The organism is Rhodobacter capsulatus (assembly GCF_052363185.1).
Classification (GTDB): Bacteria; Pseudomonadota; Alphaproteobacteria; order Rhodobacterales; family Rhodobacteraceae; genus Rhodobacter; species Rhodobacter capsulatus_E.
In genome coordinates, this window is the sequence record NZ_CP198955.1 from 727501 (window position 1) to 780236 (window position 52736).

General features: G+C 64.3%; 58 protein-coding genes, 2 tRNA genes, 2 rRNA genes and 8 pseudogenes (2 of these 70 only partly in view). 36 read left to right on the top strand and 34 right to left on the bottom strand.

All coding sequences use genetic code 11. The annotated features are described in order from the left end of the window. The 6 genes from ACTTAG_RS03695 to ACTTAG_RS03720 form a co-directional block, all read left to right on the top strand. Nucleotides 1-1570, top strand: a 23S ribosomal RNA gene (locus ACTTAG_RS03695); it begins 1259 nt to the left of the window's first position. A 144-nt stretch (nt 1571-1714) separates the two neighbouring features. After that, nucleotides 1715-1829: ribosomal RNA gene (rrf, locus tag ACTTAG_RS03700) — 5S ribosomal RNA — on the top strand. Nucleotides 1830-1900: 71 nt separating this feature from the next. Next, nucleotides 1901-1977: transfer RNA gene (locus ACTTAG_RS03705), tRNA-Met, on the top strand. A 191-nt stretch (nt 1978-2168) separates the two neighbouring features. Next, entirely contained in the window at nt 2169-2456 is a 288-nt protein-coding gene (locus ACTTAG_RS03710; protein ID WP_444464228.1) for a transposase, read from the top strand. 25 nt (nt 2457-2481) lie between these two features. Further along, a complete protein-coding gene (locus tag ACTTAG_RS03715; protein ID WP_444464229.1) occupies nt 2482-2757 on the top strand; it encodes a type II toxin-antitoxin system Phd/YefM family antitoxin in 276 nt (91 codons plus the stop codon). Nucleotides 2758-2771: 14 nt separating this feature from the next. After that, nucleotides 2772-3065, top strand: coding sequence for a type II toxin-antitoxin system RelE/ParE family toxin (locus tag ACTTAG_RS03720; RefSeq protein ID WP_444465189.1), 294 nt, complete (start codon nt 2772-2774; stop codon nt 3063-3065). Here the strand turns inward: ACTTAG_RS03720 and ACTTAG_RS03725 are convergent. Then, nucleotides 3016-3132, bottom strand: a complete 117-nt coding sequence (locus tag ACTTAG_RS03725) for a DUF7220 family protein (RefSeq protein WP_444465190.1) — start codon at nt 3130-3132, stop codon at nt 3016-3018. The two genes, ACTTAG_RS03720 and ACTTAG_RS03725, sit on opposite strands and share 50 nt — an antisense overlap. Before the next feature lie 29 nt (nt 3133-3161). Here ACTTAG_RS03725 and ACTTAG_RS03730 point away from each other — a divergent pair, with 29 nt between their 5' ends. Both ACTTAG_RS03730 and ACTTAG_RS03735 read left to right on the top strand, forming a co-directional pair. Beyond that, nucleotides 3162-3446 carry a hypothetical protein gene (locus tag ACTTAG_RS03730; RefSeq protein ID WP_444464230.1) on the top strand — a complete coding sequence of 95 codons (285 nt, stop codon included), beginning with the start codon at nt 3162-3164 and terminating at the stop codon, nt 3444-3446. Then, nucleotides 3443-3730: a DUF7220 family protein gene (locus ACTTAG_RS03735; RefSeq protein WP_444464231.1), complete on the top strand. Its 288-nt coding sequence runs from the start codon at nt 3443-3445 to the stop codon at nt 3728-3730. The genes ACTTAG_RS03730 and ACTTAG_RS03735 overlap by 4 nt, the downstream gene beginning before the upstream one ends. Here the strand turns inward: ACTTAG_RS03735 and tnpC (ACTTAG_RS03740) are convergent. The 7 genes and pseudogenes from tnpC (ACTTAG_RS03740) to ACTTAG_RS03770 form a co-directional block, all read right to left on the bottom strand. Further along, nucleotides 3643-5229: pseudogene (tnpC, locus tag ACTTAG_RS03740) on the bottom strand (IS66 family transposase). The gene ACTTAG_RS03735 and the pseudogene tnpC (ACTTAG_RS03740) sit on opposite strands and share 88 nt — an antisense overlap. 69 nt (nt 5230-5298) lie before the next feature. Beyond that, complete coding sequence (tnpB, locus tag ACTTAG_RS03745) at nt 5299-5652, bottom strand: IS66 family insertion sequence element accessory protein TnpB (protein ID WP_444462574.1); 354 nt, start codon at nt 5650-5652, stop codon at nt 5299-5301. Continuing rightward, entirely contained in the window at nt 5649-5831 is a 183-nt protein-coding gene (locus ACTTAG_RS03750) for a hypothetical protein (protein ID WP_444463842.1), read from the bottom strand. The genes tnpB (ACTTAG_RS03745) and ACTTAG_RS03750 overlap by 4 nt, the downstream gene beginning before the upstream one ends. After that, nucleotides 5818-5946, bottom strand: coding sequence for a transposase (locus ACTTAG_RS03755; RefSeq protein ID WP_444463843.1), 129 nt, complete (start codon nt 5944-5946; stop codon nt 5818-5820). Before ACTTAG_RS03755 ends, ACTTAG_RS03750 begins: the two co-directional genes overlap by 14 nt. Nucleotides 5947-6142: 196 nt before the next feature. Then, complete coding sequence (locus tag ACTTAG_RS03760; protein ID WP_444464232.1) at nt 6143-6760, bottom strand: hypothetical protein; 618 nt, start codon at nt 6758-6760, stop codon at nt 6143-6145. Nucleotides 6761-6854: 94 nt separating this feature from the next. After that, a complete protein-coding gene (locus tag ACTTAG_RS03765; protein WP_444464233.1) occupies nt 6855-7049 on the bottom strand; it encodes a hypothetical protein in 195 nt (64 codons plus the stop codon). Next, nucleotides 7046-7615 (bottom strand): hypothetical protein, encoded by a 570-nt coding sequence (locus ACTTAG_RS03770; RefSeq protein ID WP_444464234.1) that lies wholly within the window; start codon nt 7613-7615, stop codon nt 7046-7048. Before ACTTAG_RS03770 ends, ACTTAG_RS03765 begins: the two co-directional genes overlap by 4 nt. A 143-nt stretch (nt 7616-7758) precedes the next feature. On the opposite strand from ACTTAG_RS03770, the gene ACTTAG_RS03775 reads away from it, so the two are divergent. Both ACTTAG_RS03775 and ACTTAG_RS03780 read left to right on the top strand, forming a co-directional pair. Further along, nucleotides 7759-7848: transfer RNA gene (locus ACTTAG_RS03775), tRNA-Ser, on the top strand. A gap of 349 nt (nt 7849-8197) precedes the next feature. Beyond that, nucleotides 8198-8368: pseudogene (locus ACTTAG_RS03780) on the top strand (DUF3883 domain-containing protein); the annotation flags it as partial. 108 nt (nt 8369-8476) lie between these two features. Here ACTTAG_RS03780 and ACTTAG_RS03785 read toward each other — a convergent pair. The 4 genes from ACTTAG_RS03785 to ACTTAG_RS03800 all read right to left on the bottom strand — a co-directional run bounded on the left by ACTTAG_RS03785 (nt 8477) and on the right by ACTTAG_RS03800 (nt 15964). Beyond that, nucleotides 8477-9301, bottom strand: coding sequence for a hypothetical protein (locus ACTTAG_RS03785; protein ID WP_444464235.1), 825 nt, complete (start codon nt 9299-9301; stop codon nt 8477-8479). 341 nt (nt 9302-9642) lie between these two features. Next, nucleotides 9643-12111 (bottom strand): hypothetical protein, encoded by a 2469-nt coding sequence (locus ACTTAG_RS03790; protein ID WP_444464236.1) that lies wholly within the window; start codon nt 12109-12111, stop codon nt 9643-9645. Next, complete coding sequence (locus ACTTAG_RS03795; protein WP_444464237.1) at nt 12111-15527, bottom strand: host specificity factor TipJ family phage tail protein; 3417 nt, start codon at nt 15525-15527, stop codon at nt 12111-12113. Before ACTTAG_RS03795 ends, ACTTAG_RS03790 begins: the two co-directional genes overlap by 1 nt. Continuing rightward, nucleotides 15524-15964 carry an NlpC/P60 family protein gene (locus ACTTAG_RS03800; protein WP_444464238.1) on the bottom strand — a complete coding sequence of 147 codons (441 nt, stop codon included), beginning with the start codon at nt 15962-15964 and terminating at the stop codon, nt 15524-15526. The genes ACTTAG_RS03795 and ACTTAG_RS03800 overlap by 4 nt, the downstream gene beginning before the upstream one ends. Nucleotides 15965-16050: 86 nt before the next feature. On the opposite strand from ACTTAG_RS03800, the gene ACTTAG_RS03805 reads away from it, so the two are divergent. Then, complete coding sequence (locus ACTTAG_RS03805; protein ID WP_444464239.1) at nt 16051-16467, top strand: hypothetical protein; 417 nt, start codon at nt 16051-16053, stop codon at nt 16465-16467. A gap of 80 nt (nt 16468-16547) precedes the next feature. Here ACTTAG_RS03805 and ACTTAG_RS03810 read toward each other — a convergent pair whose 3' ends face one another. The 10 genes from ACTTAG_RS03810 to ACTTAG_RS03855 all read right to left on the bottom strand — a co-directional run bounded on the left by ACTTAG_RS03810 (nt 16548) and on the right by ACTTAG_RS03855 (nt 23701). Beyond that, entirely contained in the window at nt 16548-17075 is a 528-nt protein-coding gene (locus tag ACTTAG_RS03810; protein WP_444464240.1) for a hypothetical protein, read from the bottom strand. Then, on the bottom strand, nt 17072-17497 hold the full coding sequence (locus tag ACTTAG_RS03815; RefSeq protein ID WP_444464241.1) for a hypothetical protein: 426 nt from the start codon (nt 17495-17497) through the stop codon (nt 17072-17074). The genes ACTTAG_RS03810 and ACTTAG_RS03815 overlap by 4 nt, the downstream gene beginning before the upstream one ends. After that, the gene (locus ACTTAG_RS03820; protein WP_444464242.1) at nt 17494-18534 is read right to left on the bottom strand and encodes a phage tail tip lysozyme; all 1041 of its coding nucleotides are present in this window, start codon (nt 18532-18534) and stop codon (nt 17494-17496) included. The genes ACTTAG_RS03815 and ACTTAG_RS03820 overlap by 4 nt, the downstream gene beginning before the upstream one ends. Next, complete coding sequence (locus tag ACTTAG_RS03825) at nt 18525-18854, bottom strand: Mu-like prophage major head subunit gpT family protein (protein ID WP_444464243.1); 330 nt, start codon at nt 18852-18854, stop codon at nt 18525-18527. The genes ACTTAG_RS03820 and ACTTAG_RS03825 overlap by 10 nt, the downstream gene beginning before the upstream one ends. A gap of 13 nt (nt 18855-18867) precedes the next feature. After that, the gene (locus tag ACTTAG_RS03830; protein ID WP_444464244.1) at nt 18868-19257 is read right to left on the bottom strand and encodes a hypothetical protein; all 390 of its coding nucleotides are present in this window, start codon (nt 19255-19257) and stop codon (nt 18868-18870) included. A 1-nt stretch (nt 19258) separates the two neighbouring features. Further along, nucleotides 19259-20278, bottom strand: coding sequence for a phage protease (locus tag ACTTAG_RS03835; protein WP_444464245.1), 1020 nt, complete (start codon nt 20276-20278; stop codon nt 19259-19261). Between the two features lie 109 nt (nt 20279-20387). Continuing rightward, complete coding sequence (locus ACTTAG_RS03840; RefSeq protein ID WP_444464246.1) at nt 20388-20552, bottom strand: hypothetical protein; 165 nt, start codon at nt 20550-20552, stop codon at nt 20388-20390. Continuing rightward, nucleotides 20539-21840, bottom strand: coding sequence for a phage head morphogenesis protein (locus ACTTAG_RS03845; RefSeq protein WP_444464247.1), 1302 nt, complete (start codon nt 21838-21840; stop codon nt 20539-20541). Before ACTTAG_RS03845 ends, ACTTAG_RS03840 begins: the two co-directional genes overlap by 14 nt. Before the next feature lie 2 nt (nt 21841-21842). Continuing rightward, nucleotides 21843-23402, bottom strand: a complete 1560-nt coding sequence (locus tag ACTTAG_RS03850) for a DUF935 domain-containing protein (protein WP_444465191.1) — start codon at nt 23400-23402, stop codon at nt 21843-21845. Continuing rightward, complete coding sequence (locus ACTTAG_RS03855; RefSeq protein ID WP_444464248.1) at nt 23402-23701, bottom strand: hypothetical protein; 300 nt, start codon at nt 23699-23701, stop codon at nt 23402-23404. Before ACTTAG_RS03855 ends, ACTTAG_RS03850 begins: the two co-directional genes overlap by 1 nt. Between ACTTAG_RS03855 and ACTTAG_RS03860 the strand changes: the two genes are divergently transcribed. From ACTTAG_RS03860 to ACTTAG_RS03895, 8 genes and pseudogenes are all read left to right on the top strand, one after another. After that, nucleotides 23696-24022, top strand: a complete 327-nt coding sequence (locus tag ACTTAG_RS03860; protein ID WP_444464249.1) for a hypothetical protein — start codon at nt 23696-23698, stop codon at nt 24020-24022. The genes ACTTAG_RS03855 and ACTTAG_RS03860 overlap by 6 nt on opposite strands. Beyond that, entirely contained in the window at nt 24019-24384 is a 366-nt protein-coding gene (locus ACTTAG_RS03865; RefSeq protein WP_444464250.1) for a DUF2730 family protein, read from the top strand. Before ACTTAG_RS03860 ends, ACTTAG_RS03865 begins: the two co-directional genes overlap by 4 nt. Beyond that, complete coding sequence (locus ACTTAG_RS03870) at nt 24381-24680, top strand: VpaChn25_0724 family phage protein (protein ID WP_444464251.1); 300 nt, start codon at nt 24381-24383, stop codon at nt 24678-24680. Before ACTTAG_RS03865 ends, ACTTAG_RS03870 begins: the two co-directional genes overlap by 4 nt. A 1-nt stretch (nt 24681) precedes the next feature. Further along, nucleotides 24682-25221: a phage protein Gp27 family protein gene (locus ACTTAG_RS03875; RefSeq protein ID WP_444464252.1), complete on the top strand. Its 540-nt coding sequence runs from the start codon at nt 24682-24684 to the stop codon at nt 25219-25221. 1 nt (nt 25222) lies between these two features. Further along, complete coding sequence (locus tag ACTTAG_RS03880) at nt 25223-25891, top strand: DUF7168 domain-containing protein (RefSeq protein WP_444464253.1); 669 nt, start codon at nt 25223-25225, stop codon at nt 25889-25891. Beyond that, complete coding sequence (locus ACTTAG_RS03885; RefSeq protein WP_444464254.1) at nt 25888-27135, top strand: terminase large subunit domain-containing protein; 1248 nt, start codon at nt 25888-25890, stop codon at nt 27133-27135. Before ACTTAG_RS03880 ends, ACTTAG_RS03885 begins: the two co-directional genes overlap by 4 nt. Before the next feature lie 41 nt (nt 27136-27176). Further along, a pseudogene (locus tag ACTTAG_RS03890) lies at nt 27177-27821 on the top strand (phage tail tape measure C-terminal domain-containing protein); the annotation flags it as partial. A gap of 9 nt (nt 27822-27830) precedes the next feature. Beyond that, nucleotides 27831-28919: an IS256 family transposase gene (locus tag ACTTAG_RS03895; RefSeq protein WP_444464255.1), complete on the top strand. Its 1089-nt coding sequence runs from the start codon at nt 27831-27833 to the stop codon at nt 28917-28919. 29 nt (nt 28920-28948) lie between these two features. Here ACTTAG_RS03895 and ACTTAG_RS03900 read toward each other — a convergent pair. Further along, nucleotides 28949-29683 (bottom strand): annotated as a pseudogene (locus ACTTAG_RS03900) (recombinase family protein); the annotation flags it as partial. Nucleotides 29684-29798: 115 nt separating this feature from the next. Between ACTTAG_RS03900 and ACTTAG_RS03905 the strand changes: the two are divergent. Beyond that, nucleotides 29799-30209, top strand: a complete 411-nt coding sequence (locus ACTTAG_RS03905; RefSeq protein WP_444464256.1) for a hypothetical protein — start codon at nt 29799-29801, stop codon at nt 30207-30209. Between the two features lie 374 nt (nt 30210-30583). Here ACTTAG_RS03905 and ACTTAG_RS03910 read toward each other — a convergent pair whose 3' ends face one another. Both ACTTAG_RS03910 and ACTTAG_RS03915 read right to left on the bottom strand, forming a co-directional pair. Next, nucleotides 30584-30871, bottom strand: coding sequence for a DUF4357 domain-containing protein (locus ACTTAG_RS03910; RefSeq protein ID WP_444465192.1), 288 nt, complete (start codon nt 30869-30871; stop codon nt 30584-30586). Further along, nucleotides 30861-31157, bottom strand: a pseudogene (locus ACTTAG_RS03915) (DUF2793 domain-containing protein); the annotation flags it as partial. The pseudogene ACTTAG_RS03915 and the gene ACTTAG_RS03910, both read right to left, overlap by 11 nt. A 149-nt stretch (nt 31158-31306) precedes the next feature. Here ACTTAG_RS03915 and ACTTAG_RS03920 point away from each other — a divergent pair. Beyond that, nucleotides 31307-31582 (top strand): annotated as a pseudogene (locus tag ACTTAG_RS03920) (transposase); the annotation flags it as partial. A gap of 77 nt (nt 31583-31659) precedes the next feature. Here the strand turns inward: ACTTAG_RS03920 and ACTTAG_RS03925 are convergent. Together ACTTAG_RS03925 and ACTTAG_RS03930 are read right to left on the bottom strand one after the other, a co-directional pair. Next, nucleotides 31660-31929 carry a spike base protein, RCAP_Rcc01079 family gene (locus ACTTAG_RS03925; RefSeq protein ID WP_444464257.1) on the bottom strand — a complete coding sequence of 90 codons (270 nt, stop codon included), beginning with the start codon at nt 31927-31929 and terminating at the stop codon, nt 31660-31662. A 9-nt stretch (nt 31930-31938) separates the two neighbouring features. Continuing rightward, nucleotides 31939-32280, bottom strand: a complete 342-nt coding sequence (locus ACTTAG_RS03930; RefSeq protein ID WP_444464258.1) for a hypothetical protein — start codon at nt 32278-32280, stop codon at nt 31939-31941. 4 nt (nt 32281-32284) lie between these two features. Between ACTTAG_RS03930 and ACTTAG_RS03935 the strand changes: the two genes are divergently transcribed. The 3 genes and pseudogenes from ACTTAG_RS03935 (at nt 32285) to tnpC (ACTTAG_RS03945) (ending at nt 34543) form a co-directional block, all read left to right on the top strand. Next, on the top strand, nt 32285-32440 hold the full coding sequence (locus tag ACTTAG_RS03935) for a hypothetical protein (RefSeq protein WP_444464259.1): 156 nt from the start codon (nt 32285-32287) through the stop codon (nt 32438-32440). Between the two features lie 23 nt (nt 32441-32463). After that, complete coding sequence (gene tnpB, locus ACTTAG_RS03940) at nt 32464-32733, top strand: IS66 family insertion sequence element accessory protein TnpB (protein WP_444464260.1); 270 nt, start codon at nt 32464-32466, stop codon at nt 32731-32733. 148 nt (nt 32734-32881) lie between these two features. Then, nucleotides 32882-34543, top strand: a pseudogene (gene tnpC / locus ACTTAG_RS03945) (IS66 family transposase). 116 nt (nt 34544-34659) lie between these two features. Here tnpC (ACTTAG_RS03945) and ACTTAG_RS03950 read toward each other — a convergent pair. Genes ACTTAG_RS03950 through ACTTAG_RS03960 form a run of 3 tightly spaced genes read right to left on the bottom strand, consistent with a single transcriptional unit; the run spans nt 34660 to nt 38050 of the window. Further along, nucleotides 34660-35577, bottom strand: a complete 918-nt coding sequence (locus tag ACTTAG_RS03950; protein ID WP_444464261.1) for a plasmid partitioning protein RepB C-terminal domain-containing protein — start codon at nt 35575-35577, stop codon at nt 34660-34662. Continuing rightward, nucleotides 35574-36515, bottom strand: a complete 942-nt coding sequence (locus ACTTAG_RS03955; RefSeq protein ID WP_444464262.1) for a plasmid partitioning protein RepB C-terminal domain-containing protein — start codon at nt 36513-36515, stop codon at nt 35574-35576. Before ACTTAG_RS03955 ends, ACTTAG_RS03950 begins: the two co-directional genes overlap by 4 nt. After that, nucleotides 36515-38050, bottom strand: a complete 1536-nt coding sequence (locus ACTTAG_RS03960) for a recombinase family protein (RefSeq protein ID WP_444464263.1) — start codon at nt 38048-38050, stop codon at nt 36515-36517. The genes ACTTAG_RS03955 and ACTTAG_RS03960 overlap by 1 nt, the downstream gene beginning before the upstream one ends. Nucleotides 38051-38182: 132 nt before the next feature. Between ACTTAG_RS03960 and ACTTAG_RS03965 the strand changes: the two genes are divergently transcribed. From ACTTAG_RS03965 to ACTTAG_RS04020, 12 genes and pseudogenes are all read left to right on the top strand, one after another. Beyond that, nucleotides 38183-38572, top strand: a complete 390-nt coding sequence (locus ACTTAG_RS03965) for a hypothetical protein (protein ID WP_444464264.1) — start codon at nt 38183-38185, stop codon at nt 38570-38572. A 94-nt stretch (nt 38573-38666) separates the two neighbouring features. Continuing rightward, the gene (locus ACTTAG_RS03970) at nt 38667-38921 is read left to right on the top strand and encodes a ribbon-helix-helix domain-containing protein (RefSeq protein WP_444464265.1); all 255 of its coding nucleotides are present in this window, start codon (nt 38667-38669) and stop codon (nt 38919-38921) included. Between the two features lie 4 nt (nt 38922-38925). Next, nucleotides 38926-39237, top strand: a complete 312-nt coding sequence (locus ACTTAG_RS03975; protein WP_444464266.1) for a type II toxin-antitoxin system RelE/ParE family toxin — start codon at nt 38926-38928, stop codon at nt 39235-39237. A 457-nt stretch (nt 39238-39694) separates the two neighbouring features. Next, nucleotides 39695-39811 (top strand): annotated as a pseudogene (locus ACTTAG_RS03980) (DUF3883 domain-containing protein); the annotation flags it as partial. A gap of 438 nt (nt 39812-40249) precedes the next feature. Continuing rightward, nucleotides 40250-42184, top strand: a complete 1935-nt coding sequence (gene acs / locus ACTTAG_RS03985) for an acetate--CoA ligase (RefSeq protein WP_444465193.1) — start codon at nt 40250-40252, stop codon at nt 42182-42184. Between the two features lie 2 nt (nt 42185-42186). Next, the gene (locus ACTTAG_RS03990; RefSeq protein WP_444464267.1) at nt 42187-42864 is read left to right on the top strand and encodes an adenylate kinase; all 678 of its coding nucleotides are present in this window, start codon (nt 42187-42189) and stop codon (nt 42862-42864) included. A 61-nt stretch (nt 42865-42925) separates the two neighbouring features. Next, entirely contained in the window at nt 42926-43183 is a 258-nt protein-coding gene (locus ACTTAG_RS03995) for a DUF4212 domain-containing protein (RefSeq protein WP_444464268.1), read from the top strand. A 15-nt stretch (nt 43184-43198) separates the two neighbouring features. Continuing rightward, a complete protein-coding gene (locus ACTTAG_RS04000) occupies nt 43199-45148 on the top strand; it encodes a sodium:solute symporter family protein (protein ID WP_444464269.1) in 1950 nt (649 codons plus the stop codon). A gap of 91 nt (nt 45149-45239) precedes the next feature. After that, entirely contained in the window at nt 45240-47066 is a 1827-nt protein-coding gene (locus ACTTAG_RS04005; protein WP_444464270.1) for a DUF294 nucleotidyltransferase-like domain-containing protein, read from the top strand. Beyond that, on the top strand, nt 47066-47593 hold the full coding sequence (locus ACTTAG_RS04010; protein ID WP_444464271.1) for a hypothetical protein: 528 nt from the start codon (nt 47066-47068) through the stop codon (nt 47591-47593). The genes ACTTAG_RS04005 and ACTTAG_RS04010 overlap by 1 nt, the downstream gene beginning before the upstream one ends. Nucleotide 47594: 1 nt before the next feature. Beyond that, nucleotides 47595-47999: a response regulator transcription factor gene (locus ACTTAG_RS04015; protein WP_444464272.1), complete on the top strand. Its 405-nt coding sequence runs from the start codon at nt 47595-47597 to the stop codon at nt 47997-47999. Then, nucleotides 47999-50101: an exonuclease domain-containing protein gene (locus ACTTAG_RS04020; RefSeq protein WP_444464273.1), complete on the top strand. Its 2103-nt coding sequence runs from the start codon at nt 47999-48001 to the stop codon at nt 50099-50101. Before ACTTAG_RS04015 ends, ACTTAG_RS04020 begins: the two co-directional genes overlap by 1 nt. A 30-nt stretch (nt 50102-50131) precedes the next feature. On the opposite strand, the gene ACTTAG_RS04025 is transcribed toward ACTTAG_RS04020, so the two are convergent. The 4 genes in view from ACTTAG_RS04025 to ACTTAG_RS04040 are tightly spaced (each overlapping or abutting the next) and all read right to left on the bottom strand, a layout consistent with a single transcriptional unit that may run on beyond the window. Continuing rightward, nucleotides 50132-51043, bottom strand: coding sequence for an FAD:protein FMN transferase (locus ACTTAG_RS04025; RefSeq protein ID WP_444464274.1), 912 nt, complete (start codon nt 51041-51043; stop codon nt 50132-50134). Beyond that, nucleotides 51043-51621, bottom strand: coding sequence for a nitrous oxide reductase accessory protein NosL (locus ACTTAG_RS04030; protein ID WP_444464275.1), 579 nt, complete (start codon nt 51619-51621; stop codon nt 51043-51045). The genes ACTTAG_RS04025 and ACTTAG_RS04030 overlap by 1 nt, the downstream gene beginning before the upstream one ends. Then, nucleotides 51618-52439 (bottom strand): ABC transporter permease, encoded by an 822-nt coding sequence (locus ACTTAG_RS04035; protein WP_444464276.1) that lies wholly within the window; start codon nt 52437-52439, stop codon nt 51618-51620. Before ACTTAG_RS04035 ends, ACTTAG_RS04030 begins: the two co-directional genes overlap by 4 nt. Further along, a protein-coding gene (locus ACTTAG_RS04040; protein WP_444464277.1) for an ABC transporter ATP-binding protein crosses the window boundary here: on the bottom strand, nt 52436-52736 show its final stretch. It continues 587 nt past the right edge of the window; only the last 301 of its 888 coding nucleotides appear in the window; its start codon lies beyond the right edge, outside the window — the gene reads right to left on this strand; the stop codon is at nt 52436-52438. The genes ACTTAG_RS04035 and ACTTAG_RS04040 overlap by 4 nt, the downstream gene beginning before the upstream one ends.

A 52736-nucleotide genomic window follows, 5' to 3' on the forward strand; every position in this document is an offset into this window, starting at 1 on the left:
AGCCTTGGTCGGAGCGGTGCTGACTGTGAAGCCGGCCTGTGAGGGATCCGGTGGAGTGATCAGAAGCGAGAATGTTGACATGAGTAGCGACAAAGAGGGTGAGAGACCCTCTCGCCGAAAGTCCAAGGGTTCCTGCTTAAAGCTAATCTGAGCAGGGTAAGCCGGCCCCTAAGGCGAGGCCGAAAGGCGTAGTCGATGGGAACCACGTTAATATTCGTGGGCCAGGAGGATGTGACGGATGCTCACTGTTGTTCGACCTTATCGGATTGGTCGGGCAGCTGCGGTGTCCCCGAAATAGCCCTCCATATGACCGTACCCTAAACCGACACAGGTGGACAGGTAGAGTATACCAAGGCGCTTGAGAGAACCACGTTTAAGGAACTCGGCAAAATGCCTCCGTAAGTTCGCGAGAAGGAGGCCCCATTCGCACGCAAGTGTGGGTGGGGGGCACAAACTAGGGGGTGGCGACTGTTTACTTAAAACACAGGGCTCTGCGAAGCCGTAAGGCGACGTATAGGGTCTGACGCCTGCCCGGTGCTGGAAGGTTAAAAGGAGGTGCAAGCTCCGAATTGAAGCCCCAGTAAACGGCGGCCGTAACTATAACGGTCCTAAGGTAGCGAAATTCCTTGTCGGGTAAGTTCCGACCTGCACGAATGGCGTAACGATCTCCCCGCTGTCTCAAACGTGGACTCAGCGAAATTGAACTGTGTGTCAAGATGCACACTACCCGCGGTTAGACGGAAAGACCCCATGAACCTTTACTCCAGCTTTGCACTGGCATCAGGATTGTGATGTGCAGGATAGGTGGTAGCCTTTGAAACCGAGACGCCAGTTTCGGTGGAGGCTCCTTGAGATACCACCCTTCGCACTCTTGATGTCTAACCGCGGTCCGTCATCCGGATCCGGGACCCTGCATGGTGGGGAGTTTGACTGGGGCGGTCGCCTCCCAAATCGTAACGGAGGCGCGCGAAGGTAGGCTCAGACCGGTCGGAAATCGGTCGTTGAGTGCAATGGCAAAAGCCTGCCTGACTGCAAGACTGACAAGTCGAGCAGAGACGAAAGTCGGTCATAGTGATCCGGTGGTCCCAAGTGGGAGGGCCATCGCTCAACGGATAAAAGGTACTCTGGGGATAACAGGCTGATGATGCCCAAGAGTCCATATCGACGGCATCGTTTGGCACCTCGATGTCGGCTCATCTCATCCTGGGGCTGGAGCAGGTCCCAAGGGTATGGCTGTTCGCCATTTAAAGAGGTACGTGAGCTGGGTTTAGAACGTCGTGAGACAGTTCGGTCCCTATCTGCCGTGGGTGTAGGATACTTGAGAGGAGTTGCCCCTAGTACGAGAGGACCGGGGTGAACGTTCCACTGGTGGACCAGTTATCGTGCCAACGGTAGTGCTGGGTAGCTATGAACGGACAGGATAAACGCTGAAGGCATCTAAGCGTGAAGCCCCCCTCAAAACCAGGTATCCCTTGAGGGCCGTGGAAGACCACCACGTCGATAGGCCGGAGATGTAAGTGCAGCAATGCATTCAGTTGACCGGTACTAATTGCCCGATTGGCTTGATTTGATCCAGTAGCAGCAAGGCTCATGATCAAAAGCAAGTATACACTGGTTAGTAAGAAGAACGCTCCGCGCCGGCGCAATGCCGGAGGCCGCATCCGCGGCAGGAGCGCTTCTCAGTTCCTTGACTTGGACGTGGCTTCTTCCTCGGTTTGGTGGTCATAGCGTTGGCTAAACACCCGATCCCATCCCGAACTCGGCCGTTAAGGGCCAACACGCCGATGGTACTGCGTCTCAAGACGTGGGAGAGTAGGTCACCGCCAAACCTAGTAAGAAGCCAGTTCTCTCATGACGATAACAATACTCCCCGATCGCAAACAAAGCCCTCGGGACATAACGCGGGGTGGAGCAGCCCGGTAGCTCGTCAGGCTCATAACCTGAAGGCCGCAGGTTCAAATCCTGCCCCCGCAACCAAAAATACTCGCATTATCAAACGCTTGCACGCCGCCCTCCCGGGCGGCGTTTGCGTTTGAGCCGCCCGTGGAAGCACTGTGGAAGCAAGAGGGGCCGAAGTCCGTAAGCCTGCGGCGAGGGCCGTCTTTGAGTGACGCGGGTGCGGGGTTAGTGGACCGTCTATATTGAGCTCTTTATGGACGGTGCATGACATGCTGGAAATTCTGGACGTGACGAATACGGGGCGTCGCCGTCGGTTCAGCCTCGCGGAGAAGATCCGAATAGTCGAAGAAAGCCTTTCCGGGCCGAAGCTCGCGCGGGCGACGGCGCGCCGGTATGGCATTGCATTGTCGGGGCTTTACCAATGGCGACGGCAGTATCAGCGCGGCGAGTTGGGCGGGGACCTCCGAGAAAGTCGAAGGGCGCAGGCGCGTCTACGCCCTGAAGTAGACACAGCAGACCTCGACGCGCATCGGAAAAGGCGCTACATTCGCACCTAATTCGGTGCGCGTCGGGAGATCAGCCATGAACATCACCAAGGACATCAGCCCGCTGACCGAGTTCAAGCGGGATTCGGCGCGTCTCATCGCGCAGATCAAGGAGACCGGTCGGCCGCAGATCCTGACGGTGAACGGCAAGCCTTCCGTCGTCGTGATGGATGCTGCCGCGTGGCAGGAGATGCAGGACCAGCTCGACTATGCCGAGACTGTTGCGGGGATCCGCAAGGGTCTGACGCAGGCCCGTGCCGGTGAAGGCAGCGACGCAGGCACGTTCTTCGACGGCCTCGCCCAAACGAAATGACAACGCCCTTGCCCGTGATCATCACGCCGAATGCGGCGGATGATCTGACAGCGTCATGGACCTACCTGCGGGATCGCAACCCGAGAGCTGCAGACGAATGGCTGGCGGGCATCCGCGACACCATCATGGCCCTCGGGGCAATGCCCGATGCTCATCCGATTGCCCCGGAGTCGCGTGAATTCGACCTGCCGATCCGCCTTGCGCTTTACGGCAAGGCGACACGCTGGCGCATCTACTATGCTGTCATCGACGGGGCGGTTAAGGTTCTCCATGTCCGCCACGGTCGCCGGAGCGATTGGCAACCCTGATACGTTCGAACAGCCGCCGCAATGCGAAGGATCTGATGATGCTGATTCCTGTGAACAGCGCGCCCAGCCGATCTGACCCATGCGGCGGGGATGTGGATGACGCCTACAGCCCGCGATCACAAGGATGGCGCGACGACATTGGCGAACACGCCGGTGAACGGCCTGCTTGGCCGCCAGGTCCTGGTGATGAAGGCGGCTGGGAGCGATACCTGCGAGCCGCGCCGGACCTTGAACCCGCTGTTCGTCGAGGCGCTGATGGGCTGGCCCACCGGGTGGACCGGCTTCGCCTCTGTGGCAACGGCGTGGTCCCCCTGGTTGCGGCGCATGCGCTGCGAACTCTGGCGGCTGAATTGCTGGCCGATGGATGAGGTGGCGGCATGAAGCAGTCGCGCGCCATGTCGCAGGTCGAAGCCGTCGCGAACGTCGTCGTCGGCTACGGCGTTGCCGTGGTCACCCTGATCCTGATCTTCCCGGTCTTCGGGCTGCACACGACACTGGCGCAGAACCTGAAGATGTCTTGCGGTTGCCAGCGTTCGGCTGTAAGCGCCCGCTCATCGCCCTTTGCCTTGCGGCTTGACTATTCTCGGAAGTTCCAGGGCATGAGCGCGGCGATATCGCTTTGCATGTGCTGGTCGAGGATCTTGCGGAGCGTGGCGGCGATATAGGCCTCGGGGTTTATGCCATTGAGGCGGCAGGTGCCGATCAGTGAGGCGATGCGGGCCCAGGTTTTCGCCCCGTCGTCGGAGCCCGCGAAGAGCGCGTTTTTCCTCGTCAGCGGAATCGGACGGATCGCGTTTTCGACGCCGTTGGTGTCCATTTCGAGCCGACCGTCCGCAAGGAACCGGGTCAGCCCCGCCCAACGTTTGAGCCCGTATCGGATGTGCCGCGCGAGTTCGTTCGTCGAGGAGAGCTGCTGCAGGCAGCCCTCGAGCCAGGGCCGCAGGGCCTCGACGATCGGCCTGGAGAACCTCTGCCGGATTTTCACGCGCGTGGCCGGGTCACGGCCGCGGATTTCCTTTCGATGGCGTAAAGCTGCGCAATGCGCTCGACCATCTCGTCGCAGATTTCCGACGGCGTATCCTTGGCGAACTTGACGAAGCGGCGCCGCCAATGCGTCCAGCAATAGGCGATGTCCCATGGCTTTGCGGTCTTTTTCGGATCGGCCAGCTGGTCATAGCCGCCGTGGCCATCGACCAGCAGCGTGCCGCCGGAGAACCCTTGAGGATCTCTTGCGCGACCTTGCCTGCGCGACTGCGCGCGTGATGAAAGACCACGATCGGGGGATCGCCGCCACCCCAGCCACGCTGATCGCGCAGCACCACCCAGAGCCAGTCGGTGCGCACCTCCCGGTGCCCGGCGCCAGCACCGGCACGGTGGTCTCATCCATCTGCAACCGGTCGCTGCGGCGCAACTCTGTCATCATCGCGTCGATCACCGGCGCCAGAAGCTGTGCCGCCCGCCCGGACCATTCCGCCAGCATCGTGCGGTCAAGATCGAGCCCCTGGCGGCGATAGATGTCGGCCTGACGGTAAAACGGCAGGTAATCGCCGAATTTGGCGACCATGCAATGCGCCACCAGCGCCTCGGTCGGCAGGCCGCGCGGCACCAGCCATTCCGGCGCCGGAGCCTGGGCATGCTGCGCGCCCGCGCAGGTCCGGCAGACATATTTCGGGCGCACCGTCACCAGCACGCGGAATTGCGCCGGGATCACATCGAGCCGCTCCGTCCGGCTTTCGCCAACCCTTTGCATCGCGCCGCAGCCGCAGGGGCAAAGGATGCTCTCCGGTTCGATGACCTGCTCGATCCGGGGCAGATGCGCGGGAAGATTGCCCTTGTTACGCTGCGGCGGAGCAGCTGGCGCCTTCCGGGGGCCGATCACCTTCTCGGCCGCTTCGCTGGCCGCCGCCAGCATCCCGGCCGCAGCCTCGACATCTTCGAATGGCAGGTGATGCTGGTCCGGATCGCCCTTCTCGGACTTCGCGCCGAAAGCATCGCGGCGCATCTGCGAGAGCAGGCGTTCCAGCCGCGCGCGCCTCCTCGACTGCGGCAAGACGTGTTTCCGCCTCGATCCGCGCGGTCTCGGCGGCAGCCCGCGCGGCTTCGGCCCGGCCAGACGCCGTTCAAGATCTGCCACCCGGGCCGTGCTGGTGCTGCGTGATGCCATGGCCCGAGACTACCCCACAACACCCCGCAAGGACGCCATAAAACACGGCCCGAGTCACCCTGTCGCGGCTCACCCTGCCAGCCGCGGCCTCTGCCTGCGCTCGGCCCGGACAGCCCGCCAATCGACGCCCTCGAACAGAGCGGCGAATTGCGCCGGGGACAGCCTAATGACCCCATCCGCCGGCTTCGGCCAGGCAAAGGCACCGCCCTCGAGCTTCTTGTAGATCAGGATCAGACCGGTCTGGTCCCAGACCAGGCACTTCAGCTGATCGCCGCGCTTCGAGCGGAACAGATACACCGCGCCATTGTAGGGATCGTGGCCGAGCACGTTCTGCACGACCAGCGCGAGCCCCGCGTGACCTTTGCGGAAGTCCACCGGCCGCGTCGCCAGATAGGCGCGAGTGATCCCGCCCGGCAGGATCACGACGATGTCTCCCGCAATGCCGCAACCACCCGCCCAAGATGCGCCGCGTCGAAGCCGGTCGGCACGAGGATCCGCACCCCGACGATCTCCAGCTGAAGGCTCGTCTCGGGTTGATCGCCCGGCCCGGCGCCCCCGCTCACCACGATCGGCACGAGCCCGAGGGCATCATCTTCCGGCATCGGCAAAGCCCTCGCGCGCGGCCCGGCGCCAGGCATGCAGTTGCGGCGCCGAAACCCCATGACGCCGGGCCACATCGGCCACCGTCACCCCGTCCCGAAACGTCTCGAGCACCATTGCCGCCTTCACATGCTCGGGCCAGCGACGGCGACCGGTCGGCCCCGTCACGATGTCGATACGACCAGCGTATCCAGGATCATCACTGTGAGAACTTACGTAAGTTTGTATGTCGCTATCCATCGACGCCTCCGTTGTTACGGGCGTCATCTCGGATGACATCGCCCCTCAAACAACGAGGGCGATGGCCGGGCGCTTACGTTCGGCTTGCAGCCGTCGTTCGCCATCGGCGTCGGCCAGTCCCGCGCCATGCGGTCCAGACCCTTCTCGTCGCGCCGTTCGCCACCCCGGCTGCGGAAGCTGTCGATCTGCGGCGTCGGCCGGAGGGGTCTTCAACGACCGCTTGAAGGGTGTATTCAACAAGCGATTTTGCCTTGATGTCGGCGACCTTGGCCAGCACTGCCCAGGTGGTGCCAGCGCCGAACGACACCTGCGTGCGCTCCATCTCGGATCCGGTCACGATCTCGAAATCCGGCGCCTCGGCCAGCACGATCTGCTCGGGCAGTGGCCCGGCCGTCACGAGGATCGGACCGCAGAGCGAGCCGTCCGGCCGCCGCAGGCCGAGATAATGGGTGCCCTCGGCCGCGAAGGTCATCGGCTCCGACAGCGTCAAGCGCCGGTGTGGCGCCTCCCAAGCCAGCGCTTCGGCCTGCGCACCCCAGGCGGGCAGCACCGGACGCCCGTTGAGGATCGCCACCACCGGCACGTCCCGCGGCGCCAGCGCTCGGATACGCACCCGGCGGCGCAGGACCGCGAACTCACGCGAGCGCAGCGGATCAAGCGGATTGCGGACGATGACGCAGACGGCCCTCATGCGCGGCCTCCCAGCGCCGGATGGCGCCAGTAGGGCGTCAGGCCGAAGCCGGGAAAGCTGGGGGTGGGCAGCACATCGGGCCAGCGGCGCATCGTCACCTCCCCACCCGGTTAAGACCATAGGTCCCGGCCAGGACGCCGGGCACCGGACCGCGGCCCATGGCGATATCCTCGGCGATCATGCCGCGGACCTGGTCGATCATCACGTCGATGATCCGGGCGCCGCCATCCTGCCGCTCGGTCGTCGTCGCCTTGGTGCCAGCGGCATTGTTGTAGACGTTGACCGTCACCGGCCCGCCCGCGCCGCCGAGGCCCGCACCCCGAGCTTGCCGGTCGAATCGCGATCAAGCGGCAGGATCGCCTCTGGCCCGGCCTCGCCCATCAGCCCCGCCCCCCTGGCAAAGGCGAAGAGCGTCGGCCGATCGACGATCGTGCCACTGTAGGCGGCGATGCCGGGACCGGAATAGACGCCGCCCTTGGCGTTTGCCGCCACGGTCGTCGGACCGAAGACCGCCCCCACCAGGCTGTCGATGATCGGGTTGAAAACGGCATCGGCGATGCGCTGCGACGCGATGCGGGCAAAGGTGTCCAGCACATGCTGCCCGAAATCGCTGATCGCGTCCTTGCCGCCCTTGGCGCTGCGGATCCAGTCGTAAAGGCTCGACTGTGCCGCCTTCGTGGCCGACTCGGAGATCTTGTCATTGACCGGCGTGTACTCGACCCGGTTGCCCGCCACGATCGTCTCGGCAAAGCCGCAGCCGCGGAGAAACTTGCCCCAGGCGGGGGGGGGGCTGGCCGCGCCCGATCCCACCAGCTCGACATCGAACTTGAGGCGGGCACGGCGGGTGAGGCCCATCAGGGCCAAGACCTGAAGGCGGCGGCATGATCAACAGGCAAGCTTAGCAAACTGTCCGGTTTCTGGGGACCACCTCAGCTTGAAGGACGTGAGCCGGAAAATTGCTCTTGTCGTTGCTGTGCTTGCCGCATATACGGGCAGGCGGAGCGGTGGCCGAGTGGTCGAAGGCACACCCCTGCTAAGGGTGCAGGCGGGGAACCGTCTCGAGGGTTCGAATCCCTTCCGCTCCGCCACTTGCACATTGCAAACCCGAAAACAGGTCCCTCGCGGGGCCTTTTTCTTTATGTGCCAAAGGGGTTTGCAGAGACCATCCGCCCTTCGGAGACTGGCCAGCCGCGCGAGACCGGTCTCCGAACGCCCAGCGTCTCTTTCCACCCGCCCTTCGCTCCCGGCGAGACGGATTCAAAATCCCCATATATTTCAGTAATCTGACGAGGTCGCGCTGCGCCCCTGTTTCGCTGGGTTCGGCTTGTCTCAAAACAGATGGCGACGCGACACGGGCGGCGTGGTCGTTGGTATGTCTTGGGAGTTTTGCGCGGAGTCTCTGATAACAAACGCAGTTTCCGGCCCTAGCCTGGCGCAATGTCAAATGGGGCCTGGACTGATCAAGAGAACGACCTGATCGTCGCGGATTACTTCGCGATGCTGGCCGACGACGTCTCTGGTCGTCCCTACAACAAGGCCGAGCACCGGCGCGGGCTTCTGCCGATGTTGAACGATCGGTCCGAGGGATCGGTCGAGTTCAAGCACCAGTGTAGCGCGCCACAAAATTTTGCAGTGCGTGACACACAAAGTTGCAGCAGAGCAGTTTGATGGGCGTCGGCCCCAAAGGCGATTTTACGCCCGGTTCAAAGGCACCTTTCAGATGACGGCATCGTCCTCGCTGAGCCTCTCTGACAGGTGCTGCATGAAAGAGCGGGCATTGTCGAAGATAACGACCGCGCGTTCTTCGTCATAGGTCTGGCGTGGGTGCATAGCCTGGTTCCTCCAAGCGTTCTTTACAAACCGGAGGTGGGTTGCAGCTTCAGCCGCCCACTGCTCAGCCCCAGCACCATGGCTACGCTTCCCAATTTCGCGGGTTTTAGCCTCTATCTCATTGAGGGTCTTGTTCCAGTTGTTGTCCACCTCAACGTCATAGTGGCGCGCGAGAGCCGCCAAGCCGACCTCTAGCGCCCGCATCATATGCATTACGCATGCCGTCCACCGGCCGACCGCACGGCACTTAGCAGCCTCTGATATGTCGAACTCTGCCGATGGAAAGGAATCCGCAACCGACTTGCCAAAGGGTTCCGACATGTCAAAGAACGCAGCATGGCGGCTATCGAGTGTAAGCAGCGGCCCTCCCCGTATTTCATCCCCGAAAACCTGAATCAGCTGCTCAGCAAGATTCACAACTCTAGAAAGACGGTGCGCGTCGTATCCGATCGGCTGAGAAAGTAACGTCATTCCCTCATCGAAAGCCCGGCGTGCGGCGGACTCGCTGGCCTTCAATCGTAGGAGTTTTGCTGCCCCCTCCAATACTTCGCAATGGTGTAGGAACAACGCACAGGTCTGGTAGTCGATATGCAGAGGAGCAATCGGAATTTTGTTGGCGTTCTGAAGAAGCTGCGACCACAGCTTCCATTCAGCACGACAGGCAGAAATAAAGCCCATTGCATGGATGGTCTGCGGAGGAAGATTCAGCATTTTTAAATCTCATCTTTTGATCAGATTGCAACATTATTACTGACCTTCCAGATGATTCGATACCTATGACAAAGCTATCAGCGATCGCCAGACACGTCCTCTACATCACCTGTCGTCGCTGTGGCCACGACGCGGGGATCGTGCTGCGCGAGTTCGCCGAGCGAGCCCCTGATCGCACCGTGCGCGAACTCGCAGACGCTGCGCGCTGCTCGATGTGCGGAGCGAAGGGGCACACGGACATCAGAATCGTCTGGTCTGGATCAGCGCCCACCGCATAGCCTTGCGGTGGGCGCTAGGCTCAGTCGGCCATCCGAGCATCTGCCAACGGCGCCACATCCCCACTAGACCACGTTCAAATCGCGCATACGCGCATAGATCATGTTGCCGAGGACCGTCTTGGTGGCGGCGGTGTAGTGGATCCCGTCCGTGAAGCACTGGGGCGGCACCGTGCCGGTGGCGATTGCGTCCAGATCGGCCTGCGTGGGCGTCAGGCCCGCATCTGCCAGCCCGTAGCACGAGGTGATGACGCCGTTCGTATAGATCGGGGTGGCCAGATACTCGCGCAGGGGAATGAAATATCGCCCGAAGGCCAGCCGCATCGCGGCCTCGTAATCGGCCCGCGCCGCCGCAGACCCAGAGGAGAGCCCGAGGATGATCGTATGCTTGGCTTTCGAGTGCGCGATCATCATGCGGTGCTGCCAGATCAGATCATCGACATTGGTGTAGCCACCGTTCTGGCCCATGAAGATGATCTGAATGCCGCCGCGCTTGTTGATGTCGAAATCGGTGCGGATCGCGGTGGGCCGAGTGATCTGCACCTCGGCCCCCGCCGAGGCGCGCGTGAATGTCCAGGTGCCGGTCATGTCGGCATAGCTCGACCCGGTCCAAGCCAAAGTGCCGACGACATCGCCGATCTTGCACGGGTTGACGTGCGCCCCGCCTTGCAGGAGAGGCGTCACGGTAGCCCCGAGAGCGGTCTTGATCCCGCCGTCCGTCGCCCGGCTGGCAATCAGGACAGGCGTGGTCGTCGCGGGGATCGTGATGTTGTTGACCACCATGGCATCGCCGCCTTGCCGGGCCATGATCGTCCGCGAGGTCTCACCCCCGGTGCCGCCGTTGTAGACAGGCAGGCCGGTCAGGGCTGCGAGCGTGGTGGTCCAGCCTCCACCAGCGGTGAGACTGTCGCCCCAGCAGGTGATATAGGCTGCGGCCTGCGCGTCGTTCTGCAAAGCCTCGACAGCTGCTTCGAGTTCGGCGATCGAGGCCAGGCGAGAGATGCCGCCCGACGTCATGTCGCCTTCCATGCTCCCGACATCCGAAATATCGCAGCAATAGGTCGAAAACTGAACGGCTTCGGCGGTCGCCGCATCATAGGCGATGATGAAAAACCCCGCCTGCAGCCTGCCTGCCGCAGCGTAGAAAGCCGCCATGGCCGAATAGTCGATGTCGACGGTGGCTTGGTAGTTGTTCGCGGCTGACAGCGTGACGCCTGTATCCTGCATCATGCCAATCGAGCCGTCCGATGAACCCCACGCGCTGGCATTCGTGAACCGCACGCGCACCGTGGCAGTCTTTCCGTTCGATTTCAGGAAAACGCGGAACTTCTTGGATGCGTTCGCCGCGTAGCTGTCGAAAATCTTGGTCCAAAAATAGGCAAAGCCGCTCGCGCTCAGCATCGTGAAATCGTAGCCGATGTTCACGGTCTGACCGGCATCGGACCGCGTGTAGGTATGATCGAGAGTTGCCGTCGATGCGGCGTTTTGTTTATTCAGACCGGCGCTCAACAGCGCGGTTTTGGGCGCCAGCACCAGCGCGACCGCGGTGCTCACATTCGGATTGACGGACGCCAGTTCCGTCCGCAGCGCCGGGGTCAGCTTGTTCGCGATGACATCAAGCATCGACGAAAACCGGGGCTGAATGGTCCAGGTCGCCGTTGCCGCATTCACTGTTGCAGGCGTCGGATTTTGATACGCGAGGAGGACGTACAGATAGGTGCGCGCCTGATAGATCGAGGCTTTCGACGATGCCGCAATCACGCTATACAGGTTCACGCCAGCGCCCCCGGACATCAGCGCAGCCAAATCCAGGCCAACAGGGTCGTTGATCGGGTTCCAGTCCGTGACCTCTTTGACAACAGTCGCATAGTTCGGTGCCACCCCGGCCACCGTCACCGCATCAAGGGTCAGCACCTTGTTGAGATCTGACAGCGCCGCATAGGGGATCTTGAGGTGGACGCCGAACCAAGTCAGAGTGCCCGTAGCGGCGGTCACCTTGGAGATCGTGATCGGATATCCGACCTGGCCTTTGGTGATTGTCACACGGTCGGTCTGCGCGGTGACGATGCCGTAACCGGCCGCATCAGGGTTGATCGTCTCGTACCCCGCGCCGCTGGCGGTCATTGCAACGCCAGCAGTCAGCTTGCCGGAATCGATATAGTCCTTGCTCGGATAGGCTGCGACCAGCACGGATGTCGTGGCGTTCGTCCGGCGATACTCGCGAAAAGCCACGTCTCCCGAGCCCGCCACCTTGAAATAAGCACCATCGGCCACTGCAGCGCGGCCGGTAGCCTCGTCGGGGTAGGTCGCCGAGTTAAGGACGGCGATATCCCGCGCCGACAGGGCAATCTGCTCGACCGTCTGCAGCTCCGCCGCAGTCGGCAACGCTGCGATCTGCTCCGCCAACGGCCCAGATCCTGCCAGTTGCGTGGACAGATCCGCAACGCGCTGGCGCCCGGTGCTGCCGTTGCGGTTGACGATCACCTCGTCGGCGAGGGGCGCGTTGGGCAGGTCGCTGGTGGTGTAACCGGTCATCAGACAATCTCCAGTGTGTAGGGGCCGCTGATCGGGCCGGGCACGCCGTCGGCGGTCTGCGGCTCGATCCAGACGTGATGGGTGCCCGCCGACAGGCAGGCGGTGGTTTCGAGGTAGACGGCCACGTCGTCGATCGCGCCGTCGAAATCGGCGCTGGCGCGCAGCGCGAACGTGTCGTTGCCGGTGGCGGCCTGGATGCGGTCGCGGGCCGGACCGTTTGCGCTGACCGCCGTGCCGGGGCGGTCAGACCCGCCCAGCAGCCGCGCCTGGACAGATCCGGCAGACCGGCCGCTGACCTGGTAGCCGATCCGGTAGTACTTGCCGGACGCTGCCGACATCGGCTGCGACAGATCTCCGGCATCGCCCGCCGTGTGGGTTGCGGCACCGGCCGCAATCGCCCAGCCCGGGCCCGGCGTCCAGGCGGCTGCGCTGCTCATCGCCCCGCCGCTGATCAGGTTGGTACGCGTGGTGTCGCCGAGCGTCGTCGCATAGCTCTGCTGCGGCACGACGACGATCGGGGCGCCGACGGCATCGGTCTCGCGATCCAGCAGATTGGTCGTCGAGCGATAGACCTGCACCCGGGCCGTGGCCGCATCCTCGCCGGTCGCGAACTGGATCAGCGCGCCCCCGAGCAGGGAGGTGATCGAGATCGACGCATCATCGAGCGCCGCGGGCAGATCCGCATCGCCCGCGCCGACGATGATCGCGATGGTGGCCGACCACGGCCCGGCGATGCCCGTCGCGCTGATGCCCCAAGCCCTGATCTCGACGTGCTGGCCGACGGCATAGCTATCGAGATTGCCCCCGCCATTGGCCGCGGGGATCGCGACCTCGGTCCATGTCGCAGCGCCAATGAGGCGATGCGCGATCACGAAACTGGCGGTCGGCACGACGCCAGAGCCGGGCTCGATCGCATAGGCGACCCGGTTGGCAACACCTGTCGCGGCGAGGCCAGAGGTGACCGAGACAAACCGCGGCGCCGAGGGCTGCAGCAGATTGTCATCGATCTCGGCACCGACCCGGGGCGACCAGGCGGGGATCTCGGTCGCGGCCAGGATGGTGTCGATCTGCGGCGCGGCATCGACGGTGCGGACGATCGCGCACATGTCCTGCGTCGCCTCGATCCGCGTCACGATCTGCGTGTAGCTCTCGACCGCCGCGGGACCGAAATGCACCAGATCGCCCACCAGCGGCATCGGGCCGACCCCGGTCAGCGTCAGGATTTGCGTCTCGCCCGGCGCGGTCCTGACGGTACGGACGACCGAGACGCCCACCGTGTCCTCGGCCGTCTCGAAGACCCTGAACCGGCAGGCATAGGTCTCGCCAGCGGTCATCGAGACGACGTCATCGATCTCGACCAGCGCGCCCTGCACCGATTTAACCCGGGCCGCGACCTGCACGCGGCTCAGCACATCATGGCTGAGCGCGATGGCATCGCCCCTGGTGGCGGTGCGCACGGCGCCATCTTGGGTGACCTCGTAGGTGTCGGGCCGATAGATCGTCTCCAGCTGGCGGCGGCGGGCCTCACGCCAGACCTCGGCCGCATGCACCTTGCCCGGCAGGCTCAGCTGCTCGGTGAGCGTGATCTCGCCATCATAGCCGGGCCAGCGGACGACGCGCTCGGTCTCCTTGTAGTCGTTGCCCGCGTCCTTGAACTTGACGACGAAGGCGTGCGGCGGATTGCGATAGGCCCGGCTCCACTTGAACCCCCACGAATTGCGCGGGTTGATGTGATCGACGATCAGCGTGTTGACCAGCGGCCGGTCGATGACGACGCCCCAGCGGATGCCATCGTGGCGCGGCGTCGCTCGCCCCGCGGCCGCGATCTCGGTCAGCACATCGCGCAGCGTGGTGCCCTGATCCTCAAGGACAGCGTTATAGGTCAGCCCCTCGGCCGCGCACCACTCGGCCCAGTCGGCCAGCAGATCGAGATCGAGGCCGGAATCGGCCACCGCCTTGGGGTTGGAGGGATGCGACAGCACCTCGATCAGCGCCGCGGCCGGGTTTTCCGAGACGCGCCGCACCCAGCTGCCCGTCGCCGCATCCCAGTCGCGGGTGATGCGCGAAACGAGGCAGTTGAAATTGTCGATCGAGCCGCTGATCTGATGCGTCGCCTTGATCCGCAGCGCCACCAGCGCCAGCGGCCGCGGATAGGCCAGCGGATATTCGGGGCGGATCGTCTGCAGCGCGGCCCAGGTGGTGCGCTGGCTGATCTTGCTGTCGGTGGCCTCGTCCTGCAGCATCGTCAGGCGCACCTGCCAGCGGCCGCGGCTCGGAAAAGACCACGAATGCTGACGGAAAAACGACTCGGCCTTGGTGGTGATCACGTCCAGACGGATGACCGGCTGCCACTCCTCCGCCTCGATCAGGCGCTGCTCGATCTGGATCGCCACCGCATGCGGCTGCCGTTTGCCGTCGTCGTCATATTTGAACAGCCCGCCCGGCCAGGCCAGCACGATGCTGGCTCCCGAGGCATCCGGGCCGGTGGTGCGCACGACAGGCGTGGCCGTGGTGGGTGCGTTGACCATGCGGATGTCCGTGTAGGTCTCCCAGGTCCAGCCGTCTTCACCCGCCCAGACCCGCCGCCGCGCCTCGTATTCCTCCTCGACCTGCAAGATGTTGCCAGCATCGTCTCGCGGATAGGGCCGGGTCAGCTCCACCCCGATCTGCTCCTCGACCACTTGGCGCGGATAGAGGCTCAGCGGCAATTCGCCGGCCACGCCATAGCGGATCTCGGTCTCGACCTCGTCATATTCGGAGAGCGAGGTCTCGCCGAGTCGCATGCCGTCGATCGCCACCTCGCCCTCGCCCAGGCAAAAGACCGCGCGCACATATTGCTGATCGCCGACGATCTCGGTGTAGGGCGTGGCGGCAAAGGGCGGGGCATAGCGCATCGTGCCCAGCACCACCGGCACCGCCGCGCCCGGCTCCAGCCGATTGCGCCAGCCGGTGATGCTGTAGGTGTTCTTGGCCTCGCTGTCGGGTTTGACCGGCGGGATTAGCGCATTGACCAGCAGCTGTCCGACGATGCTGAACCCAGCCACCGCCAGCCCCCATTGCCAGCTGCCGACTGCGAACCCCGGGAACAGCCAGCCCGTCAGCGCCACGGCCGCGATCGAGACGACAATCGACAGGATCGAGCGCAGCGCGCCCTTGCCGGGCGTGACCCGGATCACCACCCGCACACCCGGGCGCGGCCGGGCCAGATGCCATAGATCGCGCGGCACGATCTGGCTGCCAGCATCGGTCACCAGCGCAACGCGGGTGCGGCACAGATCGGCCTCGGTGGCTAGGGGCAGTGCCCGGGCGACGATCTCGGCCACCGTCAGGCCATGCGGCACATCCAGCGTGATCCGCCCGCGGCCGGGGTCGAACTGCGGCGCGGCCAGCACATGGATGGGGCGCAGATCACTCATCGCGCGGCCTCCGAGATGATCTGCACGGGCATTTCAACAGCCCTTGAATGGTGGCGCCAATGGCCGGTGAACCGGTGCGCCCAAGGGCCACGGCGATAGTCCTCCAGCACCGCATGGGTCTGGCCGATGTGGATCATCAGCCCGTGCCGGATCACGATGCCGAGGTGGGTGGACAGGCGGCCGCGCCGGAAGACCGCCAGATCAAAGGCGAGCGCCGGGCCGGTGACCGGCACCCAGAACGGCGACGTTTTGGCGCCATCGATCAGCGCGGCGATCTCGCCATGCTCCTCGACCGAGCCATAGCCGAGATACTCGGGCAGGTTGATGCCCAGTTCCTCGCGGTAAATCACGCAAACGAGGCCCCAGCAGTCCGCACCCTCGGAGGTGCGGCCGTGATCGAGGTTGGGGATGCCGATATAGCGGTTTGACCAGGTCATGCGAAACACCCGTCTTTGCCGATGGCGGCAACCCGTGCGACGATCACTTGGCAAATAAATTCGAATCGCAATTTCAGGAGACGGAAATGACGGACAAGCCGACGCCCTTCATCGACAACGTGCGGTTCTTCCTTGCCGACGGCATCGACCATGCTGTTTTGGAATTTGAGCTCGGGCCTGAGGTGATCCGCTTCGCCTTGGGACAGGAGTTGGTACAGCTTCTCATTGGACGTCTCGGAGATCTCTCGGCGCAAATGGAAGCCAGACGCAGGCAAATTGATCCGACCGCGGGCCAGGCTGGTGACGCAATGCGCATGACAGCCGTCAAACCGGAAACAGTGAGCGTCGCCACAGTGCCTGGAACAGAAGACGGAGCGGTCATTTTTCAGACGCTTTCCGGCCCAAAGGCCTTCTTGATGCCGAAGCAGGCTATGACCGATCTTGCTCATCAGCTTCTGCGCGAAGCGGAACGATCGGTTCCACCCCATCGCTTGAACAACTGATCTCGCCTTCGGAGAGCCGCAATTCGACACGCTGATATCGGTCGGCACCGCGAACTTCATGATAGCGCATTCCATCCTCCTTACCTCCAGAGCCCGGGAAATTTCTGACGGGTCATCCGCCCGGCCGGGAAATGCTCCAGCTCGATCTCGTCGCGCGACAGGCTGATCGTGATCTCGGCCGAGGTCCCCTCGGCGGTGCTGAGCAGCATCCCGTGCCATTCGGATTCGATCAGGTTCGGCGTGGCGGCTTCGACCACGGCGATCGCCACCGTCGCCATGTCCGTGTAGGACCGCAGCACCTCGATCATCCGCGAGTCGAGGGCTTCCAGAACGATCTGCGCCTGTGCCGGGGCGTCCTCGGCATCATCCGGCAGCACCGCCGAGGCGATGATCCAGAGATAAGGATCATTGGCAGGGTCAGCCCCGCGCCAGGTGGACCGCGTGCCATAGATCAGGGGATCGTCCGAGACGCGCTCCGTATTGTCGGTGCTCAGCCGGATCGGCGCATCGAGATCCGGGTGGGTGATCTCGATCAGCACCACATCGATCTCGGCCGAGACCGGGTCGATCAGCGCCTGGCGCGCGTTGAGGGAGAGACGACGGCTCATGGCATCACCACCACTTGAAACTGCTTGCGCCACTTGACCTGCTCGACAGATGTCTCGATCGGCGGCGCATCGCCCCAGGCGCAAAGCCAGCGTGCCGATGTAAGGAGCGGCACCCCTCCGGGCCCAAGGAGCGGCGTGCCGTCGGTCGCAAGCAACGGCCATCCGTCCCGCGTAGGATCTGGCATCCAGAAGAGCGAGGCGCCTTGGGCGCAGTCGTCGCTGTAGAAGAAGTCGAACAGCGCGCGCTGATGCGCCGTCAGGATCAACGACAGGCTGACCATCTGCGCCACCGAAGAAAAACGGCGCCGATAGCCGGGCGGCCCGCTCTCGACGCTGCGCTTGCGGCGGGCATCCTGCGGCTGCAGCTGATAGCTGTCGCGCTCGGGCCGCGGCAGATCAGAGGGCCAGACGGGATAGCTCATCGCGAGATCCCCGCCGGATTGACGTTGTAGAAGTCGCGCATTGCCCGCCGCCCGCGCCCGCCGGGCGTCGTCAGTCCGTCTCCGACGAGATCTGAAAAGATGTAGCGTGCCTGCCGCTGGCCTCGGCCATCGGTGGCTTCCTGCACCTCGATATTCATTTGGCGGCCGGTGTTGTTGATGATCTGCGGCTGCAGCATGACGACCGGGGCCTGCGCCGAGTTCGCCGGAGCCCCGCCACTCAGGATGCGCCGCGTCAGGTCGGCAGGCAGGATCGTGCTCGGCCCGGTATATTCGAGTTCGGGGCCGTTTTCGCCGACGATGCGCAGCCCGCCAGTGTGGTTGCCGCCACCCGCAAATCCCGGGATGCCAAGCCCGCTCATGATCCCCGAAAACAGCGTACCCCAGAACCCACCGCCCCCGCCGCCCTGCACGGCACTGCCCAACGCTTGGCCGAACTTGTCGAACCCCGTGCCCATCGTGCCGAGTTGCCCGGTGGCCAGCGTCGTGGTGGACCCGAATTTCGCCATCGCCTGTTCGGCGGCGCCCAGCCGGTTTTTCCAGCTCTGTTGCATCGCCTCATCGGACGGGCGCTCGAACTGACGCATCCAAGCATCGGTCGCGCTCGACACATCCGGCGCGGCCCGAAGCGCTTTCAATGCTCCGGCATGTGTGGTGTTCAGCTCGTGCCAGGCATAGTCGAGTTGCCCCTGCACATTGCCGAGGTTCTGCTGGCCTCCGAGCGCGGCAAGCAGACCATCCGCGCGCGCGCCGTGATGCTGGAACAGCCCGAAGCTGGTCGGAACGCCATCCTTGACGTCTCCGGGCGCACGCGGGTCGAAACCACTTTCGCCTGCGATATTGCCCATGATCGCCGCGACCTGATGCGGCGCAAGCCCCTTGCCCGAGAAATACGCCCAGACCTGCTGCTGCACATCCGCCTTGCCCGGCAATGCGCCCGAAAACCCCGCGCTTGATGCCGCCAAAGCCTGCGTCACCCCGGCACCACCGATCATCACCGTGGCGGCGTTCACCTGCATCGACGCAACCGTTTGCACCGCCGCGCATACATGCCGATCTGGTCATCGGCGATGTCGTCCACCGGGACGGAAACCGTCTTTTCGAACTTGCGGTTACTGATCACGAAGGCGTTCGAATCGAGCCGCTCGATGAAGCGCTCGCCAATCCACTCGCGCATCGGGCCGATCTCGGAGAGCTTCGGATAGGCCTGGTTCTTCGTCGTCGATTTGACCGTCATCGCGATGCGGCCAAAGGTGGTTTCAACGCCGGTCAGCCGGGCATTGAAGGCCGTATTGAATGCCGTGTTCAGAGCGGCAAGGGCGGCTTTGGTGACGTCCATGTCAGGGATCTCCTCAGAGGATTTCGACCACGACGCCTTGCGCCGTGACATCGAGGCACTTGCCAGCGATCAGCGTGCCCGCCGCGCCAACGGTGTTGTCATCGACGACATAGACGTTCCCGCCGATATGCGTGCGGTTCACGGTGCCGTTGCTGTCGACAAGGAACGAGCCGCGTTCGATGATCACGTTCTCGTCGCCGATCGCTCCGCTGGAGTTGTCCGCCTCCGCGAGCGCGACGCCGCGCATCCGCGCCGCCGTGGGGATCGCGGGGATCGCATTTCCGGCAGCATTGAGCGCCACCATCGCACCAGCGTAAATCAGCGTGGAGGCGGCGACCGGATCGACGAAGCGCCGACCTTCGCCGACACGGGTACGGGGCGCGTTTTTCGCGAGAGCCGTCATGTCAGACCTCCTTCACGGCAGCGTTGCGCGCGGCGAGGAAGGCATCTTCGGACACCCCCATCATCGACGCGACCTGACGCTCGATGTCGTCGAGCGCATCGGTTTTCACCGGCGGCACACGCCCCGCCAGCTGGCGTTGCCCGGGGGTGACCATCACAGGCGCCGCGGCAGCCCAGGCCTCGAACTGAGCCAGATCTTTCGAGGCGAGCTCGGTCGCCCACGTCTCCATCGCCGGGACCAGCTTGCCATCGGCGCGCGCGCGGTCGAGCGCGGCAGCCGCCTTGTCGCCGTGGACCGAAGCTTGCAGCGACGCGAACTGGGTCTGGAGCTCGGTGAAGGCGCTGAGCGGCACATACTTGGCGGGATCGACCACGGCCCCCTGCTGGAGACGGGCGCAGATCTGCGTGCCAGCGTCATCGCCCTTGATGCCCGCCACCGCCATAATCGAGGCAAGTTGCGTCTCGGCTCCGAGAAGCGCGCCGACGCGCCCCACAATGTCTTCGGGCTTGTCGGTCGGCAGACCGAGCAGGCCCGCGATCTCTTCGATCGGGTCCATGTTGTCATCCCTGGATGCAAGTTGACGGAGTTGGGGGAGCGCGGGGTTGTTCACCAGACCCGCGCCCTCGATCAGCGCGACCGACCCATCGGCGCGCGTTTTGAAAACCGGGCTCACAAAGCGATAAGTCCGATCGGAAAGCGCCTTGATCCCGTCCGGTGTCCATTCGACGGACGCCCAGACACGATCGCCCTGCACGTCCATCGCGGTAATCCAGCCCGCAGCGCGGCTATCGGCAGCGCCCTGCGCGCCGAATGATCGATGATCAAAATCGATCGGGAGCACGTGGCCGGGGGCCGCCGCAAAGCTCGCGGCGATCACCGCGGGCGCATCGGTCAGGCGCATCGGCTTTTGGCCGCGCTTGTCACCCAGTCGAAATTCGCCAAGCGGGATCAGTTCGATCCTGGCGGTGACCTCAGCGGGCAAGGCGGCAAGGGCGCAGATATGACGGGTCAGTTTGCTCATATCCGCTGGGTGCCACATGGGCCGCGGAAATGGCCCCCCCAAGCACTTCCGGGGGACGCTGACCTGATGTCGTTTGGGTTGCCCCCGCCGGGGTGCGCTCAGATAGCGTTCAAATCGCCCGCAGCGCGTTCAAAAACCACCAAGGACGTTTTCCAGCGGCATCGGGGCAGCAAAGGCGCAAGAACGCTTCCTGAGGCATTTTTCGGGGGGTGCGCTTTTGCGCGGCGCCCGGGGCGTTGATGCCGTGATCAGGGAGGACTTCAAGGATCTGCATCGACGAGCCTGCGCACAAGGTCCGCATGGGCGTCCATGATCTGACGCACGTTTCCGGACATGCGCCAACTGTAGGAGATGGCCCCGAGTTTCTCAAGCCAGAGCAGGCGCGCATGAGCATGGATCTCAGGGCCATGCCCGCTCTGATCGAGCTCCGCGGAAAATCGTTGCCGCCGCGCCTCGAACTGCATGAGCAGACGAGACAGCTGCTCTCCCCGCCGGACGATCGCGCGCCAGATTGTCCCGCCGGAGGTAACCCGCGTCATCGAAGCGCCCCTTGCCGCCGCAAGCAATTCAAGATCGCCGTCCGATATCGGCGCATCGGTTTCGGTCGTGCGGATGATTCGTGCTCCCAGCGGGGTCTCAAAATCGCCAAGCAGTTCGCTCGCGGCAGCATCAGCCTCCCCAAAGGTCACGATGACAGGATCCATCCCCTCGGTCATTACCGCCAAGCCATCGCGCGCATCACCTGTGCGACGCAACCTGAGACCCTGCAGAACGCCAAGGTCAGCGGCGCGCTGCTCGTCTGGCAGATCCTCGGCGATCTTGGCCCAAGCCGCGCGCATATCGAGCCAGGTGGCGCCCGGGTTGGTATCAAATCCCGGCGTCACACCCTTTGGCAGCAAGCTCGTTTCGCCAGTGCGTCTGTTCGTCCATTCGACCTCCTCAAGATCGAGGTCCGGCGACACTTGTCGATTGTTCCTGCGCATCCAGCCTTCGGTGCGCTGGATCACGGTGCAGCCGCAAAAGTAGCCATTCGGCGGATAAATCTTCCGCCAGATCGGATCGTCCACGCGCCAGATCTTGTCGTGAAAGCGGGCGTGATCGTGGCGTTTGCTTGGCCGCTCGATCTGAATGTAGTGCAGATAGGGGAAAGCCGTTTTCGTGCGCTCGATCCGCGCCCAGTGGCCCGCGGCATGTGCGGTGCGCATGTTGGTCTCGTAGATCACACGCAGCCGCCGCAACGAGCCGAGTTGCACTTCGCTCAGTTCGCCGGTGAGCGGATCGACCATCGTGGCCTTTCCCCACCACCCGGCCTTCTCCAACGCGGGTCGCAGATCGTCCTGGAACTGCTTGAGCGTTCGTCCCTCTGCCAGCGCGCGGTCGAGTTCGCCGCGGATCAGAGCCAACACATCGTCCTGCATCGCCTTGGCGACCACGAAGTTGCGAGCGTGCTCCTCGCGCCAATGGTCGAGATAGGAAAACCGCTGCAACTGCGGCGCAAACCCCTTGGACCGGAAATAGGCAATGGCCTCGCGATGCGGTAGCGGTTCAAGCACGGTTTGCATGATCAGCCCTTGATCTCGGCACCGACTTCGCCCGCCAGCCTTGCGGCATAGGTGCTGCGCGACAAAAGCTCGATCGTGGTGCTCGGGCTGGTCTGCGCAAAGGCGTCCAGGATGTCGCGCACCTGGTTCATATCCTCGGCACCTGCCAGCGCCTCAAGGAGGGCGCCAAGATCTGCCTGCAGCGCCTTCGGTGCCATATCCCCCATCAGTTCATCGACCATCTGGTCGATCGCATCGACGGGCACATCGGTTTTGCGCGACGCCGCCTGCCGCTCTGCAGCCGGTTGGGGCTCCGGCGCCGGAGGGGACGCGGGCGGGGCTGGCGCAAGAACATCCTCATCCTCTTCCGGGGCACGTACACCGAACACCTCGCGCACCTGCGCCACCGGAATTTGCAAGCCAGCCCGCGGCCCACGTTCCATCAGGTCGAGCCACATCTTCTGATCGATCACCTCCGGCGGCTCCAGCGTGACGATCGGCACCGGCACATTGTGGCGCGGATCAAAGTTGAGCCGCACCATCGCCCCGGCGATGTCGCGTGTCAGGCTCGCCCCCAGCTGCTCGCCATCAGCGTCGCGGATATCGTCGCGCACCGAGTCGTGGACCTTGCCCAGAGCATATCCGCCCGACATCGCATCCGTGGTGCCAACCTGGCCGAGCACGCCCTTCGAGACTTGTTCGTCCCAATACCGTGCCGAGGCCTCGTACATCTTGTCCGAGCCGGTGATATTCCCGGCGATGACCTCGATATCCATGTTCTTGGAGACGATCGCCGCCATATCGACACCGATCTGGCGCACGGCGCGCAACAGCGTCGCCTTGTCCTTGTCTGTGGCGGTGGCGTCGTACTTGCCCAAGCGCAGTGGATGGCCATAGGCCTCCATGAAGATCGACCAGTCCTTGAGCGTGTAGTTCTTGAAGATGTAGGCCCAGGCAGCGAGACGCGCGAGCCCGCCACGGATCGGCAGGCCACTCTTGGCCTTTGCCAGGTGGATCAGATAGCCGTCACGGCGCAGCGGTTGCGGACCGGCATTGTCGCGCAGGTAAAGGTAATTGCCATTCGTCTGGTCAAACTCGAACCAGCGCGGATCAACCCAGTCGAGACCGGCAATGCGCAGCCTGCCGTCCTTGCGTTGCCACATGATCTCGCAGACCGAGAACCCCTTGCCGAGCGCATCCATGGTGTCGATCAGAGATGTCCTGACCGCGGCACTGCCGAGGTCCTCGCGCACCATGTCGGCGGCCTCGATCGCCGCAGCACCCTCGCCGCCCGGCGTCACGGTCATTGTCATGCGCCGGATAGCCCGCTTTCGAACGCCAAGCACGTCGGCGTAATGCAGATCCTTCTCCTCCATCTGCTCGGCCAGTTCGAGGTAGGCTGTGGCATCGCCCAGTTCCGCCTGACGCAGGATCGTGGCCAGTTTGACCGGCGTCAGACCATCGGCCGGATGACCCGTCTGGATCTGGCGCACCGATCCGACCGAGGCCACCGCCTGGCGCTCCAGGAGTTCCGCCTCCTTGGTGGGCGTCAACGGGCGCCCAAACTGATCCAGCAGGTTCATCACCACGCGCCTCCCTCATTGCCCCAGCGGCCTTCGGTCTCTTCGTCTTCGTCGTCATGGTCGGGCAGTGCAAAGCGCGAGCGCGTTCCAGGGACACCCTGATAGGCGATGAGTTGCTCGCCCATCTCTGCCGCCGAACAGGCCAGCGCGGCCGCCCAGAACCGGTCCGCATGGCCATCGCTTTCGCCATCCGCCACCAGCCGCCGCGTGCCCGTTATGCCGACCTGGCTCTTGATCGAATGCAGATCCGCGCGCAGCACCGGATCCCCGGCCGGAAGGCGCGTCTTGCGATCTTGCATGCTCTCCTTTCCGCCATCGTCGGCCTGATCATCGCCTGGGCCGCCGCCACCGCGAAACAGCGCTGGGGCATCGAGATCGAGGGGCGTCACCGGGAAGCGCTGCACAGCGCAATCATGTCCGGGGTCCGCGCGGCCCTGCTGGCGCGGCTGCCGCGCGAGGCTGTGGTCTCGGCCGCGCTGGACTACACGCGGGCCAGCGTGCCCGATGCGCTCAAGGCCCTGCGGCCCGATGATGCGGTGCTGACCAGGATCGTCGAGGCGAAGCTGAAGGAGGTGCTCGATCAGGGCGCTGGCGGGCCGGTGGTCGGGGGCGGCGCATGAGCGGCGAGGTGCTGAACATCTCGCCCATCGTGGTCTGGGCTGTCGCGCTGTCGCAGTTGCTGACCTTTGGCCTGACGGTCTGGAACCTGATGGCCTCGGGCAGCCGCGCCAATGCCAAGCGCCTTGCCGAGCAGGCGGCGGTGCTGGACGCCCACAATCTGCGCATCACCGGCCTTGAGACAGGCCGATCCCAGCTGCCGTCGAACAAGGATTTGCACGAGCTCGAATTGGCGATGGAGCAGCTCAAGGGCGACATCCGCGCCATGACGGCCGCGATGACCGGGCAATCCGCGATCATGGAACGGCTCGAACAGATCGTGGCGCGGCACGAACAGCACCTTTTGGACGGGGGCAAGCGATGAGTGATTACCTCAAGACCATCGGGCGGCACCGGCGGCTGGCGATCCTGCGGCATCTGGAGGCGATTCCGGAATACACCGGCAATGCCTCGATCCTGCAGGACGTGCTGCGGGGGCTGGGCCTCACCTCGTCGCGCGACCAGATCGTGACCGAACTGGCGTGGCTGCGCGAACAAGGCTTCGTCTCGTTCGATCCCGCGGCGGATTTCGTGGTGGTGACGGCGACGGCGCGCGGCGTCGACATCGCGCGCGGGCTGGCCACCCACCCGGAAATCCAGCGGCCCAGCCCGAAGGTCTGACATGCCGCCGCCCCGCAAGATCGATCTGTTGCCGCAGGAGCTGCGCGCCTGGCTGCAGGAAGAGCTGCGCGCCCGGGGCTTCGGTCAGTACGAGGAACTGGCCGAGGCGCTGAACTTCCGGCTGGAAGAGGCCGGGCTTGACCTGCGGATCCGCAAGTCGGCCATCCATGCCTGGGGCACCGAATATCAGGAGTTCGTGCGGCTGCAGGAGCAGGCATCCGACTGGGCCAAGGAATGGCTGGGCGACATGGGCATGGAAGACCAGGCGCAGCGCCAGAACGTGCTGTTCCAGATGCTGACCACGCTGGCCTTCAAGGTGATGCAGGCCGAGGTGTCCAAAGAAGGCGCCGAGATCAGCCCGCAGAACCTGCACTTCCTCGCCCGCATGATGAAGGACGTCATGTCGTCGTCGGGCATCGTCCAAGCCATGCAAGAGAAAGAGAAGAAGGCGCAGGCGGCCAAGTTGGACGCTGCCGTCACCACCGGTGACATCGATGCCGAGGCGGCCGAGAAGGCCCGCCGGATCTTGGGGTTTGCGTGACATGGCCGACGACATCAAACGCAAGATCGCCGCTCTGCTGGAGATGACCAAAGGGCGCGGATGCTCCGAAGCCGAAGCGATGGCAGCCGCCGAAAAGGCAGCGCAGTTGATGCGGGAACATGGGCTGACCGAAGCCGATGTCCTGTTCGGGAAGGCCTCGGCGAAGTCGAAGACGAACGGGAATGGCGCCCGCGATCTGCTTTGGGGCACACTGGCCCGAAACACCAACACCGCGCTGATCTATGAGGGCGGACGAGCGACATTCGTTGGTGCCGGACCCGGACCGGAAATTGCGGCCTATCTGTTCGCCGTGCTCGGCCGAGCGATTGACGGTGCGATTGCCGAATACAAAGGGTCGCAGAATTACAAGCGCCGCCGGTCGATCGACAGTAAGCGTCGCGCTGTCCAGGATTTCACGCACGCCATGGTGCGGCGCCTGCAGATGAAGCTTGAGGCGCTGTTTGCGGGTGTCAGATCGTCGGAGGCGCGCGCCCTCGCCATGTCGGCGCGCGATCAGATGTTTCCAGGCGGAACACCGGTGAAGGGACCTGCCCCCGCGAAGCTCCGCAACAGCAAGGCGCTGCTCGCGGGGCTCGCGGCCGGGGAGCGGGTCGAGCTTTCGCACGGTGTTTCCGGAGGCGCGGCGGAAAGGCTGCGTTTGGGGCAATGAGCGCCGTCAACCCGATCTCGCCCGTCGTGCAGTTCCTGCCCTATCAGCGGGCATGGATCGCCGACGACAGCCGCTTCAAGATCGGCATGTTTGCGCGCCAGACCGGCAAGACGTTCTCGACCTGCGGCGAGTGCGTCGATGATTGCTTCACCGCCTGGAAGGACGATCTCAAGACGCGGTGGGTGATCCTGTCGCGCGGCGAGCGGCAGGCGGCCGAGGCGATGACCGAGGTGATCAAGCCGTTCACGAAGGCCTTTTACGAGGTCTACAATACCCTTGTGAAAGGGGGTGAACCCCGCTTTGAAGAGGGCGAGTTTCGCGCGCCCCAGGAGCGGGGACCGGACGCGGTCTACAAGTCGCTTGAGGTGGCGTTCCCCAACGGCTCGCGCATCACGGCGCTGCCCGCGAACCCCGACACCGCCCGCGGCTTTTCCGCGAACGTGATCCTGGACGAATTCGCCTTCCACGCCAAATCGCGCGAGATCTGGGCCGCGCTCTTCCCGGTGATCTCGAAGGGGCGGCAGAAGCTGCGGGTGATTTCGACCCCGAACGGCAAGGGCAACAAGTTCTACGAGCTGATGACGGCCGAGGGCTCGGTCTGGTCGCGCCACATCGTCGATATCTACGAGGCGGTGCGGCAAGGCCTCGATCGCGATATCGACATGCTGCGCGCCGGGATGGCGGACGAGGACGCCTGGGCGCAGGAATACGAACTGAAGTGGCTCGATGAGGCCAGCGCCTGGCTCGATTACGACCTGATCTCGGCGTGTGAAAGCAACAGCGCGGGCATCCCCGAGCTTTACATGGGCGGGCCGTGCTTTGTCGGCGTCGATATCGCGGCCCGCAACGACCTCTTCGTGATCTGGGTGCTGGAGCTCGTCGGCGATGTGCTGGTGACCCGCGAGGTGATCGCCCGTCGCCGGATCTCGTTTGCCGAACAAGATGCGCTGCTCGATGAGGTGATGGCCCGCTATCGCGTGGTGCGGGTGCGGATGGACCAGACGGGCATGGGCGAAAAGCCCGTCGAAGATGCCAAGCGCCGGTATGGCGATTACCGCGTCGAAGGAGTGCTGTTCTCGGCCGCCGCAAAGCTCGACATGGCGACGGTGCTCAAGGGGCTCAAATGGCTGCAGCGCCAGCACCCAAAGCGAAACCTCGGCGGCCGTGGGCTCGCGATAGATTGCAAGGCACGCCCGAACAGCATCTGCGAGGACGTCGCTCATTTCGTGCCCTCGGCGCGATAGCGCTGGCAGCGGTTGCAGGCGCGATACATCCGCGTCCGCTCGCTGTTGGCGCCGGAGGTGCTGCCCGCGATGCCGGAACCGCCGCTGGCGAAGGGGCCGAGCGTGCGCTGACCGGCTGGCAGGCGGTGACGGCGGCGCTCTCGGACTACGCCAGCCGGGCCCGGGAGATCGGCGGCGACATCGGCCAGAGCCTCGTCAGCGCCTTCCAGTCGGCCGAGGACGCGGTCGGGGAGTTCGTGAAGACCGGCAAGCTGAACTTCCGCGATCTGGTGACCTCGCTCATCGCGGACCTGGCGAAGCTGGCGGCGCGCCGGTTCATCCTCGGACCCATCGCCAACGCGCTCTCGGGCGCGCTCGGCGGCGCGGGCGGCATCTTCGCCAACATCCTGCACGCGGGCGGCATGGTCGGCTCGGCAGGTCCCTCGCGCATGGTGCCGGCCATGGCCTTCGCCACCGCGCCCCGGATGCATTCGGGCGGCGCAGTCGGCCTTCGCCACGACGAGGTGCCTGCGATCCTGCAGCGCGGCGAGCGCGTGCTCTCCCGGCGCGAGGCGCAGGGCTACAGCACGGGCGGCGGGATCAATGTCACCATCATGGCACGCGACGCCGAGAGCTTCCGGCAGTCCCGCACGCAAGTCGCGGCAGATATCGCCCGGGCCGTCTCGCTCGGGCGGAGGGGGATGTGATGGCGTTCCATGAGGTCCGGTTCCCGGACAACATCAGCCGTGGGGCGCGCGGCGGACCTGAGCGGCGTACCCAGATCGTCGAGCTGGCCTCGGGCGACGAGGAGCGCAACGCCAGCCGAGGAGAAGATCAGCTTCACGCCGAGCATCCTGCCGCGCTATCTTCGCAAGGTGAAATCGGTCGAGGAACTGCTGCCGTGGCTTTACTTGAAAGGCGTGTCGACGGGCGATTTCACCGAAGCGTTGGCGGCGCTCTTGGGGCCGAACGCAAAGGGGCTGTCGGCCACGACGATCACGCGGCTGAAGGCCGACTGGTGGCACGACTACGAGGCCTGGCAGAAACGCGACCTTGGTGCGCGTCGTTTCCTCTACATTTGGGCCGATGGCGTCTACTTCAAGCCGCGCATGGCTGAGGAGAAACAATGCGTTCTGGTGATCGTGGGGGCCGATGAATATGGCCGCAAGGAGTTGCTGGCGATGACCGACGGCTTTCGCGAAAGCACGCAAAGCTGGCGCGAGGTGCTGCTGGATCTGAGGCGGCGTGGCCTGACGCAGGATCCGAAACTGGCCATCGGCGACGGCGCCCTGGGCTTCTGGACGGCCCTGCGGGAGGTCTTCGCCACGACGCGGGAACAGCGCTGCTGGGTCCATAAAACGATGAACGTCCTCAACGCGTTGCCGCAATCGGTGCAGGCCAAGGCGAAAGGTCATCTGCACGACATCTGGCAGGCCGGGACCCGCGCCGAAGCCGAGGTCGCCTTTGATTTCTTCGTCCAAACCTACGGCGTGAAATGGGACAAGGCGGTCGACAAGCTGGTCAAGGACCGTGCGGCGCTGCTGACCTTTTACGACTACCCGGCCGAGCACTGGAAGCACATCCGGACCTCAAACCCGATCGAGAGCACCTTCGCCACCGTCCGCCATCGCACCAAACGCACGAAGGGGTGCCTGAGCCGCCAGACCGGCTTGGCTATGGCGTTCAAACTGATGATCGCCGCGCAGGGGAAATGGCGCAAGCTCGACGGCCGGAACCGCCTGCCCGAGATCATCCAGGGAGTTGAATTCCGCGACGGCCTGCGCCAACTTCAAAACGCCGCCTGACCCGCCATCACCAACTTTCGGCGATATCTCTCGGTGCGATGTCCTTCGGCGTTCAGGAGCTCCGCAATCTCGCGCTCGGCACGCCCCTCGTTCACGAACATCTCGTACATGCGCTGGACGACCCGCTGCTCCTCCTCGGGGCCAGGAACCAGGATGACGCGGTCGGTCTGCAGGCTCTTCTGCTCGCCACGTGACAGTTCGCCCTTGGGGTTGCCGTGCTCGTCGATCAGCACCCGCCGCAGCCCGTATCCGGCCGCGCCGCCCTGGCGATAGCCGAGTTCCACCAGGCGGCATTGTCCAGCGAAGACCTTCACCGACAGCTCGCGACTGTATTCCCCGGCCATCACCCGCTTGACGGTCTTCAGGAGGTTCGAACCGATGCTGCCGTCGTTCTCGAACTGCTCGCCGCAGTAGTGCACCCGGATCCCGGCGCGGGAACAGACATGCTCGTGATAGGCGCCTTCGTCGGCATCCTGAAATCGGCCCCAGCGGCTGACGTCATAGACGAGGATTGCCTTGAAATCGGCTTGGCCCGACTGGACTTCGGCCATCAGGTTCTGCAGCGCCTCCCGGCCATCGAGCCGCAGCCCGGAACGCCCTGAGTCCTCGAAAACGCGCAGGATCTGCAGGCCGCGGGCGACAGCGTAGTTGCGGATGACATCCAGCTGGTTCTCGGTCGAGTATTTCTGGTGATCGGTCGACATCCGCACATAGGCGACTGCCGGGACGTCCATCTCTGGCGCACCGTCGCTCTTGCCGGACATGGTCGAAGATCGACCGCTCACACATGCATCTCCTCGGTCTTGCTGGCAAATCCATCCGAACCGCCTGAATCCAGGGCTGAATCCCTCCGGTCCATGTAAAGCGAGGGAGGCCGGAATGTCGTTTCCGAAAAAGGGCAAGTTCTTTCCGAAAGAAAACGGGTATGGTGGAAACGGTCAGCAGCAATCCGAGGACGGGTTCGCCGACGAAATCGCAGCAGCGCTGCGCAGATCACTCGGCGACAGTAGGGCGGGGGCGAAGGTCGTGGCGTCCTGGACCGGGGCGAACGAGAAGACAGTGAAGAATTGGTTTGCCGGACGGTACGGTCCGAGCGGTAACCACTTGGTCTCGCTGGCCCGACACTCCGACGAAGTGCTGGGAACATTTCTTGCGCTGGCGGGACGGCAGGATCTGATGGTGGCTGTGAAGCTCGCGGCCGCAGAGCACGCAATTGAGGAGCTTCTGGTGGCCGTTCGCCAGTTAGCCGCGGATGATGGTCAGGGCGGGCCGAGCGTCTCTTCTGGTTAAAGAACGTGTTTCTGTCCCTCGTTGATGCGCAGATTTTCGCTGCGGTCCCGTGCCGAAACCATCGACACGGGAGAGAGTTAGGTATTTGTTACACTTCCTCCGCCACTTGCCCAAGCGAAAGCGTTCTCCCGATCCGGCTGCGGCCGGATTTTTCCGTTGTTTTCGAGGGTTATGCGGCAGGGGCCGTTAACCGGCCCAAGTGCCAGCAGGGCCGAAGTCGGTCTCTCACGACAGATATTCTCCGGACCTGTCAACTAGGCCCGTATGGTTCAGCGAGTTAACCCGCTGATTTTGTTGGCTTAATGCGCAATCCCTGCGGCAATTGTTATCGGATTCCATGCGCATGGCAGAGCGGACCGGGATCCAACTCCTCTTCATACGTTCGCCACAGGCTCGCCTTGAGGCAGCGTGCCCTCTGCCTCCCAGTCAGCGTAGCACCTCCCGTCTGCAAGCTTCCACAGTATGCGTCCGTTCGCGCTGGCTCCAATCACCGTTGCTGCAGCTGCCGAAGCTGAGGTGAAACTGTAATCGCTCGCGAAGACCAACGTGCTGGCGTCAACGCGAAGGACGCCCGACTTCAGAAGCGTCTCCCGAAGCGCAAGAGTGCCCTTGGGGATAGTAGGCGTAGTGCGTGCGCGCGCCTTGGAACCTGGTCGACCCAGACGCGCCGCCGGTCCCGACGTTCACTGTCTTCGTGGCGCCTGTCGTCGTGGCCCCGGTGCCAATCCCGTAGGTGGCGGTGGTCGTCGCCGTGCCGATGGTGGCGGAAGCTGCCGAGACAGTGACCGTGCCCGAGGCGGTCAACGTGCCGGAGAAGGTCTTGTTGCCGGTGAAGGTCTGCGTCCCGGCTAGGATCGCCAGTTCCGACGAAGTGTTCGGCAGCGTGAAGCTGCGCGTGGTCCCGGCGCTGATGCTTGCGAGTGAGAAGGTCGCCTTCTTCGTCGGGTCGCCGAGGAGCGAGGCGACGCCGAAGGAGGTGTGCTGAAGATGCGCCGGTGTGCGGTGATCATAGATGAGGCACACAGCTCGCAGGGCGGTGAGACAGCAACCGACCTGAAGGAAGTTCTCGGCGGGCAGGGCCTTCGCGAAGAGGCTGCGCGAGCCATGTCGGCGACCTGCGCAAGGCTTGCGTCACGCCCCATGTCGCACAAAAGGCCCGACATTCCGCCATCGACCGCCGCACCACCCGCCACGACGGCTACGCCATGTCGCTGAGACATCGAAAGCGGATCGAAGAGGCCTTTGGTTGGGCCAAGACGGTCGGTGGAATGGCGCAAACGATGTATCGCGGCCTTGACCGGGTGCGGTCGCGTTTCATCCTGACGATGGCAGCCAACAACCTGGCACGACTGCCCTGGCTGCTCGCCGCCTGAGGACGAAGAGCGGTGGACCGGCGGGGCGCTCAAGCCCAGAACTCGTACGAAAACGGGAAGTCATTCTCGTCTGCCGACTATTTCAGCGGCCTGGTAAGGCCGGTTGCCGTCGTGCCGGTGTACCAGATGCGTTTGGCCCAGATCGAGTGCTGCCCGACCGGCAAGGGCCCGGTGGGGCAGATCGCCCCGGTGCGGGCATGGGTGTAGCGCACCGTCCCCGGCAACGTGCCGATCGTCACCGCGCGCACCGGCGCGGGCAGGTCGTTGCTGTCCGATGGGGTGATGGCAAAGGCGGAGAGCGCCGGGCCGGTGATGCGAGTTGCGGTGGCGCTAAAATTATCGCTCATGTTGCCCTCTTACAGTTTGAGCCAGATTGCGGGTGCGGCGGCGGCGGTGATTTCGGCCGGGTTCCACGCCCAGTTGGCGGCGGCGGCCGTGGCGAAAGATCGGGTGCGCCGCAGGATCTTGCGCGCGGCGGTGGAGGGGGCGCCGCCATTGATGTCGTGGGTCGCGGTCATCGGCCAGCTCGAAATCGACGCGGTGCCGAAATAGCGAAAGCCGAGCCAGTAGGTGCGCCCCGCGCGCAGATTGACCCCGGCCAGCGCGGCATCCTTGACGCCGGTGCTTGACAGATCGACGGTCGCGCTTTCGATCAGCAGCGCGCTCGGGCGACCCAGATCGTCCGAGCCATAGAGCACAAATTTGCCCAGCGCCCCGGCCGCTGCCGTGGTGCAATTGCCCGCCGTCACACCCTCGCCGGTCGAGATCGTGCTGATGAACGGTCGGCGCCTGCGCGGGATCGAGGGGCTGTCGGCCTCAGGGCTCGCGCAGCTGATCCGGGTTCTGGAAGGCGCATGATCGGGCCGGGGAATGGGGGGCGCGTGTTTCTGGCCGCCGGCACGACAGACATGCGCTGCGGGATCGCCGGGCTCTGCGCGCGGGCAAAGAAGGTGCTGGGCGAGGATCCGGCGGGCGGCGCATTGCTGGTGTTCCGGGGGCGCATGGGCGATCGGCTGAAGATTTTGCACTGGGATGGGCAGGGCTTCTGCCTCTATTACAAGGAGCTTGAGCGTGGCTATTTCCCCTGGCCGAAGGCCACCGAGGGCAAGGTTGCGCTGACCCCGGCGCAGATGGCGATGCTTTGGGACTGAGCGGGCGAACGCCATCGGTTCGAGAGAGCCCGCGAAGATCGATTGGCGCCAGCCGCGCTGGACGAGCGCGCCGACGCGGATGTGAGTCAAAGCGCCGCTTAGCCCTTGTTTTGTTGAGATTACGGGCAGCGGCATGGTATCTTTGGCCATGTCGCACACCGCCTCTTCCCTGCCGGACGACCCCGCCGCCCTGAAGGAGATGATCCTTCAGCTGCAGGCCAGCCTGCGCGCGCATGACCTGCTGGTGCAATCGCTGCGGATGCGGATCGCGCGGCTGCGGCGGCAGGCTTTCGGCAAGGGATCGGAGAAGATTGCCCGCGAGATCGAGCAACTGGAGTTCGCGCTCGAGAGCCTGAAGGTGGCCGAGGCCGAGGTTGCGCCCCCGCCCGAGCCGGACAGCGTCGAGACCGCGCCGATCTGCAGCACGTCAGACGACCAAGGCGACGCCGAAGCCCCGGAGAAGGCGCCACGTCGGCGCCCGCGGGTGTCGCCCGACACGCCGCGCGAGCGCCGCGAGCTTGATCCTGGCGAGACCTGCCCGGAATGCGGCGGCGCCCTGCGCCTCGTTGGCGAGGACGTGAGCCAGATCCTCGAGATGATCACGGCCCGGCTGAAGCTGATCGAGGTGGCGCGGCCGAAGAAGTCCTGCCGGTGCTGCGAACGCATGGTGCAATGCCCGGCGCCGACCCGGCCGATCCCCGGCAGCCTTGCCGGTCCGAGCCTTTTGGCCTTCATTCTGGTCGCCAAATACGACGACCACCTTCCGCTTTATCGCCTGAACGAGATCTTCGCCCGGATGGGCGCCGACATTCCCGACACCACGCTCGCCGGCTGGTGCGGCGGCGCGATGAGGACGCTGGCGCCGCTGGTCGAGCTGATCCGCAAGGAGGTTCTGGCCTCGGACCTGCTGCATGCCGACGACACGCCCATTCGCGTGCTTGACCGCGCGAAGAAGGGCGAGCTTGGCAAGGGCGTGAAGGAGGGGCGGATCTGGGCCTATGTGCGCGACCAGCGGCCATGGTCGGGAGCCGCGCCACCGGCCGTGGCCTATCACTTCTCACCCGATCGCAAGGGCGAGCATCCGCAAAAGCACCTCGGGGCCAGCAAGGGGATCTTGCAAGCCGATGCTTACGCGGGCTTCAGGGATCTCTATCTGGCAGAGGGGAATGGCTAGGCCAGGTTCCAGGGTGAGGAGGATCAGCGAGCCTTCCAGTGGAAGGACCGCCCGACGAACGCCTGTTGGGCGCATCTGCGCAGGGCTTTCTTCGACGTCGAGAAGGAGACCGGCTCGGAGATCGCCCGCGAAGCGCTGGAACGGATCGGTGCGCTTTACGACATCGAAGCGCAGATCAACGGTCGCAGCGCCGACGAGCGCCACGCTGTCCGGCAGGCGCACAGCCGCCCGAAGGTCAAGGCCTTCAAGGCATGGGCCGAGGAGAACCTCGAATATATCTCGGGCAAGAGCGACCTGGCGAAGGCGTTCCGCTACGCCCTGAACCGCTGGGACGCCTTCTGCCTCTTCCTCGAGGATGGGCGCGTGGCCATCGACAACAATCCGGCCGAACGCGCCATGCGCCCGATCGGGATCGGGCGGAAGAACTGGCTTTTTGCGGGCAATGACGCCGGGGGCGAAACCCTGGCGCGCGCGATGACGCTGATCGAGAGCGCGAAACTGAGCGGCCTCGACCCCCAAGCCTATCTGGCCGACGTGCTCGCGCGCATCAACGACCACATCAACCCGCGGCTTTACGAATTGCTCCCCTGGAATTGGACGCCCCTGCCTGCCGGTGACAACAAGATCGCCGCCTGATCGGCGCAGATCTCGGTGACGTCGCTAACGACGCCAATAACGACGTCGTATCAGGCACCCCAGATATCGCCCGAACCCGCAAGGGCGGCCACAATCGTGCGGTTACAGTCGTATTGTCAGGCAGCCTCGGTTGGCAGGGTGGAGTCCAAGTCCGCGATAGCCTGAAATTCCTTCAGAAATTCAGGCCGGTTCAGCATCAGGTAGCGGACGACGCGCGCATTGCCGAGCAGCCGAGCCAGATAACCTTTCACGACCGTCAGATGCAGATGGTCCTTGCCGTAGGACTCCTGGATCGACGTGATCCCTTCCTGCAGGCGCGCAAGTTCCCGTTCCATACGCGCCATCGCTTCGGGCGTGACGCCGATGATCCGCTTCGGTTTTGCTCCTTCGACCAGTTGCGACTGCGGCGTGCCGGCAAGGATGGCGGACGCATAGGCAACCCCATAGTTGTTGGCATTCACAAGAAGCTCGGCCGCTTCAAGCTGGCGGAGTGACTTCATTTTCCGCAGAATATCGAACACCGCCGACGGGCATGGCTTGTCCTTCAGGACTGACACCGTTTCATCGCAGATTCCGTTCAGCATGCGGACTTTCCGCCGCACGCTTTGAGGGTTGATGTCCAGGGCCTTGGCGATCTTTTCCTCTGACACCCCACGGTCGATGGCGCGCCGGATCATCTTGTGTTCCTGGACCGCGGACAGGCGGCTGATCCGCTTGTTGTAAGTGAATGCCTCATCATCCGTCGCGACCAGACATTCAACACAGGTCACACCCAGATCTTTCAGAGCTTCAATTCTGACATGGCCGTCGAGGATGAGATATACGCTTGGCTGGCTTGGATCTCGCGCCACGACGGGTGGTTCGACCAGGCCGATTTCGCGGATCGATGCCGCGATCTGTCTGTATTTCTGACTTGATTTCAGAGTTAGTGGTAGGGTTTTGAGGGGCAGAAGCCCAGCAATTTCAAGCGTTACGCAGTTTTGCTCGAACGCGACAGAGACGACCTTGGGCTGGGTTCGTTCACCGCGTTTCATTCCGGCACTCCTTTGACCGGCGGCTGATCAAGGTATGTTGGCATTGAGTCCAGTGCCTCGGCGCGCAGCAAGGTCACGAAGTTCTCGTCGCCGCGCAGCGACCGGAATGCTTCGAGAACGAACAGAAGCCGCCCCTGCGTCAACTCAGCCTTCTTGATCATCAATTTCTGTCGGTCAGCCTCCTCACGATAGGCCCGGACCAGGGCATCGCTGGTCAGCGGGCGTTTGGCACCATCCTTTCGCCCCATCGCATTCGTGCGGATCTGCGGGCCACGTCGCTGGCGTTGTTGCAAGAGGCGGCGAACTGCCGTCAGTTTTTTGCCCCGCAGTTTCTTTTCGGTATAGGCTTCTGTCAGTGCCCGCTGGGCCCCTTCGTCATCGGTGCGCGATATCTGGATGGCGAGGTTCAACGGCATCATGCCGGTCTCGACTGCGGCGACAAGACGTTCCTCGCCGTGTTCAAGCAAACCGGCGATCATGTTCACATATTCGACGCTGACGCCGATCTTGTCCGCGATGCGCCGATCATTGTAACCGCGCTTTCGCAGTTCGCCGATTTCCCGCATGAGGTCGATGGCGCGGTGTTGCCTTCGCGCGCAATTCTCCACAAGGCTCATCACCAGACAGTCGCTTTCATCGGCATTGATGATGATCGCCGGTATCTCGGACTGCTTCAATTCGATGAAGGCTTCCAGCCGTCCTTGGCCGCAGACGAGATCATATTCCAATGGGTCGCTCTTCGGGCGCAGGGCCACGGTGATCGGCCGCTTCAGACCGATCCGGGCGATGCTGTCGATCATCTCCTCGAAAGTCCGCCTGTTGCGCACTCTTGGATTCAGGATACGGATGCGATCCGTTGCAATCAAGGTGACGTGTTTCGGGGGGCTGTCAGGCTCAGGTTCAGGCCCAAGCTCAGAACCAAAGGCATCTTCGGGCATCAGGCGACCTCCAGAATTTTGGCCCGTCCGGCCATGTCAAAGAAGAAATCCAAGCTGTCGAAGCGGTAGGCATCCAGCGAAAGGCCATTCTGTTCGGCAAGCCGCAGTTGGCCCATGATCATGTCGATGCTGGGAAGCAGGTAATAGTCACGCGGTTTCTCGTTCAATTCATCCATCCGGACCGCAATGGTGATGTCCGGCAGCAGCCCCGCATCAAGCCTGACGCGCCATCGCAGCGAGCCCGCGCCCGTTTCAAAGCAGCGGGCCAGCACGACGGACGCGTTGAATTCTCCGTTGATCCTGATCAGGTCAGTTGTCGGATCCTGCACCGCGCGACCGCCACGACGCTCAATGCTCGCAATGATCTCGGCCACGATGCCGGGGTGGGCCAGACGCAAGGCGCGGTTCGTCTCGATGTAGCGATAATCTCGATCCGGCTCATACCCGATCAGTTGATAGGCGCGCAGAAGGCTTCCAAAGCGGCTTTGGAATGCACTGGCCGATGGCAGTCCGTCCTGCTCGTCGATGATCACGCCGGACAGGACGCCCTTCTCCCGCAGCACAGCGCGAAGAGCGTCAAGAAGCTCGGTGTCCGTGAAATTGCGGCTGCGCGCATCCACGATTTCGCGTGCGCGAAGAAAAAGGGCATGGTCAATGATGGGCGGGTAGGCACCGATCGCGCGGACCCACATGTCGCGCGGGTTGACCACACGCTGCCGTTTCAGCTTGAATGAAATCTTGTTGTAGACGTTGTTTCCGATGTATTTTTCGTTGGTCAGGATCTGGTGGACGGAGGCCCGCGTCCAAGGCCGTCGCAGATCGGTGAGATGCCCTTCGGCATTCAGGGCTTCGGCGATCTGGCGTTCGGTGCTGCCGTCCAGGGCGAACATCCGGTACATCCGTCGCACGACGTTTTGCTCCTCCTCGGGCCCGGGCACCAGAACGACCCTGTCGGTCTGAAGGCTTTTCTGCATCCCGCGCGACAACTCGCCCTTCGGAGTGCCATGTTCGTCGATCAGCACCCGCCGCAGCCCATATCCCGCTGCGCCGCCCTGACGAAAGCCCAGTTCGACCAGGCGGCATTGCCCGGCGAAGACCTTCACGGAGAGTTCGCGGCTGTATTCGCCTGCCATCACCCGCTTGACCGTTTTCAGCAGGTTCGATCCGATGCTGCCGTCATTCTCGAACTGCTCGCCGCAGTAGTGGACCCGGATTCCGGCGCGCGAGCAGACATGCTCGTGATAAGCACCTTCGTCCGCATCCTGAAACCGCCCCCAGCGGCTGACGTCATAGACAAGGATCGCCTTGAAGCCTGCCTGGCCAGACTTCACCTCCGCCATCAGCGACTGAAGGGCTTTTCGCCCGTCCAGCACCAAGCCCGACCTGCCCGAGTCCTCAAAGACCTGGACGATGCTGAGGCCTCTGGAAGTCGCATAGTGTCGAATCACGTCGAGCTGGTTTTCTGTCGAGTATTTCTGGTGATCTGTCGACATCCGGACATAGGCGACTGCAGGAATGTCCAGATCGGGCGACATGTCGCTTTTATCTGAACTGGGCTTCCATCGGCCGGCCACCAGGACATCTCCACACTTTAAAGGCAATTCCAACACAACCGTCGGACTCAACGGCTGAATCCCTCGCATTCATGTAAAACGAGGGGTGGTGGAATGTCGTTTCCGAAAAAGGGCAAGTTCTTTCCAAAGGAGAACGGCACCAGGGACCATGGCGAGGCTGTGCAGGGCAGCTGCTTTGCTGCCGAAATCGCGTCAGCGCTGAAGCGATCGCTTGGCGATAGTCGGTCGGGTGCCAAGACCGTTGCTGCCTGGACCGGTGCCAACGAAAAGACCGTCAAGAACTGGTTTTCTGGCACCTACGGTCCTAGCGGAGAACACCTTGTCGCTTTGGCACGGCACTCGGACGAGGTGCTGGTCACTTTTCTGGCGATGGCCGGCAGGGAAGATCTGATGATCGCGATCAACCTTGAGACGGCCGAGCGGGCAATCGCGGAGTTGCTGGACGCAGTGCGGCGTCTGAAAGACGATCAGCCCGGTCGATAGGAGTGTCACACGGCAAAGCAGGCGGTTGTTCGGCCTTGTTGTGCGTTCGTTTTTGGTTATATTGAATACGAAATCAGCAGTCGGAGGCCAAGCCATGTCCCGCACCACGACTATGACCGTCCGCGTCGGCGGAGCCCTGAGCGATTTCGTCGCCGCCAACGTCGGCGACGAAGGCTCGTATGAGAACGTCAGCGAATACATCCGCGATCTGATCCGGCGCGACAAGGAGCGCGCTGAGGCCGAAGCCTTCAGCCGTCTGAAGGCCGAACTGGCGCATGCCTTTGCGGCACCCGAGGACAGCTATCAGCCCCTGACCGCCGCCGAAGTCATCGCTCGCAACCGGACCTGACCGGATGGCCGGGGTCCGAATACAGACAGGCGCGTCGTTGCGCTTGGACGATACCTACCGCTATACGCGGGATCGCTGGGGTGCCGAACAGGCTGACCGCTACATCACCGGACTCTTCGCCGCCTTCGACAGGATCGCTTCGCACGGCGTCGTCTCGAAACCTGTTCCGGCCGAGTTCGGCGTCGATGGTTTCTTCTTCCGCTACGAGCACCACTTCGTCTATTGGCGGAAGCTGCCCAATGGCGACATCGGCATCGTGACGATCCTGCATGAACGGATGCACCAGATGGACCGCTTCCGTGAGGATTTCGCCTGATATCCAAGTGAGATCATGGTGTTGTCTGCTCTGACATTCACAGCCGCCTTGCAGGTATGGTGAATCGCCGCCAGAGAAGGTTGGACCGGAGTCCCGTTCCATCCGCCACTTACACATTGCAAACCCGAAAACAGGTCCCTCGCGGGGCCTTTTTCTTTATGTGCCAAAGGGGTTTGCAGGGACCATCCGCCCTTCGGAGACGGCCCATCCGCGCGAGATCGGTCTCCGAACGCCCACCGTCTCTTTCCACCCGCCCCGCGTTCGCGGCGAGACCGTCTCAAAACCCCCATGCATTTCAAGGAACTGGCGGGATCGCGTTGCGCCCCTGTTTCGCTGGTTCCGGCTTGTTTCGATGAAGTCAGAGGCGCGACACGGGCGGCGTAGTCGTTGGTATGTCTTGGGAGGTTTGCGCGAAGTCTCTGATGACAAACGCAGTTTACGCCCCTAGCCTGGCGCAATGTCGAACGGGCCCTGGACAGATCAAGAGAACGACCTGATCGTCGCGGATTACTTCGCGATGCTGGCCGACGACGTCTGTGGTCGCACCTACAACAAGGCCGAGCACCGGCGCGGTGCCCGTCAGCATGGCCAGACCAAGCACGACGGCAATCTGCCCGGAGACCTGTGACAGGCCCCGCATCGGGAACACTCTCATCTTTCCCTCCCTCTCGAAGCCCCCTCCAGGCTTCGCGCAGCGAAAATTCATATACATGAATCCATTGTGCCGATCTGTGACTTGATCACAGATCCGTGACCTTCGGGGCGGGGTGGGTGCGGCGGCGGCGCAATCCGCGCGCGGGTGGATAACTAATTTACATATTTTTCGGCCATCCTGAAAAGTAATTTACATTATTATCTTGCCAATAAAAGGGTTTACACAAACCTGCACAATCTGTTTACAATGTCTTCGGGGAGAGGTGCCGCGGGTTTTCCGGTGGCGCGAGGCGGCTTTGAGTCGCGGATACAGGAGGAATGGATGGGCGTTCAGGGCCAGTCGGCGATTGCCCCCGAGATGCGGGATGTTCCCGCGGGGTTTGAGACTGCGCATGCGAATGGCGCGAAATACCTTGAGATGTATCGGGAATCGATCGAGAACCCGGATGCGTTCTGGGGCCGCGAAGGCAAGCGGCTGGACTGGATCACGCCCTATACCAAGGTCAAGAACACCGATTTCACCTTCGGCAAGGTCTCGATCAAATGGTTCGAGGATGGCGTTCTGAATGCCTCGGTGAACTGCATCGACCGCCACCTGCGCGACCGCGCGCTGCAGACCGCGATCATCTTCGAGCCCGATGATCCGAAGGAACCGGCCAAGCACATCACCTACAAGGAGCTGTCCGAAAAGGTGAACCGGATGGCGAACGTGCTGCTTTCGCAAGGCATCATGCGCGGCGACCGGGTCGTGATCTATCTGCCGATGATCCCGGAAGCGGCCTATGCGATGCTCGCCTGCGCGCGGATCGGCGCCATCCATTCCATTGTTTTCGCGGGATTTTCGCCCGATGCGCTGGCAAACCGGATCAATGATTGCGGCGCGAAGCTCGTCATCACCGCCGATACCGCGCCCCGCGGCGGCCGTCGCACGCCGCTGAAAGCCAACACCGATGCCGCCCTGCTGCACTGCTCGGACAAGGTGCGCTGCCTCGTCGTCAAGCACACCGGCGATCAGATCAGCTGGGTGCATGGCCGCGACGTCGACCTGCTTTACCTGATGGAACACGTCAGCCCCGAATGCCCGCCGCGGCCGATGAATGCGGAAGATCCGCTCTTCATCCTCTACACCTCGGGCTCGACCGGCAAGCCGAAGGGCGTCGTGCACACCACCGGCGGCTATCTGGTTTATGCCGCGATGACTCATCAATACACCTTCGACTACAAGGACGGCGACGTCTTCTGGTGCACCGCCGATGTGGGCTGGGTGACCGGGCACAGCTACATCATCTACGGGCCCTTGGCGAATGGCGCGACGACGCTGATGTTCGAGGGCGTGCCGACCTGGCCCGATGCGGGCCGGTTCTGGGCCGTGTGCGAAAAGCACAAGGTCAATCAGTTCTACACCGCGCCGACGGCGATCCGCGCGCTGATGGGTCAGGGCCCGGAATGGGTTGAGAAATATGACCTTTCCAGCCTTCGGGTGCTGGGGTCGGTAGGCGAGCCGATCAACCCCGAGGCCTGGGTCTGGTACGACAAATATGTTGGAAAAGGGAAATGTCCGATCGTGGACACCTTCTGGCAGACCGAGACCGGCGGGCACATGATCACGCCGCTGCCGGGGGCGACGCCGACGAAGCCCGGTTCCGCGACGAACCCGTTCTTTGGCGTCAAGCCGGTGGTTCTGGACCCGCAGACGGCGGTGCGGATCGGCGAGGTCGAATGCGAAGGCGTGCTCTGCATCTCGGACAGCTGGCCCGGTCAGATGCGCACGGTCTGGGGCGATCACGACCGCTTCCAGGAGACCTATTTCGGCCAGTATCGCGGCTACTATTTCACCGGCGATGGCTGCCGGCGCGACAAGGACGGCTATTACTGGATCACCGGCCGCGTTGATGACGTGATCAACGTCTCGGGTCACCGGATGGGCACGGCCGAGGTCGAAAGCGCGCTCGTGGCACATCCGCAGGTGGCCGAGGCCGCGGTGGTGGGCTATCCGCATGATATCAAGGGGCAGGGGATCTATGCCTATGTGACCTTGATGAACGGGATCGAGCCGTCGGACGATCTGCGCAAGGATCTGGTCAAGTGGGTCCGCACCGAGATCGGCCCGATCGCGTCGCCCGATCTCATTCAATGGGCTCCGGGTCTGCCGAAAACGCGTTCGGGCAAGATCATGCGCCGCATCCTGCGCAAGATCGCCGAGAACGACTACGGCGCCTTGGGCGACATCTCCACCCTCGCCGATCCGGGCGTCGTGCAGGAACTCATCGACAACCGCATGAACAGGGCCTGAGCATGGACACCGACACCACAACGGCCGTGCTGATCCTGCTGGGCCCCCCCGGCGCGGGCAAGGGCACGCAGGCGCGGAGGCTGGAGGAGCGCTTCGGGCTGATCCAGCTCTCGACCGGCGATCTGCTGCGCGCCGCCGTCGCCGCGGGCACGCCTGCGGGGCTCGCCGCGCAGACGGTGATGGAGGCGGGCGGGCTGGTCAGCGACGAGATCGTGCTGGCGATCCTGCGCGAGCGGATGGCCGCGCCCGACGTGAAGGCCGGGGTGATCCTGGACGGCTTTCCGCGCACCGCGGCGCAGGCGGCGGCGCTGGACACATTGCTGGCCGAGGCGGGGCAAAAGGTCACCGCCGCGATCAGCCTTGGTGTCGATGACGCGGCGATGATCGCGCGCGTGGCCGGGCGGTTCACCTGCGCGCGCTGCGGCGAGGGCTATCACGACACGTTCAAGCAGCCTGCGCAGGCGGGCTGCTGCGACAAATGCGGCGGGACGGAGTTCAAGCGTCGCGCCGATGATACCGCCGAAACCGCGCAGGCCCGACTGGCCGCCTATCACGCGCAGACGGCACCGCTCATCGCCCATTACCGGGCGCTGGGCGTCTTGCAGACGGTCGATGCGATGCAAGGCATCGACACCGTCGCACAGGAGCTTGGGTCGATCGTTTCGCGCGTATCGGCCTGAAGGGAAGGGGCGGACCCCGAAACGGGGCCTCGTCTGGAGACAACAACAGGGAGTAACGCTTATGGCGGACAATTCTTCGTCCAATGCCTACTGGAAAGCGAACGTCCGGATCATCCTGATTTCTTTGGCGATCTGGTTTGTTTGTTCCTTCGGGATGGGCATCATTCTGCGGCCTGCGCTGTCGGGGATCCACATCGGCGGCGCCGATCTGGGCTTCTGGATGGCGCATAACGGCTCGATCTACGTGTTCCTCGGGCTGATCTTCACCTACGCGGCGTTGATGAACAAGCTCGACCGCGAACACGGCGTGGAAGAATAAGGGAGCGCAGGGACAATGGATCAATTCACCCTCAACCTGATCGTGGTTGGCATCACCTTTGCCATCTACGTCGGGATCGCGATCTGGGCCCGGGCGGGCTCGACCGCGGAATTCTATGCCGCGGGGCAGGGCGTTCACCCGGTGCTGAACGGCATGGCGACGGGCGCTGACTGGATGTCGGCCGCCTCCTTCATCTCGATGGCCGGGATCATCGCCTTTGGCGGCTATGCCACCGGCGCTTACCTCATGGGCTGGACCGGCGGCTATGTGCTGCTGGCGCTGCTCTTGGCCCCCTATCTGCGCAAGTTCGGCAAGTTCACCGTGCCGGAATTCATCGGCGACCGGTTCTATTCCGGCGGCGCCCGCCTTCTGGCGGTGATCTGTCTCATCGTCATCTCGGTGACCTATGTGATCGGGCAGATGCGCGGCGTGGGCGTGACCTTCTCGCGCTTCCTCGAAGTCTCGACCGACATGGGGCTTTACATCGGCGCGGCGATCGTTTTCGCCTATGCGGTGTTCGGCGGCATGAAGGGCATCACCTATACCCAGGTGGCGCAATATGTCGTCCTCATCATCGCCTATACGATCCCGGCGCTGTTCATCTCGTTCAACCTGACCGGCAACCCGATCCCGCAGCTTGGCCTGATCGGCGGCTATGCGCCCTCGGGCGGGGATGTGGACTTCCTGGCGAAACTCGATGCCGTCGTCACCGAACTGGGCTTCAAGGCCTATACGGCCGACAGCTCGAACTACTTCGACATGTTCCTGTTCACCATGTCGCTGATGATCGGCACCGCCGGTCTGCCGCACGTTATCATCCGCTTCTTCACCGTGCCGAAAGTGGCCGATGCCCGGTCCTCGGCCGGTTGGGCGCTGGTCTTCATCGCGCTGCTTTACACCGTGGCCCCGGCCGTCGGCTCGATGGCGCGTCTGAACCTGACCACCTCGATGTGGCCCGCCGCGGTGACCGGCAATGCCTTTGACGGCCCGGCCGTCTCGCGTGCCGACATCGACAGCAAGCCCGAGCTTGAGTGGGTGAAGAACTGGGAAAAGACCGGCCTTCTGTCGATGAAGGATCTGAACGGCGACGGTCTGATCCAGTATGTCAACGAACCGGCCAAGCTTGCCGCCAACACCAAGGCGCTGGGTGAAGCCAATGCGGCGCTGGCCAAGGCCGCCGATGCGGCGAAAGCCGATATCGAGGCGAAAATCGCCACCCTGACCACCGAGCGCGAGGGCCTGCTGGCCACCGAGCAACTGGCCAAGACCGGCAAGACCTTTGCCGAACTCGGCCTGAAGGGCAACGAAGTCGTCAAGGTCGACAACGACATCATGGTGCTTGCGAACCCGGAAATCGCCAACCTTCCGGGCTGGGTGATCGCGCTTGTGGCCGCCGGTGCGCTGGCTGCCGCGCTCTCGACCGCCGCGGGTCTGCTGCTGGCGATCTCCTCGGCGATCTCGCACGACCTGATCAAGGGCTCGATCAATCCGAACATCTCGGAAAAGGGCGAGCTTCTGGCGGCGCGGATCGCCATGGGCGGCGCCATCGTGGTGGCGACCTACCTTGGCCTCAACCCGCCCGGCTTTGCCGCGCAGGTGGTGGCGCTGGCCTTCGGTCTGGCCGCGGCGACGATCTTCCCGGTGCTGATGATGGGGATCTTCTCCAAGCGCGTGAACAAGGAAGGCGCGATCGCGGGGATGCTGGTGGGTCTGGTCTTCACGGCCGTCTACATCTTCATCTACAAGGGCTGGTTCTTCATCCCGGGCACCAACAACCTGCCCGACACCCCGGCCAACTACATGTTCGGCATCTCGCCGCTGTCGATCGGCACCGTGGGCGCGGTGATGAACTTCCTGACCGCCTTCATCGTGTCGGCCGTCACCAAGGCCCCGCCGCAATCGGTGATCGACCTTGTCGAATCGATCCGTGTGCCCAAGGGCGCCGGCAAGGCCACCCATCACTGACCGGATCGGGCGGGGCCCCGGCCTCGCCCGCGTCGAAACCCGCTGCCTCCGCGTCCGCGCGGAGGCAGTTTCCCCAAAAAGGGCTCAGGACATGGAAACCGACCAAAAGGCGATCACGGCCTTTCTTGAAACCGTCCACCCCTACGATACCCTGCCGCGTGACGAGCTGGCCGATGTGGCCCGTTCCTTCCGCCGCATGGAATTCCGCCCCGAGGCGCTGATCTATGTCTATCAGACGCCGCTCGGCGGGCTTTATCTGGTCAAGCAGGGCGCGGTGGAGATCACCGACGGCAATGGCGGGCTGGTTTCGCTTCTGGGGCCGCGCAACTCCTTTGGCGAACGCGGGCTGATGCGCGACGGGCTGGCCGCGACCCAGGCCAAGGCCACCGAACAGACGATCTGTCTGGTGCTGCCCACCCCCACTTTCAAGCGGCTGATCGAGACCTATCCGGCCTTTGAACGCTTCTTCAACAGAAAGCGCGGTGAAAAGGTCTCGACCGAGATCGCGACGCAGAAAGTGGCCGATCTGATCGCGCGCAAGCCGCTGTCCTGCGGCCCCGAAACCTCGGTCGTCGCTGCCGCCAAGATGATGCGCGACGCGCATGTCTCCTCGCTTGGTGTCGTGGCCGAGGCGGAGCGGCTTTTGGGTATCGTCACCCAGCGCGATCTGTCGAACAAGGTTCTGGCCGGGGAATTGCCGGGCAGCACCTCGGTCGCCGCGGTGATGACCGCCGATCCGGTCAGCCTGCCGCCCGATGCGCTGGGCTCTGACATTCTCAACATCATGCTGGAACGCCGGATCGGCCATCTGCCGATCACCGAAGAGGGCCGTTTCGTCGGCATGATCACGCAAACCGACCTGACGCGGTTTCAGGCCGTCTCCTCGGCGGTCTTGATCCGCGACGTGGTTTCGGCCGAAACCGTGGCCGATCTTGCCCTGGTGACCGGGCGGATTCCGCAGCTTCTGGTGCAGCTTGTCGGCGGCCATCACGCCCATGACGTGATCACCCGGATGATCACCGACATTGCCGATGCGGTCACCCGCCGTCTTCTGGTGATGGCCGAACGCGAACTGGGCCCGCCGCCGGTGCCCTATCTGTGGCTGGCCTGCGGCTCGCAGGGGCGGCAGGAACAGACCGGCGTCTCCGATCAGGACAATTGCCTGATCGTCGAGGATGCCGCCACCGCCGAGGACATGGCCTATTTCCGCGCTCTGGCGAAGATCGTCTCGGACGGTCTCAACGCCTGCGGCTATGTCTATTGCCCGGGCGACATGATGGCCACGGCCGAGCGCTGGTGCCAGCCCGCCCGGGTCTGGCGCGACTATTTCACCGGCTGGATCGCCAAACCCAGCCCCGAGGCGCAGATGCTCGCCTCGGTCATGTTCGATCTGCGCCCGATCGGCGGCGGCGGCATCGCCATGTTCGAGGCGCTGCAGGCCGAAACGCTGGATCTGACGGCGAAGAATTCGATTTTCGTCGCCCATATGATCGCCAATTCGCTCAAGCACACGCCGCCGCTGGGCCTCTTGCGGGGCTTTGCCACGATCCGTTCGGGCGAACACAGGAACCACATCGACATGAAGATGAACGGGGTGGTGCCGGTGGCCGATCTGGCGCGGATCTATGCGCTGCAGGGGCGGCTTGGCGCGGTCAACACCCGCGCGCGGCTGAAGGCGGCCGAGGAGGCGGGGGTGATCTCGCCCTCGGGCGCGCGCGATCTGATCGAGGCCTATGACCTGATCGCGGCGATGCGGCTTGACAATCAGGTGACGCTGATCAAATCCGGGCGCAAGCCCGACAATTTCCTTGCCCCCTCGGATCTGAGCGATTTCGAACGCTCGCATCTGCGCGACGCCTTCGTGGTGGTGCGCACGATGCAATCGGCGGTGGGGCATAACAAGGCGGTGGTAAGCTGATGTCGAACGATCTGATCACGATGCTGGCGGCGGGTCTTTTTGCCGCCATCGTGCTTTACGCCGCCCGCCATGCGACGCAAAAGCTTCTGGGCGTCAGCTTGCCGAAATGGGTGACCCCGGCGGCGGCGGGGCTGGCGATGATCCTGGCGACGGTCTGGGGCGAATACCGCTGGTTTGCCGATGCGAGCGCCCGGCTGCCCGCCACCGCGCAGGTGGTCTCGGCCAATGCCGCCTCCGAACCCTGGCGGCCCTGGACCTATCTCTGGCCGGTGACGACGCGGTTTGTCGCGCTGGATGGCGCCAACAGCCTGCGCCCGGCGCCCGGCGTGGTGGCGACCAACCTCTATCTGGTGGCGCGCTGGCAGCCGGTGCAGCCCGTCACCGTGGCCTATGATTGCGTCGGGCACCGGCAGGCGGTTCTGGGCGGCGAGGCGGCGGTGAACGCCGATGGCACGCTGACATCCGGGGTGTGGATGGCTGCCCCCGAGGGGGACGCAGGGCTGAATACCGCCTGCGCAGGAGGATAAGATGGCCGAGGCTGCCGCCGGGCGGGATCGCAAGCGCCGCGTGCTGATCGTCGAGGACGAGGACAATATCGCCATCGCGCTGGATTACTTGCTCGGCCGCGAGGGGCTGGACCGGATGCGCATCGCCACCGGTCTGGGCGCGGTCGAACGCATCCGCGACGATCGCCCCGATCTGGTGCTTCTGGATGTGATGCTGCCCGAGGTGTCGGGCTATGAAATCTGCCAGGAGGTGCGGGCCGATCACAGCCTGTCCGCGGTGCGGATCGTGATGATGACGGCGCGCGGCTCGGCGCTGGAACGGCGCAAGGCGCTGGCGCTCGGCGCTGACGGGTTCATTGCCAAACCGTTCGAGTTGAAGGAGTTGCGCGACGAATTGCACCGGCTTCTTGATGTCGGGGGGCTGTGATGTCGCTCACCCGTCTCAGCCTGCGTCTGCGCATCTTCCTGTTTTTCGCGGCTCTGGCGCTGGGCAATCTGGCCGCCCTTGTCGCGGGGCTGGTCTTCGGCTTCGAAAAGCTCGGCCGCCCCGAGGCGCTTGATGGTTTCGTGATCGGCGGTGTGGTGGCGGGCTTCGTCATCACCGGGCTGATCGTCTCGGTCTGGTATCTGTTCGACGAAAACGTCGCCAAGCCGATCGAGCGGCTGGCGGGCCATATCCGCGCCCGCACCCATACGGCGATCGAGACCGAGCTGGACCAGACCGCGGGCCGGTATCTGGGCGATCTGGCGCCCGCCGCCGCCGCGATCACCCAGCATCTGAACGAGACCCGCTCGGCGCTGGCGGAATCGGTGCAGCGCGAGACGATCCGGCTGGCGCAGGAAAAGGAGCGTCTGGAGGCGCTTTTATCCGACGTGCCGGTGGGGGTGCTGCTGTGCTCGGCGACGCATCAGCTGGTCTTTTACAACGGTCAGGCGGTCGATCTGCTGGGGGGCGCGCATGCGCCGGGGCTGGATCGGCGGGTCTTCGACTATCTCAACCGCGCGCCGATCCTGCATGCCTATGACCGGCTCTTGCAGGCCTCCGACCCCGATGCCGCCTCGGACCTGCTTTGCGCCACCACCGCCGATGGCCGGACGCTGGCAGCGCGGATGCGGCTGATTTCCGAGGGCGAGGATCACGCGGTGACGCGCAAGGCGGGCTATGTGCTGACGCTGCGCGACGTCTCGGCGGACATGCTGGCCCATGCCGGGCGCGAGGCGCTGATGGACGAGCTCTTCGACCGCATCCGTCGCCCTGCCGCCGCGCTGCAATCGCTGATGGGCGTGCTGATCGCCGATGATGGCCCGACCGAGCCGCAGGCCCGCGCCCAGCTGCGCGGCGCCGCGCAATCCGAGGCGGGCAATCTGGCCCATGCGATCCATACGCTGTTCGAGCGCCACGAGGCGATGCGGGCCGATTGGTGGCCGCTGGCGATGATCCGCGCCTCGGATTTCGGCGAGGCGGTCAAGGCCCGGGTTGCCGCCGAAGGGGCGGGCGACCTGCTGGCGGTGACGGCGCCCCTGATGCTGCGGGTCGAGGGTTTCGAGATGGTGGCCTTGATCGCGACGCTGGTGCAGCGTCTTGGCCCGGATCGCCGCGACAAGCGGCTGGAAATCCTTGAGGAGGGGGCGGGGGCGCTGATCGCGCTGGAATGGCAGGGCGAGGCGGTGGCGATCGCCGAGCTGGAGGCCTGGCTTTCTGCGCCGCTCGATGTCGGGATGGCGGATGTGACGGGGCGGCGCGTGGTGGCAGCCCATGCCGCCGACATCTGGCCCGAACGGCTGCACGACGGCCGCCACAGGCTTTGCCTGCCCCTGCGCGAGGCGCGGCGGATCGGCAACGGCCCGCGTCCGGTGGCGCGCAAGGTGGTCTATGATTTCGACCTTCTGGGGCGCGAAAAGGAAAACGAAATCGCCAATACGCCGTTGGAAAAACTGACTTTCGTGGTTTTCGACACGGAAACCACCGGGCTTTTGCCGACCGAGGGCGACGAGATCGTGCAGATCGCCGCGGTGCGGATCGTCAACGGGCGGCGGGTGGCAACCGAGGTCTTTGACACGCTGGTCAATCCGGGGCGGCGCATCCCCGAGGTCTCGACCGCGGTGCATGGCATCACCGATGCGATGGTGGCCGATGCCCCCGATATCATCGAGGTCGGGCGCCGGTTTCACAAATTCGCCGAAGGGGCGGTGCTGGTGGCCCATAACGCCCCCTTCGATCTGGAATTCCTGCGTCGCAAGGAATTGCTGATCGGGCTCAATTTCGACAATCCGGTGCTCGATACGGTGCTGCTCTCGGCGGTGGTCTTCGGCCAATCCGAGGTGCACAGCCTTGACGCGCTGACGCATCGGCTGGGCATCACCATTCCCGAAGAGGCCCGCCATACCGCGATCGGCGACACAGTTGCCACGGCGGATGCCTTCCTGCGGCTGCTGCCCTCGCTCAAGTCCCGCGGCCTGACCACCTTTGGCGCCGTGGTGGCCGAGGTGCGCAAACACGGCCGGCTGCTCAAGGATGCGAACGGCTGAGACCCGCCGCGCACCGGCCCGGGCGGGGGCCTATGCCAGATGGTCTAGCCGCGCGCCCGCGAACCGGGCAACGGCGGCGCGGATGCCGGCTGCATCCGGCATCAGGCAGGCCGCGGTCGAGAGCGCATCGGCCAGACCGGCCTCGGGCGCGGTGACGGTGACAAGGCGCCAGCGTGCCGGGGCGGGATGCCCGGTCCGCGGGTCAAGGATATGGCCGACCCGGCCCGCCGCATCGAAGCTGGTCCCCAGCGCCGCGGAACTGGCCAGCCCCCGCCCGACCAGATCGACCTGCCCGCCCGCGCCCAGATGCACCGGCCAGGGCCTGCCGTCGGGCTGCGGGCCCAGGGCGCGCAATTCGCCGGTGTCGATCAGGATGTCGCGCAGGCCGCGGTCGCGCAACAGCGCCGCCACCCGGTCGGCGATGAAGCCCTGGGCGACGCCGTTCAGCGTCAGCGCCTGCCCGGGGGCAAGCCGGATGCGATCACTGTCGATCTGCACCGCCTTCCAGTCAACCTTTTGCAAAGCTTCCGAGATTTCCGCCTGCTGCGGGGCCGACCCGGCGCTGAAACGGGCCGCGTAAAGCGCCCAGAGCGGTTGCACCGTCGGATCGAACAGCCCCGCCGTCGCGCCATGGACGCTGTCGCACAGCGCCAGACAGGCCAGCAGCTCAAAGGGCGGCGCCGCGAGTTCGCCCTGGGCATTCAGCCGCGCCAGCGCGCTGTCGGGGCGGTGGAGCGAAAAGATCGCCTCCAGCCGCGCGATCTCGGCGGCGGCGGCGGTGCAGATCGCCTGTGCCTCGGGGTGCGCGATCAGGATCCGCGCCCGGGCGCCCAGCGCAACGCCCTGCCATTCGTGCAGCCCGGCCCGGGCGGTGCCGACCGGGCCCGCAGCGGCCAGACCGGCGGCGATGGCCAGAAAACGGCGGCGGTTCAACCAGGTCATCACATGTCCCCCATCGTGCCGTGGCCCTGCGCATGGCTGTGCAGCCGGGCGTTGTAATCGCGCGCCTCGGCGGCGGAACTTGCCTCCGTGTCCGGGGCCTGCGCCTCCGTGGCCAGCGCGCCTTGCGGGATCTCGGCCAGCGTCATCGCCTGCCCGCCGAACTGCGCGATGAAGGCCTTGGCCGCCCCGGCGCTGCCGAAGGGCACGAATTCCGGCTGATCCATCCCGCCTCGGCGCGTGGAACCGACGACATAGATCGCGCTGTCGGCGGCGATCCAGGGCAGCGTGGCGGGGGCGGCCCAATTGCCCGCGCTCATGTCGGTGACATAGGTGGCCAGCACCTGACCGTCCTTTTCGGGCATCCGCAGATAGCTGACGACATCGCGCACCTGACTGAAGAACAACGGATTTCCGGGGTGGCTGTCCAGATGCAGCTGCGCCTTTGGCCCGCCGTGATCCAGGATGTTCATCTGGCAGAAATAGCCCACCGCCTCGGCGTTCAGCGCCACCGGTTGCGGGATCGCGGCCTCCTCCCGGCAGGCGGTGAGCAGGCACAGGGCAAGAAGGATGCGTTTCATGGCACGACCTTTCGGAACGAGAGCAGGGCAAGCCCCCCCGACACGAGGGGCCAGACAAGGACAGAGACCGCCGATTGCCAGACCGGCACGGATTGCGCCGCCGCCGAGACCCCGGCCGCGGCGGCGGTGGCCTGCGAGGCGGCCAGATTGTAAAGCCGGAACGCATCGGCCGGGTTGGCCAGCAGCGTCAGCGGAAAGACCCGGGTGGTGAAGGCGCCGCCATTGTCGGCCACCACCGCGGCGAGCAGCGCCAGATCGTAAAGCACGACCGCCAGCAGCCAGAGCCCGATCGCCAGCCCCGCCGCCCCCGAGGGCCGCCGCGCCCGGGCCGAGATCGCATAGCCAAGGCCAAGGAAGGTGGCGCCGAGCGCGACCGAGGTCCAGATCAGCCGGGCCAGCGCGCCCAGCCCCTGCGCGGCGCCGGGATCAAGCGCGAAAGCCGCCAGCCCCGCCGCGCCGTACCCCGCCAGCAGCGCCAGCGTCAGGATCGCCAGATGCGCCGCGGCCTTGCCCGCCAGGATCTGCCCGCGCCCGACCGGATAGGTCAGCATCAGCGCCAGCGTGCCGCGCTCGGCCTCGCCCGCGATGGCGTCGAAGGACAGAAGCAGCGCGATCAGCGGCACCAGATAGACCGAAAGGCTGGTCAGGCTGGCCACCGTGACCGTCAGCCGGTCCACGCCCAAAGCGCCGGTCGGGCCGGAGCCCGCCGCCGACAGGATCAGCGCGAAGAGCACCATCAGCACCGCCGCGATGGCCAGCCAGCGGTTGCGGGCCGCGATGCGGAATTCGGCTGTGGCCAGGGCCAGGATCGCCGTCATTGGCCGTCCCTCCGACTGAAATGGCTGTAGATGTCCTCGAGCGAGGGCGGGATCAGATCGAGATCGGTCACCGCCGCGCCCAGCGCCGAGACGCGGGCAAGGCAGGCCAGTTTCCGCCCCTGCGCGACGCACAGCTGAAACTGCGCACCGGTCAGCACCGCCTCGGGCAAGGCACGGGCCACGGTCTCGGCCTGGCCGAAAGCCGGGGTGATCTGCAGCGTCACCGGCAGATCCGCCGCCGCGCGCAGCGCCGCCAGCGTGCCCGAGGCCACCAGATGCCCGCCCGACAGGATCACG

What these genes read in the sequence shown, in the direction of transcription:
- ACTTAG_RS03710 (WP_444464228.1), top strand. Translation starts at nt 2,169, where the DNA reads ATGCTGGAAATTCTGGACGTGACGAATACGGGGCGTCGCCGTCGGTTC.
- ACTTAG_RS03715 (WP_444464229.1), top strand. Translation starts at nt 2,482, where the DNA reads ATGAACATCACCAAGGACATCAGCCCGCTGACCGAGTTCAAGCGGGAT.
- ACTTAG_RS03730 (WP_444464230.1), top strand. Translation starts at nt 3,162, where the DNA reads ATGACGCCTACAGCCCGCGATCACAAGGATGGCGCGACGACATTGGCG.
- ACTTAG_RS03735 (WP_444464231.1), top strand. Translation starts at nt 3,443, where the DNA reads ATGAAGCAGTCGCGCGCCATGTCGCAGGTCGAAGCCGTCGCGAACGTC.
- ACTTAG_RS03750 (WP_444463842.1), bottom strand. Translation starts at nt 5,831, where the DNA reads ATGCCGGAAGATGATGCCCTCGGGCTCGTGCCGATCGTGGTGAGCGGG.
- ACTTAG_RS03755 (WP_444463843.1), bottom strand. Translation starts at nt 5,946, where the DNA reads ATGGTGCTCGAGACGTTTCGGGACGGGGTGACGGTGGCCGATGTGGCC.
- ACTTAG_RS03760 (WP_444464232.1), bottom strand. Translation starts at nt 6,760, where the DNA reads ATGAGGGCCGTCTGCGTCATCGTCCGCAATCCGCTTGATCCGCTGCGC.
- ACTTAG_RS03770 (WP_444464234.1), bottom strand. Translation starts at nt 7,615, where the DNA reads ATGGGCCTCACCCGCCGTGCCCGCCTCAAGTTCGATGTCGAGCTGGTG.
- ACTTAG_RS03785 (WP_444464235.1), bottom strand. Translation starts at nt 9,301, where the DNA reads ATGCTGAATCTTCCTCCGCAGACCATCCATGCAATGGGCTTTATTTCT.
- ACTTAG_RS03790 (WP_444464236.1), bottom strand. Translation starts at nt 12,111, where the DNA reads ATGACCGGTTACACCACCAGCGACCTGCCCAACGCGCCCCTCGCCGAC.
- ACTTAG_RS03795 (WP_444464237.1), bottom strand. Translation starts at nt 15,527, where the DNA reads ATGAGTGATCTGCGCCCCATCCATGTGCTGGCCGCGCCGCAGTTCGAC.
- ACTTAG_RS03800 (WP_444464238.1), bottom strand. Translation starts at nt 15,964, where the DNA reads ATGACCTGGTCAAACCGCTATATCGGCATCCCCAACCTCGATCACGGC.
- ACTTAG_RS03805 (WP_444464239.1), top strand. Translation starts at nt 16,051, where the DNA reads ATGACGGACAAGCCGACGCCCTTCATCGACAACGTGCGGTTCTTCCTT.
- ACTTAG_RS03810 (WP_444464240.1), bottom strand. Translation starts at nt 17,075, where the DNA reads ATGAGCCGTCGTCTCTCCCTCAACGCGCGCCAGGCGCTGATCGACCCG.
- ACTTAG_RS03815 (WP_444464241.1), bottom strand. Translation starts at nt 17,497, where the DNA reads ATGAGCTATCCCGTCTGGCCCTCTGATCTGCCGCGGCCCGAGCGCGAC.
- ACTTAG_RS03820 (WP_444464242.1), bottom strand. Translation starts at nt 18,534, where the DNA reads ATGCAGGTGAACGCCGCCACGGTGATGATCGGTGGTGCCGGGGTGACG.
- ACTTAG_RS03825 (WP_444464243.1), bottom strand. Translation starts at nt 18,854, where the DNA reads ATGGACGTCACCAAAGCCGCCCTTGCCGCTCTGAACACGGCATTCAAT.
- ACTTAG_RS03830 (WP_444464244.1), bottom strand. Translation starts at nt 19,257, where the DNA reads ATGACGGCTCTCGCGAAAAACGCGCCCCGTACCCGTGTCGGCGAAGGT.
- ACTTAG_RS03835 (WP_444464245.1), bottom strand. Translation starts at nt 20,278, where the DNA reads ATGAGCAAACTGACCCGTCATATCTGCGCCCTTGCCGCCTTGCCCGCT.
- ACTTAG_RS03840 (WP_444464246.1), bottom strand. Translation starts at nt 20,552, where the DNA reads ATGCAGATCCTTGAAGTCCTCCCTGATCACGGCATCAACGCCCCGGGC.
- ACTTAG_RS03845 (WP_444464247.1), bottom strand. Translation starts at nt 21,840, where the DNA reads ATGCAAACCGTGCTTGAACCGCTACCGCATCGCGAGGCCATTGCCTAT.
- ACTTAG_RS03850 (WP_444465191.1), bottom strand. Translation starts at nt 23,402, where the DNA reads ATGAACCTGCTGGATCAGTTTGGGCGCCCGTTGACGCCCACCAAGGAG.
- ACTTAG_RS03855 (WP_444464248.1), bottom strand. Translation starts at nt 23,701, where the DNA reads ATGCAAGATCGCAAGACGCGCCTTCCGGCCGGGGATCCGGTGCTGCGC.
- ACTTAG_RS03865 (WP_444464250.1), top strand. Translation starts at nt 24,019, where the DNA reads ATGAGCGGCGAGGTGCTGAACATCTCGCCCATCGTGGTCTGGGCTGTC.
- ACTTAG_RS03870 (WP_444464251.1), top strand. Translation starts at nt 24,381, where the DNA reads ATGAGTGATTACCTCAAGACCATCGGGCGGCACCGGCGGCTGGCGATC.
- ACTTAG_RS03875 (WP_444464252.1), top strand. Translation starts at nt 24,682, where the DNA reads ATGCCGCCGCCCCGCAAGATCGATCTGTTGCCGCAGGAGCTGCGCGCC.
- ACTTAG_RS03880 (WP_444464253.1), top strand. Translation starts at nt 25,223, where the DNA reads ATGGCCGACGACATCAAACGCAAGATCGCCGCTCTGCTGGAGATGACC.
- ACTTAG_RS03885 (WP_444464254.1), top strand. Translation starts at nt 25,888, where the DNA reads ATGAGCGCCGTCAACCCGATCTCGCCCGTCGTGCAGTTCCTGCCCTAT.
- ACTTAG_RS03895 (WP_444464255.1), top strand. Translation starts at nt 27,831, where the DNA reads ATGAGGTCCGGTTCCCGGACAACATCAGCCGTGGGGCGCGCGGCGGAC.
- ACTTAG_RS03905 (WP_444464256.1), top strand. Translation starts at nt 29,799, where the DNA reads ATGTCGTTTCCGAAAAAGGGCAAGTTCTTTCCGAAAGAAAACGGGTAT.
- ACTTAG_RS03925 (WP_444464257.1), bottom strand. Translation starts at nt 31,929, where the DNA reads ATGAGCGATAATTTTAGCGCCACCGCAACTCGCATCACCGGCCCGGCG.
- ACTTAG_RS03950 (WP_444464261.1), bottom strand. Translation starts at nt 35,577, where the DNA reads ATGAAACGCGGTGAACGAACCCAGCCCAAGGTCGTCTCTGTCGCGTTC.
- ACTTAG_RS03955 (WP_444464262.1), bottom strand. Translation starts at nt 36,515, where the DNA reads ATGCCCGAAGATGCCTTTGGTTCTGAGCTTGGGCCTGAACCTGAGCCT.
- ACTTAG_RS03960 (WP_444464263.1), bottom strand. Translation starts at nt 38,050, where the DNA reads ATGTCGCCCGATCTGGACATTCCTGCAGTCGCCTATGTCCGGATGTCG.
- ACTTAG_RS03965 (WP_444464264.1), top strand. Translation starts at nt 38,183, where the DNA reads ATGTCGTTTCCGAAAAAGGGCAAGTTCTTTCCAAAGGAGAACGGCACC.
- ACTTAG_RS03970 (WP_444464265.1), top strand. Translation starts at nt 38,667, where the DNA reads ATGTCCCGCACCACGACTATGACCGTCCGCGTCGGCGGAGCCCTGAGC.
- ACTTAG_RS03975 (WP_444464266.1), top strand. Translation starts at nt 38,926, where the DNA reads ATGGCCGGGGTCCGAATACAGACAGGCGCGTCGTTGCGCTTGGACGAT.
- acs (WP_444465193.1), top strand. Translation starts at nt 40,250, where the DNA reads ATGCGGGATGTTCCCGCGGGGTTTGAGACTGCGCATGCGAATGGCGCG.
- ACTTAG_RS03990 (WP_444464267.1), top strand. Translation starts at nt 42,187, where the DNA reads ATGGACACCGACACCACAACGGCCGTGCTGATCCTGCTGGGCCCCCCC.
- ACTTAG_RS03995 (WP_444464268.1), top strand. Translation starts at nt 42,926, where the DNA reads ATGGCGGACAATTCTTCGTCCAATGCCTACTGGAAAGCGAACGTCCGG.
- ACTTAG_RS04000 (WP_444464269.1), top strand. Translation starts at nt 43,199, where the DNA reads ATGGATCAATTCACCCTCAACCTGATCGTGGTTGGCATCACCTTTGCC.
- ACTTAG_RS04005 (WP_444464270.1), top strand. Translation starts at nt 45,240, where the DNA reads ATGGAAACCGACCAAAAGGCGATCACGGCCTTTCTTGAAACCGTCCAC.
- ACTTAG_RS04010 (WP_444464271.1), top strand. Translation starts at nt 47,066, where the DNA reads ATGTCGAACGATCTGATCACGATGCTGGCGGCGGGTCTTTTTGCCGCC.
- ACTTAG_RS04015 (WP_444464272.1), top strand. Translation starts at nt 47,595, where the DNA reads ATGGCCGAGGCTGCCGCCGGGCGGGATCGCAAGCGCCGCGTGCTGATC.
- ACTTAG_RS04020 (WP_444464273.1), top strand. Translation starts at nt 47,999, where the DNA reads ATGTCGCTCACCCGTCTCAGCCTGCGTCTGCGCATCTTCCTGTTTTTC.
- ACTTAG_RS04025 (WP_444464274.1), bottom strand. Translation starts at nt 51,043, where the DNA reads ATGACCTGGTTGAACCGCCGCCGTTTTCTGGCCATCGCCGCCGGTCTG.
- ACTTAG_RS04030 (WP_444464275.1), bottom strand. Translation starts at nt 51,621, where the DNA reads ATGAAACGCATCCTTCTTGCCCTGTGCCTGCTCACCGCCTGCCGGGAG.
- ACTTAG_RS04035 (WP_444464276.1), bottom strand. Translation starts at nt 52,439, where the DNA reads ATGACGGCGATCCTGGCCCTGGCCACAGCCGAATTCCGCATCGCGGCC.